The 53,297-nt window shown below is 72.8% G+C and carries 50 protein-coding genes and 1 riboswitch; of the genes, 33 read left to right on the plus strand and 17 right to left on the minus strand.

Annotated features, from left to right (window positions below):
- Positions 1 to 164 precede the first annotated feature (164 nt).
- On the plus strand, positions 165 to 929 hold the full coding sequence (locus tag ACFC1R_RS05855; RefSeq protein WP_375933459.1) for an endonuclease/exonuclease/phosphatase family protein: 765 nt from the start codon (positions 165 to 167) through the stop codon (positions 927 to 929).
- Between the two features lie 199 nt (positions 930 to 1,128).
- Here ACFC1R_RS05855 and ACFC1R_RS05860 read toward each other — a convergent pair whose 3' ends face one another.
- Positions 1,129 to 1,707, minus strand: coding sequence for a hypothetical protein (locus tag ACFC1R_RS05860; RefSeq protein ID WP_375933311.1), 579 nt, complete (start codon positions 1,705 to 1,707; stop codon positions 1,129 to 1,131).
- 30 nt (positions 1,708 to 1,737) lie between these two features.
- A complete protein-coding gene (locus ACFC1R_RS05865) occupies positions 1,738 to 2,517 on the minus strand; it encodes an alpha/beta hydrolase (RefSeq protein ID WP_375933462.1) in 780 nt (259 codons plus the stop codon).
- Between the two features lie 191 nt (positions 2,518 to 2,708).
- On the opposite strand from ACFC1R_RS05865, the gene ACFC1R_RS05870 reads away from it, so the two are divergent.
- The 3 genes from ACFC1R_RS05870 to ACFC1R_RS05880 all read left to right on the plus strand — a co-directional run bounded on the left by ACFC1R_RS05870 (position 2,709) and on the right by ACFC1R_RS05880 (position 5,369).
- Positions 2,709 to 3,506, plus strand: coding sequence for a lysophospholipid acyltransferase family protein (locus ACFC1R_RS05870; protein ID WP_375933465.1), 798 nt, complete (start codon positions 2,709 to 2,711; stop codon positions 3,504 to 3,506).
- A gap of 94 nt (positions 3,507 to 3,600) precedes the next feature.
- Positions 3,601 to 4,704: a MacS family sensor histidine kinase gene (gene macS / locus ACFC1R_RS05875; protein ID WP_375933314.1), complete on the plus strand. Its 1,104-nt coding sequence runs from the start codon at positions 3,601 to 3,603 to the stop codon at positions 4,702 to 4,704.
- A 20-nt stretch (positions 4,705 to 4,724) separates the two neighbouring features.
- Positions 4,725 to 5,369, plus strand: a complete 645-nt coding sequence (locus ACFC1R_RS05880; RefSeq protein WP_375933468.1) for a response regulator — start codon at positions 4,725 to 4,727, stop codon at positions 5,367 to 5,369.
- A gap of 21 nt (positions 5,370 to 5,390) precedes the next feature.
- On the opposite strand, the gene ACFC1R_RS05885 is transcribed toward ACFC1R_RS05880, so the two are convergent.
- Positions 5,391 to 6,086 carry a DNA alkylation repair protein gene (locus ACFC1R_RS05885; protein WP_375933317.1) on the minus strand — a complete coding sequence of 232 codons (696 nt, stop codon included), beginning with the start codon at positions 6,084 to 6,086 and terminating at the stop codon, positions 5,391 to 5,393.
- A 161-nt stretch (positions 6,087 to 6,247) separates the two neighbouring features.
- On the minus strand, positions 6,248 to 8,182 hold the full coding sequence (locus ACFC1R_RS05890; protein ID WP_375933320.1) for an anthranilate synthase family protein: 1,935 nt from the start codon (positions 8,180 to 8,182) through the stop codon (positions 6,248 to 6,250).
- A gap of 294 nt (positions 8,183 to 8,476) precedes the next feature.
- Between ACFC1R_RS05890 and ACFC1R_RS05895 the strand changes: the two genes are divergently transcribed.
- Complete coding sequence (locus tag ACFC1R_RS05895) at positions 8,477 to 9,826, plus strand: class II 3-deoxy-7-phosphoheptulonate synthase (protein WP_045299010.1); 1,350 nt, start codon at positions 8,477 to 8,479, stop codon at positions 9,824 to 9,826.
- 152 nt (positions 9,827 to 9,978) lie between these two features.
- Positions 9,979 to 10,227 carry a bacterioferritin-associated ferredoxin gene (locus tag ACFC1R_RS05900; RefSeq protein WP_375933324.1) on the plus strand — a complete coding sequence of 83 codons (249 nt, stop codon included), beginning with the start codon at positions 9,979 to 9,981 and terminating at the stop codon, positions 10,225 to 10,227.
- 28 nt (positions 10,228 to 10,255) lie between these two features.
- On the opposite strand, the gene bfr is transcribed toward ACFC1R_RS05900, so the two are convergent.
- Positions 10,256 to 10,735, minus strand: a complete 480-nt coding sequence (gene bfr, locus ACFC1R_RS05905) for a bacterioferritin (protein ID WP_375933327.1) — start codon at positions 10,733 to 10,735, stop codon at positions 10,256 to 10,258.
- Positions 10,736 to 10,935: 200 nt separating this feature from the next.
- Here bfr and ACFC1R_RS05910 point away from each other — a divergent pair, with 200 nt between their 5' ends.
- Positions 10,936 to 11,565 (plus strand): sulfite oxidase-like oxidoreductase, encoded by a 630-nt coding sequence (locus ACFC1R_RS05910; RefSeq protein WP_375933330.1) that lies wholly within the window; start codon positions 10,936 to 10,938, stop codon positions 11,563 to 11,565.
- Between the two features lie 73 nt (positions 11,566 to 11,638).
- Here ACFC1R_RS05910 and pknB read toward each other — a convergent pair whose 3' ends face one another.
- From pknB to thiO, 4 genes are all read right to left on the minus strand, one after another.
- Positions 11,639 to 13,363: a Stk1 family PASTA domain-containing Ser/Thr kinase gene (pknB, locus tag ACFC1R_RS05915; RefSeq protein ID WP_375933471.1), complete on the minus strand. Its 1,725-nt coding sequence runs from the start codon at positions 13,361 to 13,363 to the stop codon at positions 11,639 to 11,641.
- A gap of 188 nt (positions 13,364 to 13,551) precedes the next feature.
- Positions 13,552 to 14,349, minus strand: coding sequence for a thiazole synthase (locus ACFC1R_RS05920; RefSeq protein ID WP_045299017.1), 798 nt, complete (start codon positions 14,347 to 14,349; stop codon positions 13,552 to 13,554).
- A gap of 8 nt (positions 14,350 to 14,357) precedes the next feature.
- The gene (thiS, locus tag ACFC1R_RS05925; protein WP_375933333.1) at positions 14,358 to 14,567 is read right to left on the minus strand and encodes a sulfur carrier protein ThiS; all 210 of its coding nucleotides are present in this window, start codon (positions 14,565 to 14,567) and stop codon (positions 14,358 to 14,360) included.
- Entirely contained in the window at positions 14,564 to 15,733 is a 1,170-nt protein-coding gene (gene thiO, locus ACFC1R_RS05930; RefSeq protein WP_375933336.1) for a glycine oxidase ThiO, read from the minus strand. The genes thiS and thiO overlap by 4 nt, the downstream gene beginning before the upstream one ends.
- Positions 15,728 to 15,840, minus strand: a riboswitch (TPP riboswitch). Its footprint overlaps the gene before it by 6 nt.
- Positions 15,841 to 15,933: 93 nt before the next feature.
- Between thiO and ACFC1R_RS05935 the strand changes: the two genes are divergently transcribed.
- From ACFC1R_RS05935 to thiE, 3 genes are all read left to right on the plus strand, one after another.
- Positions 15,934 to 17,145, plus strand: a complete 1,212-nt coding sequence (locus tag ACFC1R_RS05935; RefSeq protein ID WP_375933339.1) for an NAD(P)/FAD-dependent oxidoreductase — start codon at positions 15,934 to 15,936, stop codon at positions 17,143 to 17,145.
- Positions 17,146 to 17,352: 207 nt separating this feature from the next.
- Positions 17,353 to 17,718 (plus strand): Rv2175c family DNA-binding protein, encoded by a 366-nt coding sequence (locus ACFC1R_RS05940; RefSeq protein ID WP_375933342.1) that lies wholly within the window; start codon positions 17,353 to 17,355, stop codon positions 17,716 to 17,718.
- Entirely contained in the window at positions 17,718 to 18,362 is a 645-nt protein-coding gene (thiE, locus tag ACFC1R_RS05945) for a thiamine phosphate synthase (protein WP_375933345.1), read from the plus strand. Before ACFC1R_RS05940 ends, thiE begins: the two co-directional genes overlap by 1 nt.
- A gap of 146 nt (positions 18,363 to 18,508) precedes the next feature.
- On the opposite strand, the gene ACFC1R_RS05950 is transcribed toward thiE, so the two are convergent.
- The gene (locus ACFC1R_RS05950) at positions 18,509 to 19,615 is read right to left on the minus strand and encodes a polyprenyl synthetase family protein (RefSeq protein WP_375933348.1); all 1,107 of its coding nucleotides are present in this window, start codon (positions 19,613 to 19,615) and stop codon (positions 18,509 to 18,511) included.
- 150 nt (positions 19,616 to 19,765) lie between these two features.
- Here ACFC1R_RS05950 and metF point away from each other — a divergent pair, with 150 nt between their 5' ends.
- Together metF and ACFC1R_RS05960 are read left to right on the plus strand one after the other, a co-directional pair.
- Positions 19,766 to 20,680, plus strand: a complete 915-nt coding sequence (gene metF, locus ACFC1R_RS05955; RefSeq protein ID WP_375933351.1) for a methylenetetrahydrofolate reductase [NAD(P)H] — start codon at positions 19,766 to 19,768, stop codon at positions 20,678 to 20,680.
- A 96-nt stretch (positions 20,681 to 20,776) separates the two neighbouring features.
- Positions 20,777 to 21,718 (plus strand): hypothetical protein, encoded by a 942-nt coding sequence (locus tag ACFC1R_RS05960; protein ID WP_375933354.1) that lies wholly within the window; start codon positions 20,777 to 20,779, stop codon positions 21,716 to 21,718.
- 16 nt (positions 21,719 to 21,734) lie between these two features.
- Here ACFC1R_RS05960 and ACFC1R_RS05965 read toward each other — a convergent pair whose 3' ends face one another.
- A complete protein-coding gene (locus ACFC1R_RS05965; RefSeq protein WP_045299029.1) occupies positions 21,735 to 21,980 on the minus strand; it encodes a DUF2630 family protein in 246 nt (81 codons plus the stop codon).
- 169 nt (positions 21,981 to 22,149) lie between these two features.
- Between ACFC1R_RS05965 and ACFC1R_RS05970 the strand changes: the two genes are divergently transcribed.
- Together ACFC1R_RS05970 and ACFC1R_RS05975 are read left to right on the plus strand one after the other, a co-directional pair.
- Entirely contained in the window at positions 22,150 to 22,521 is a 372-nt protein-coding gene (locus ACFC1R_RS05970; protein ID WP_375933358.1) for a tetratricopeptide repeat protein, read from the plus strand.
- A gap of 93 nt (positions 22,522 to 22,614) precedes the next feature.
- Positions 22,615 to 23,055, plus strand: a complete 441-nt coding sequence (locus ACFC1R_RS05975) for an SRPBCC family protein (RefSeq protein WP_375933361.1) — start codon at positions 22,615 to 22,617, stop codon at positions 23,053 to 23,055.
- A 6-nt stretch (positions 23,056 to 23,061) separates the two neighbouring features.
- Here the strand turns inward: ACFC1R_RS05975 and ACFC1R_RS05980 are convergent, their stop codons facing one another.
- Both ACFC1R_RS05980 and ACFC1R_RS05985 read right to left on the minus strand, forming a co-directional pair.
- Positions 23,062 to 24,510 (minus strand): phytoene desaturase family protein, encoded by a 1,449-nt coding sequence (locus ACFC1R_RS05980; protein ID WP_375933364.1) that lies wholly within the window; start codon positions 24,508 to 24,510, stop codon positions 23,062 to 23,064.
- Positions 24,511 to 24,583: 73 nt separating this feature from the next.
- Positions 24,584 to 25,216, minus strand: a complete 633-nt coding sequence (locus ACFC1R_RS05985) for a DUF4126 domain-containing protein (RefSeq protein ID WP_375933366.1) — start codon at positions 25,214 to 25,216, stop codon at positions 24,584 to 24,586.
- Positions 25,217 to 25,823: 607 nt separating this feature from the next.
- Between ACFC1R_RS05985 and ACFC1R_RS05990 the strand changes: the two genes are divergently transcribed.
- The 3 genes from ACFC1R_RS05990 (at position 25,824) to ACFC1R_RS06000 (ending at position 28,049) form a co-directional block, all read left to right on the plus strand.
- Positions 25,824 to 26,480 carry an SAV_6107 family HEPN domain-containing protein gene (locus ACFC1R_RS05990; RefSeq protein WP_375933369.1) on the plus strand — a complete coding sequence of 219 codons (657 nt, stop codon included), beginning with the start codon at positions 25,824 to 25,826 and terminating at the stop codon, positions 26,478 to 26,480.
- A 129-nt stretch (positions 26,481 to 26,609) separates the two neighbouring features.
- Positions 26,610 to 27,362, plus strand: coding sequence for a methyltransferase domain-containing protein (locus tag ACFC1R_RS05995; RefSeq protein ID WP_375933372.1), 753 nt, complete (start codon positions 26,610 to 26,612; stop codon positions 27,360 to 27,362).
- Positions 27,363 to 27,665: 303 nt separating this feature from the next.
- Positions 27,666 to 28,049, plus strand: a complete 384-nt coding sequence (locus tag ACFC1R_RS06000) for a DUF3040 domain-containing protein (protein ID WP_375933375.1) — start codon at positions 27,666 to 27,668, stop codon at positions 28,047 to 28,049.
- A 243-nt stretch (positions 28,050 to 28,292) separates the two neighbouring features.
- On the opposite strand, the gene ACFC1R_RS06005 is transcribed toward ACFC1R_RS06000, so the two are convergent.
- The 4 genes from ACFC1R_RS06005 to ACFC1R_RS06020 form a co-directional block, all read right to left on the minus strand.
- Positions 28,293 to 30,692 carry a transglutaminaseTgpA domain-containing protein gene (locus tag ACFC1R_RS06005; RefSeq protein ID WP_375933378.1) on the minus strand — a complete coding sequence of 800 codons (2,400 nt, stop codon included), beginning with the start codon at positions 30,690 to 30,692 and terminating at the stop codon, positions 28,293 to 28,295.
- Positions 30,689 to 32,080 (minus strand): DUF58 domain-containing protein, encoded by a 1,392-nt coding sequence (locus tag ACFC1R_RS06010; RefSeq protein WP_375933381.1) that lies wholly within the window; start codon positions 32,078 to 32,080, stop codon positions 30,689 to 30,691. The genes ACFC1R_RS06005 and ACFC1R_RS06010 overlap by 4 nt, the downstream gene beginning before the upstream one ends.
- A gap of 1 nt (position 32,081) precedes the next feature.
- Positions 32,082 to 33,032: an AAA family ATPase gene (locus ACFC1R_RS06015; RefSeq protein ID WP_375933474.1), complete on the minus strand. Its 951-nt coding sequence runs from the start codon at positions 33,030 to 33,032 to the stop codon at positions 32,082 to 32,084.
- 376 nt (positions 33,033 to 33,408) lie between these two features.
- Positions 33,409 to 33,948, minus strand: coding sequence for a beta-class carbonic anhydrase (locus tag ACFC1R_RS06020; RefSeq protein WP_375933384.1), 540 nt, complete (start codon positions 33,946 to 33,948; stop codon positions 33,409 to 33,411).
- A gap of 495 nt (positions 33,949 to 34,443) precedes the next feature.
- On the opposite strand from ACFC1R_RS06020, the gene rsmH reads away from it, so the two are divergent.
- The 16 genes from rsmH to ACFC1R_RS06100 all read left to right on the plus strand — a co-directional run bounded on the left by rsmH (position 34,444) and on the right by ACFC1R_RS06100 (position 53,011).
- Entirely contained in the window at positions 34,444 to 35,412 is a 969-nt protein-coding gene (rsmH, locus tag ACFC1R_RS06025) for a 16S rRNA (cytosine(1402)-N(4))-methyltransferase RsmH (protein ID WP_375933387.1), read from the plus strand.
- A 98-nt stretch (positions 35,413 to 35,510) separates the two neighbouring features.
- Positions 35,511 to 36,077: a cell division protein FtsL gene (locus tag ACFC1R_RS06030; protein WP_375933390.1), complete on the plus strand. Its 567-nt coding sequence runs from the start codon at positions 35,511 to 35,513 to the stop codon at positions 36,075 to 36,077.
- On the plus strand, positions 36,074 to 38,191 hold the full coding sequence (locus ACFC1R_RS06035) for a peptidoglycan D,D-transpeptidase FtsI family protein (RefSeq protein WP_375933394.1): 2,118 nt from the start codon (positions 36,074 to 36,076) through the stop codon (positions 38,189 to 38,191). Before ACFC1R_RS06030 ends, ACFC1R_RS06035 begins: the two co-directional genes overlap by 4 nt.
- 254 nt (positions 38,192 to 38,445) lie before the next feature.
- Complete coding sequence (locus ACFC1R_RS06040) at positions 38,446 to 40,044, plus strand: UDP-N-acetylmuramoyl-L-alanyl-D-glutamate--2,6-diaminopimelate ligase (RefSeq protein WP_375933397.1); 1,599 nt, start codon at positions 38,446 to 38,448, stop codon at positions 40,042 to 40,044.
- Positions 40,041 to 41,444 (plus strand): UDP-N-acetylmuramoyl-tripeptide--D-alanyl-D-alanine ligase, encoded by a 1,404-nt coding sequence (murF, locus tag ACFC1R_RS06045; protein WP_375933400.1) that lies wholly within the window; start codon positions 40,041 to 40,043, stop codon positions 41,442 to 41,444. The genes ACFC1R_RS06040 and murF overlap by 4 nt, the downstream gene beginning before the upstream one ends.
- Positions 41,441 to 42,502 carry a phospho-N-acetylmuramoyl-pentapeptide-transferase gene (mraY, locus tag ACFC1R_RS06050; protein ID WP_375933403.1) on the plus strand — a complete coding sequence of 354 codons (1,062 nt, stop codon included), beginning with the start codon at positions 41,441 to 41,443 and terminating at the stop codon, positions 42,500 to 42,502. The genes murF and mraY overlap by 4 nt, the downstream gene beginning before the upstream one ends.
- On the plus strand, positions 42,499 to 43,929 hold the full coding sequence (gene murD, locus ACFC1R_RS06055) for a UDP-N-acetylmuramoyl-L-alanine--D-glutamate ligase (RefSeq protein WP_375933406.1): 1,431 nt from the start codon (positions 42,499 to 42,501) through the stop codon (positions 43,927 to 43,929). Before mraY ends, murD begins: the two co-directional genes overlap by 4 nt.
- A gap of 73 nt (positions 43,930 to 44,002) precedes the next feature.
- The gene (gene ftsW / locus ACFC1R_RS06060) at positions 44,003 to 45,373 is read left to right on the plus strand and encodes a putative lipid II flippase FtsW (protein WP_375933409.1); all 1,371 of its coding nucleotides are present in this window, start codon (positions 44,003 to 44,005) and stop codon (positions 45,371 to 45,373) included.
- Positions 45,374 to 45,379: 6 nt separating this feature from the next.
- Complete coding sequence (gene murG / locus ACFC1R_RS06065) at positions 45,380 to 46,486, plus strand: undecaprenyldiphospho-muramoylpentapeptide beta-N-acetylglucosaminyltransferase (protein WP_375933411.1); 1,107 nt, start codon at positions 45,380 to 45,382, stop codon at positions 46,484 to 46,486.
- Positions 46,479 to 47,234, plus strand: coding sequence for a cell division protein FtsQ/DivIB (locus tag ACFC1R_RS06070; protein ID WP_375933414.1), 756 nt, complete (start codon positions 46,479 to 46,481; stop codon positions 47,232 to 47,234). Before murG ends, ACFC1R_RS06070 begins: the two co-directional genes overlap by 8 nt.
- Before the next feature lie 363 nt (positions 47,235 to 47,597).
- Positions 47,598 to 48,797, plus strand: a complete 1,200-nt coding sequence (ftsZ, locus tag ACFC1R_RS06075) for a cell division protein FtsZ (protein WP_375933417.1) — start codon at positions 47,598 to 47,600, stop codon at positions 48,795 to 48,797.
- A gap of 25 nt (positions 48,798 to 48,822) precedes the next feature.
- Entirely contained in the window at positions 48,823 to 49,557 is a 735-nt protein-coding gene (gene pgeF / locus ACFC1R_RS06080; protein WP_375933420.1) for a peptidoglycan editing factor PgeF, read from the plus strand.
- Positions 49,554 to 50,342: a YggS family pyridoxal phosphate-dependent enzyme gene (locus ACFC1R_RS06085; protein WP_375933423.1), complete on the plus strand. Its 789-nt coding sequence runs from the start codon at positions 49,554 to 49,556 to the stop codon at positions 50,340 to 50,342. Before pgeF ends, ACFC1R_RS06085 begins: the two co-directional genes overlap by 4 nt.
- 222 nt (positions 50,343 to 50,564) lie before the next feature.
- A complete protein-coding gene (locus ACFC1R_RS06090) occupies positions 50,565 to 51,170 on the plus strand; it encodes a cell division protein SepF (protein WP_375933426.1) in 606 nt (201 codons plus the stop codon).
- 76 nt (positions 51,171 to 51,246) lie between these two features.
- On the plus strand, positions 51,247 to 51,537 hold the full coding sequence (locus ACFC1R_RS06095) for a YggT family protein (RefSeq protein ID WP_045299063.1): 291 nt from the start codon (positions 51,247 to 51,249) through the stop codon (positions 51,535 to 51,537).
- Between the two features lie 49 nt (positions 51,538 to 51,586).
- Positions 51,587 to 53,011 (plus strand): DivIVA domain-containing protein, encoded by a 1,425-nt coding sequence (locus ACFC1R_RS06100; protein WP_375933429.1) that lies wholly within the window; start codon positions 51,587 to 51,589, stop codon positions 53,009 to 53,011.
- Positions 53,012 to 53,297: the final 286 nt, after the last annotated feature.

The raw sequence follows: 53,297 nt of genomic DNA on the forward strand, positions 1-53,297 counted from the left end.
AAATCTTTTTTGATCGGTGTTTGTGTGTTTGTGTTTTTTTTTATTAGAACCGTCCGGGCCCACCCCCACCCGCGCCCGGGGGGCCGGGGTCGGGGGGCCAACGCCCGCAGGCGCTGCCCGGCCGACCGCGCTCCGCGGCAGGGCTTAGCCTTTGGCGGGTGAGCCTGGACACGCCGCTTCCTCCGCTGCCGCCCTCCGGTGACGAGCCCGACGGCGGGCGCCGCGTCCGCCTGCTGAGCTACAACATCCGCTCGCTGCGGGACGACCGGCGGGCGCTGGTCCGGGTGATCCGCGCCTGCGAGCCGGACCTGGTCTGCCTGCAGGAGTCCCCCCGCTACTGGCGCCCCGGCGGCCAGGCGGCCCGGCTCGCGCGGCAGACCGGCACCGTCGTCCTCGCCGGCGGCGGGCGGATCGCCGCCGGGCCACTGCTGCTCGGCCGGCCCGGCGTCCACGTGGTCGAGACCCGGGACCGACTGCTCCCCAAGACCCGCGGCCTGCACGCCAGGGGCTTCGCCACCGCCGTGGTGCGCCTCGGCGGCGCAGCTCCGCTGGTGGTGACCAGCTGTCACCTCAGCCTCGACCCCGAGGAGCGCCACCGGCAGTTCGGGCTGCTCCCCGGCCAGCTCTCGCCGGGTGAACACGGCGTCATCGGGGGCGACTTCAACGAACACCCCGACGGTCCCGGCTGGCGGCGCCTCGCCGCCGAGTTCCAGGACGCCCACCCGACCGCCCCCTGGGGCGGCACCTGGACCTCCGTCCCCGAGAACCCCTACCAGCGCATCGACGCGGTCTTCGCCACCCCGGGGCTGGAGGTCCTCGCCTGCGGTGTCCCGCACGGCCTTCCCGGTCTGCGGGCGGCCGACCTGCTCGCGGCCACCGACCACCTGCCCGTCCTGGCGGTGCTGCGGGTGCCGCCGAAGGACACCTGACCGGCCGTACGATGCGGAGCCGTACGGTGCGCCGGCGGGCCCGCGCCCGGCGGACGGCCCGGCCCCGCTCCGGCGGCCGGTGCGCTACCGCCCGGCACCGAGTGCGCCGTGGGCGGTCTCGGCGGCCGTGCCCGGGACGGGCCGGACCTGCCGTGTGACCCCGGCCGCGCCCGGCCCGCACCAGCGCCGCCGCCGGGGCTCAGACGACGGCGCCGCCGTTCGGGTCCGGGGGCTCGTCCTCGTCGTGGTCCTTCATCCGGGCGACCAGGGTGACGAAGCCGCCGAGGAAGGCGGTGATGCCGATCCAGGCCGGCCAGCCGGAGACCTCGCGCCAGACCAGGACGTCGAAGAGCAGCAGCGCCGGGCCGCCGAGCACCGCGAGCCAGGCGAACTTGGCGGTGGTGTCCGCCGGGGGGAGCGGCGGATCGGGCTGGACGAAGTGGCCCTCGTCCGGGTCCTCGGAGATCTCGAAGTCGCGCGGCCCGGGGGCCGCCGGGCGGGGGCGGGGCCGGGGGGCGAAGTCGGCGAGGTCCGGCGGGGTGGCCGGCCGGGTGTCGCCCTCGCTCCTGGCACGGAGGTTCTCGATCTCCGGCCACTCCGGGTCCGTGAGATCCACCGGGTCGTCGAACTGGGCGACCAGGGCCGCGAAGATCGCGTCCTGCTCGGCCTGGCTGCCGGCCGCCGGGCGCCGGGCGACCGTCTCGGCCTCACCCGGGGAGTCCGGCTTGGCCTCGCCGTCCCGGGGCAGCTCCTCTTCGCCGCCCGCCGCCGTGCTCATCGGTACTGCCTCTCGTGCACAACCAGCCCTTCAGCCCAGGTGGTTCTCGGCCTCGGCGGTCGCCAGAGGTGCCAGCCGCCGGATGAAATCGAGGCTCGCCTCGAAGATCAGCTCGGCGTCGTGGTCCAGCGTCGCCACGTGGTAGCTGCGCTCGCAGAGCAGCTCGGTCACGTCGGTCGAGGATATCCGTGCGAGCACCAGTGCCGAGTTCGCCGGGGAGACGACATGGTCCTGCGGACTGTGCAGCAGCAGCACCGGCTGCCGCACCTCGGCCAGCTCGGCCTGGACGGTCTGCCAGAGCCGCCCCAGTGACCAGGCGGCGTGCAGCGGCGTCCGGTCGTAGCCGACCTCCGCCGCACCGTCGAGCGCGATGTCGTTGGCCACCCCGGGGATGCTGGGCACCAGGTGACGCAGCACCGGCAACAGCACACTCGCGGGGTTGTCGGAGCGGACGGACGGGTTGACGAGGACCAGCCCCGCCACGGCCGGGCCGTGCTGCGCCGCCAGGTGCAGGGCCAGCGAGCCGCCCATCGAGAGCGCGCAGACGAACACCTGGTCGCACTGCTCGGCCAGCTCGCGCAGCCCGCGGTCCACCTCGGCGTACCAGTCCTCCCAGCGGGTCAGCTGCATGTCCTGCCAGCGGGTGCCGTGGCCGGGCAGCAGCGGGAGGGAGACGGTCAGTCCGGCGGCGGCCAGCCGCTCGGCCCACGGGCGCATCGACTGCGGGGAGCCGGTGAAACCGTGGACGAGCAGCACGCCGGTCCGCCCGCCCTGCTGGCGGAACGGTTCGGCGCCGGGCAGCAGCGGTATCACCGGCATTCGCGGGCTCCTTCGCGGGCGGCACTGGGACCCGCATCGTCGCACGCGCCCACCGGCCCCGTACAGGGCCGCCCGCACCCGGTGCTCCCCGGCTCGCCCGGCGCGGGTGCACGTTGCACAGGCCGAAAGCATTAGGATCGACCGGTCCGAATAACAGGAGGCCCGGGTTGTTCTACCGACTGATGAAGATGATCGTCGCACCGCTGCTGCGGATCTTCTTCCGGCCGTGGATGGAGGGCGCGGAGAACATTCCCGAGGAGGGGGCCGCGATCATCGCGAGCAACCACCTTTCCTTCTCGGACTCCTTCTTCCTGCCCGCGCTGATGAAGCGCCGGGTCACCTTCATCGCGAAGGCGGAGTACTTCACCACGCCCGGCCTCAAGGGCAAGCTCACCGCCGCCTTCTTCAAGGGCGTCGGCCAGCTGCCGGTGGACCGCTCCGGCGTCCGCGGCGCGGGTGAGGCGGCGATCCGCAGCGCCATCGCGGTGATCGAGCGCGGCGAGCTGTTCGGCGTCTACCCCGAGGGCACCCGCTCGCCCGACGGCAAGCTGTACCGGGGCAAGGTCGGCGGCCTGGCCCGCGTCGCCCTGGCCACCGGCGCGCCGGTCATCCCGGTCGCGATGATCGACACCGAGAAGGTGCAGCCCCCCGGCCAGGTCGTCCCCAACTTCGGCATCCGCCCGGGCATCCGGATCGGCCGTCCGCTCGACTTCTCCCGTTACCAGGGCATGGAGAACGACCGCTTCATTCTCCGTTCCGTCACCGACGAGGTGATGTACGAGATCATGCGGCTCTCCGGCCAGGAGTACGTGGACATCTACGCGACCGCCGCCAAGCGGCAGATCGCCGAGGACAGGAAACGTGCCGACGCCGAGCGCAAGGCCGAACAGAAAGCCCTGAAAGCCCAGCAGGACGCCGAGAAGGCCGCGGCCGAGAAGGCCGAGAAGGACAGGGCGGACCTGGAGAAGGGCACCGAGTAGCGGGGGAGGACAGGGCAGGGGGACGATGGCGGACCATCACAGACCCGGGGCGGACCTCGCGTCCGGTCCCGGCGGAACGATCACCGCGGGCGGCATGTCGGTCGAGATGCCGCTCTGGCGGGCCATCTCCTCCTTCCGCGTCCTGGCCCTCGGCTACGCGGTCGTCCGCTACTTCCACTCCTACCTGGCCTACCTCCACCCGGTCTCCGGCTGGATCTACCTCGGCGCCCTCACCATCTGGACCATCGCCAGCACCCGGGCCTTCGCCAACCCGCACCGCTGCTCCCGGTACGTCCTGGCGGCCGACCTGGTCCTCACCGTCACCGGCATCGTGATGAGCGGCATCATCGACACCCCGGCCCGGATCCACGCCGGTGCGCTGACCCTGCCGACCATCTGGGCGGCGGGAACGGTCCTCGGCTTCGCGGGCAAGGGCGGCTGGAAGGCGGCCGCCTTCGCGGGCGGTGTGATCGGCCTGGCGAACTTCGCCGGCCACGGCGGGCTCACCGGCGACAACGTGCACAACATCGTGCTGCTGCTGGTGGCCGGCTGCGCCATCGGGTACGTGATGGAGCTCGCCCGCGCCAGCGAGGCGGCCCTGGTCCGGGCCCTCCAGGTGGAGGCGGCCACCCGCGAGCGCGAGCGGCTCTCCCGGGACATCCACGACGGGGTGCTCCAGGTGCTCGCGCTGGTGCAGCGCAAGGAGGGCGACCTCGGTGAGCTCGGCAGGCTGGCCGGCGAGCAGGAACGGGCGCTGCGCGCCCTGATGACGGGCGGCCCGCTGCCCCGTCAGTCCTCCGGCGCCGAGCAGGACCTGCGCGCGCTGCTCACCCCGTACGCCGACGACCGGGTCACCGTCTCCGCCCCGGCGACGCCGGTCCTGCTGCCCGGTCCGGTCGCGGACGAGCTGGCCGCCGCCGTCGGCGCGGCCGTCGACAACGTGCACCGCCACGCGGGCGAGCGGGCCCGCGCCTGGATCCTGGTCGAGGACGAGCCGGAGGCCGTCACGGTGAGCATCCGGGACGACGGACCCGGATACCGGGCCGGACGGCTCGGCGAGGCGGAGAAGGCCGGGCGGCTCGGGGTGGCCCAGTCGATCCGGGGGCGGCTGGTGGACCTCGGCGGCACCGCCCAGCTGTACTCGGTGCCCGGTGAGGGCGTCGAGGTCGAACTGCGAGTGCCCAGGGAGGGCGAGTGACCGTCGATCAGATCCGCGTCATGGTGGTCGACGACCACCCGATGTGGCGGGACGCGGTCTCCCGGGATCTCGCCGAGGCCGGTCTGGCGGTGGTGGCCACCGCCGGGGACGGCGAGGAGGCGGTCCGCCGGGCCCGCGCCTCCACCCCGCAGGTCCTGGTCCTCGACCTCAACCTGCCCGGCCTGTCCGGGGTCGAGGTCTGCCGCCAGGTGGTGGCGTACGACCCGTCGGTGCGCATCCTGATGCTCTCCGCGAGCGGTGAGCACGCGGACGTCCTGGAGGCGGTGAAGTCCGGCGCCACCGGCTACCTGGTGAAGTCGGCCGGACGCGAGGAACTGCTGGACGCGGTCCGGCGCACCGCGCTGGGCGACCCGGTCTTCACCCCCGGTCTGGCCGGGCTGGTCCTGGGCGAGTTCCGCCGGCTGGCCGGCGAGCCCGCCGCTGCCGCCGCCTCGCCCGGCGTGCCCAAGCTGACCGCCCGGGAGACCGAGGTGCTCCGCCTGGTCGCCAAGGGCCTCTCGTACCGTCAGATCGCCGACCGGCTGGTGCTCTCGCACCGGACGGTGCAGAACCACGTCCAGAACACGCTCGGGAAGCTCCAGCTGCACAACCGGGTCGAGCTGGTCCGGTACGCGATCGAGCAGGGCCTGGACGACGAGATCTGAGCCGGTCCCACCCGGCCCGGCTCAGAGGTTCTTGAGGGCTTCGCGGGCCGAGAGCGGCGCGAGTGAGGACTGCCCGACGTAGCGGCGGACGGCGGCGGGGTCGGTCTTGCCGTACTCGCGCAGCGCCCAGCCGATGGCCTTGCGGATGAAGAAGTCCGAGTCGCCGGAGCGCAGGGTGCAGTAGCCGAAGAGGCGGTCGGCGTCGGTACGGGCGCGGTGGCGCAGCTGGTGGAGCAGGGCGCTGCGGGCGATCCAGAGGTTGTCCGAGCGGATCCAGGCGTCCATCTCGGTGCGCAGCGCAGGGTCGGCGGCGACCAGCGGGCCGACGACGTGGACGGCCAGCGGGTCCACGGTGTCCCACCAGGAACGGGTGCCGATGAGCTGTCGGACGGTGGGCAGGAAGTCCGCCGAGCACCGGTCGGCGTACCGGGCCAGGTAGTCGGTGGCGAAGTACTGGAACTCGCGCTCCGGCAGGTCCCAGCAGGCGAGCGCCAGCGCGGCGCAGTCGGCCTCGGCCGGGCGCGGGGTGCCGTCGAGGACCGCGCGGGAGAGGGTCCGCCGGGCCGGGGCGGGCAGGCCGAGGAAGCGGAACTGGTCCCGCATGTAGGCGGACATCCGCACCGCCTGGACGGGGTCGGCGGCGGTGCGGAAGGCCGGGACGAGCCGGTCGACGAGGGAGTCGGCGAGCGCGCCGGCCGGGGCTGCTGAGGTGGCCATGAGGTCATGCTCCCGCCTCTCACGGACCGCCGACCACCCGGGGCGGGAAACCGCCGCCCGGGGTGCGGGGAGCTGCCGGCCCGGCCCGCAGGGGCCGCGGTTCCCCGCCCCCCGAGGGCCCGCGCCGAACGGGTGCCGAGGGCTCCGCCCGGCCCGTGGGGTCAGCTGCGGACGGGGCTCGCGGTGCGGAGCAGCTCGGCGACGATGTCGACGCCCTCCCGGGTCAGCACCGACTCCGGGTGGAACTGGAGGGTCGCGAAGCCGGCGCCGCGCAGGGCGTGGACGTCCCCGGTGAGGGTGTCGCGGGCGACCTCGATGCCCTCGGCGGCCAGCCGTTCGGCGTCGGCGTCGGTGCAGCGGGCGGTGAAGGCGTTGTAGAAGCCGACGGTCCGCCGGGTGCCGAAGAGGTCGATGCCCTCCTGCGCGCCCTGGTACGGGACGGCCTTGCGGGCCAGGGGCAGTCCGAGCTCCGCGGCGAGCAGCTGGTGGCTGAGGCAGACGGCGAGCAGCGGGGCCGTCCTGGTCCCGGCCCGGACGGCGGCCAGGGCGTCGGCGGCGATCGGCCGGAGCAGCGCCATCTTGGGGTCGGCGGGGTCGGCCGGGTCGCCGGGTCCGGGGCCGAGCACCAGCGCTCCGGTGTGGGCGGCGACCAGTTCGCGCAGGCCGGGGGTGTCGAAGCGCCGGACACTCACCCGGTGGCCGAGCGAGGTGAGCAGGTGGGCGAGCATCGAGGTGAAGGTGTCCTCGCCGTCCACCACCAGGGTCTCCAGCGGCTCGGTGGCCCGGGCCGGCTGCTGCATCCGCAGCCAGAACGGGGCGAGGTTGCGGCGCCGGGCGTCGAGGGCGCTCTGCACCCGGTGGTCGTCGGCCAGCCGGGGGCCCGCGGAGCCGGCGCCGCGGCGGGCGGGTGCCGGGCGGGCGCCGATCGCGGTGAGCACCCCGGCCGCCTTGGCGTGGGTCTCGGCGACCTCGGACTCGGGCACGGAGTGGCGTACCAGGGTGGCCCCGACCCCGACCCGCAGCCGTCCGGTGGCCGGGTCGATGTCGGCGGTGCGGATGCAGATCGGCGAGTCCAGCTGCTGGGCGCCGCCCGCCGAGCGGCCGATCAGCGCCAGCGCGCCCGAGTAGTAGCCGCGGCCGGTGCTCTCGTAGCGGCGGATCACCCGGGTGGCGTTCTGCACCGGGCTGCCGGTGACGGTGGCGGCGAACATGGTCTCCCTCAGCACCTCCCGGACGTCCAGCGAGGTCCGTCCGCGCAGCTCGTACTCGGTGTGCGCGAGGTGGGACATCTCCTTCAGCCGGGGGCCGAGCACCTGGCCGCCGAGGTCGCCGACGGTGCACATCATCTTGAGCTCCTCGTCGACCACCATGGTGAGCTCCTCCAGCTCCTTGGGGTCGTGCAGGAAGGCGAGCAGCGAGTCGATGTCCGGGCCGGCGGCCGGATAGCGGTAGGTGCCCGAGATCGGGTTCATCACCACCGTGCCGCCGCTCTGCCGGACGTGGACCTCGGGGGAGGCGCCCACGAGCACGCGCTCGCCGGTGTGCACCAGGTAGGTCCAGTACGCGCCGCGCTCCTGCTCCAGCAGCCTTCGGAAGAGCGAGAGCGCGAGGGCCGGGGTGAAGTCGTCCAGCCGTGCCCGGAAGTCGCGGCGGATGACGAAGTTGGCGCCCTCGCCGCGTCCGATCTCGTCCCTGATCACCCGGTGGACGATCCCGGCGTACTCGGCGTCGTCGATGTCGAAGCCGGCGTCGGACAGCGAGACGGGTAGCTGGGGCAGGGCCGGGCGGAGTTCGGCGAGCGGGAAGGCGTACTGCTCCCGGACCGAGAGGGCCTGCAGCGGGGCGTCGTCCTCGTGCGCCTCGAAACCGCGCTCGCGGATCTGCCGGTACGGGACGAGGGCCAGCAGGTCGTGGCGCGGACCGCCCCCGGGCACACCGGCGGGGACGGGCAGCTCGGCCAGGGTGTCGTACGTGCCGGTCTCGCCGAGCAGGACCTCGACGGTGTCGGGGGCGAGCCTGGGTGCGCGGCGGTGCAGCAGGGCGAAGGCCGGAGCGCCGGGGGCGGTGAGGCGGGCGAGCAGGTCGGTGAGGTGCACGGTACGGCTTCCTTCGTTGGCAGGGCGGTGGTTGGTCCGCTCTTCCCGGAGGGCCTGCGTGCGATACGCCGACGGCCGCCCCGAGGGGCGGCCGTCGTGTCGTCTAGGGACGCGCGAGCTGTGGGCCACCCGGAGGGTCGGCCCACCACCAGCAGAGGGTGTGCGGCGCGTTCATGGTCACGAGCCTAGCGGATCGCGTCCCGGGCGTGAGTCCGGTCACGGGAATGTCCACGTGTCGTCTCACCCATCGGGCGCCGGTCACAAATCGCTTGTCACACCCCGTAGCCTGGACCTGTGACCGTGACAACTGAGACAAACGGGGCTGGCCGGAGCTGGCAGTCCCTTCCCGCGGCGCAGCAGCCTGAATGGCCGGACCAAGAGGCTCTGCGCAAGGTACTTGCGGAGCTCGCCTCGTATCCGCCGCTCGTCTTCGCAGGCGAGTGTGACCAGCTGCGCGCCCGGCTCGGTGCCGTCGCGCGCGGTGAGGCCTTCCTGCTGCAGGGCGGTGACTGCGCCGAGGCCTTCGACGGCGTGTCGGCCGAGCAGATCCGCAACAAGCTGAAGACCCTGCTGCAGATGGCGGCGGTGCTGACCTATGCCGCCTCCGTTCCCGTGGTCAAGGTCGGCCGGATCGCCGGCCAGTACTCCAAGCCGCGTTCCAAGTCCACCGAGACCCGGGACGGCGTCACCCTCCCGGTGTACCGGGGCGACTCGGTGAACGGCTTCGAGTTCACGCCCGAGTCCCGGATCCCGGACCCGGAGCGCCTGAAGCGGATGTACAACGCCTCCGCCGCGACGCTCAACCTGGTCCGCGCCTTCACCACCGGTGGCTACGCCGACCTCCGCCAGGTGCACGCCTGGAACCAGGACTTCGTCCGCAACTCGCCCGCCGGGCAGCGCTACGAGTCGCTGGCCAAGGAGATCGACAACGCGCTGGCCTTCATGAAGGCCTGCGGGGTCGCTCCGGAGGAGTTCAAGACGGTCGAGTTCTTCTCCTCGCACGAGGCGCTGGTGCTCGACTACGAGACCGCGCTGACCCGCGTGGACTCGCGGACCGGGGACCTGTACGACGTGTCCGGCCACATGGTCTGGATCGGCGAGCGCACCCGGCAGCTGGACCACGCGCACATCGAGTTCGCGTCGAAGATCCGCAACCCGATCGGGGTGAAGCTCGGCCCGACCACCACGGTCGACGAGGCGCTCACCCTGATCGACCGGCTCGACCCGGACCGCGAGCCCGGCCGGCTCACCTTCATCACCCGGATGGGCGCGGGCAAGATCCGCGAGCACCTGCCCACCCTGGTGGAGAAGGTCACCGCGACCGGTGCCCAGGTGGTCTGGATCTGCGACCCGATGCACGGCAACACCTACGAGGCCGCCACCGGCCACAAGACCCGCCGCTTCGACGACGTGCTCGACGAGGTCAAGGGCTTCTTCGAGGTGCACCGCGCGCTCGGTACCCACCCGGGCGGCATCCACGTCGAGCTGACCGGTGACGACGTCACCGAGTGCGTCGGCGGTGGCGACGAGGTGCTGGTCGACGACCTGCACCAGCGCTACGAGACGGCCTGTGACCCGCGGCTCAACCGCAGCCAGTCGCTGGACCTGGCGTTCCTGGTCGCGGAGATGTACCGCGGCCACTGACGTCGGCCGATTGTGACGAACGCCCCTCCGCTTTCCGGCAGACCGGGAGCGGAGGGGCTTTTTCATGCTCCGACCATTGGGTAAGGTAAGGCTTGGCGAGGTAAGGCAAGCCTTCGCTGACCCTGTGAGCGCAACCCCCGGGAGAGACCGCGATGTACGTGTGCATGTGCCATGCGGTCACCGAGGACCAGGTCAGGAAGCAGATCGACGGCGGTGCCGGCACCCCGCGCCAGATCGCCAAGGGCTGCAAGGCCGGCACCGACTGCGGTTCCTGCGTGCGCCGGATCCAGGCGCTGCTCGGCGAGCACGGCGCGCGTCCGTGCCCGACCGCCCGCCTGGCCGCCAAGCTCGGGCTGGCCGAGCCGAACACCGAGCTGGTCGAGCCGCTGCGGGCCGCCTGAGACCGGGCGGTGCTCAGGGGGCGGCGGTTCAGGACTCCGGCTGCTCGATCACCTGGGCGATGTAGAGGGCCTCGCCGAGCTTCTCCACCAGCTCCAGCTGGGTGTCGAGGTAGTCGATGTGGTGCTCCTCGTCCGCCAGGATGTCCTCGAAGATGTTGGCCGAGGTGACGTCGTTCTTGGCCCGCATCACCACGATGCCGCGCTTCAGCCGGTCGATGGCCTCGACCTCGATCTGACGGTCGGCCTCGAACATCTCCTTGACCGTCTGGCCGATCCGGACGTGGAACAGCCGCTGGTAGTTGGGCAGGCCGTCGAGGAAGAGGATCCGGTCGGTGAGCACCTCGGCGTGCTTCATCTCGTCGAAGGACTCGTGCCGGGTGTACTTCGCGAGCTTCGTCCAGCCGAAGTTCTCCTGCATCTTGGCATGCAGGAAGTACTGGTTGATGGCGGTCAGCTCGGCGGTGAGCTGCTCGTTCAGGAACTCGATGACCTCGGAGTCGCCCTTCATGGCGGTGCCTTCCTGCTCGTGCGTCGCGCGCGAAAACAACGGCTGTGACCGCATCGTGGCACCCTCTTGGGCGAAAGTTCCAGTAAGTTCACACTTACTGGAACATAGTGAGGAATATCCGATTTGCCCCTTATGGGGGTCGCGAGGCGCTGATCAGGGGCGCGCGCGGCGCGCGGTCCGCCGTCTGTCACCATGGAGCCATGGGTCAGTACGAACAGGAACCGATTCAGCCGTCTGACCCGAGACTCCCTCCAGGCCAGCGGCTGCAGCGTGGCTGGCCGGTGCTGCACTACGGACCCGTTCCCCGGTTCAAGCCGCTGACCTGGGACTTTCAGGTCTTCGGGGCCACTGCCTCCGCCGAGAAGCACAGCTGGGACTTCGCGGGCTTCCACGCCCTTCCCAGGACCACCGTGCACGGCGACTTCCACTGCGTGACCCGGTTCTCGATGCTCGGCAACGAGTGGAGCGGCGTGGCGGCCGCGACCGTCCTCGACCTGGTGCCGCCGGCCCCGGACGTCACGCACGTGATGGTCTGGGCGGAGTACGGCTACAGCTCCAACCTGCGGCTCGCCGACTTCGCCGACCCGCGCACCGTGTTCGCCACCCACCGCAACGGCGAGCCGCTCACCGTCGAGCACGGTTTCCCGGTCCGCCTGGTCGTCCCCCACCTGTACGCCTGGAAGGGGCCCAAGTGGGTGCGTGCGGTCGAGTACATGCGCGCCGACCGCCGGGGCTTCTGGGAGGAGCGCGGCTACCACAACCTGGCCGATCCGTGGGCGGAGAAGCGCTACTCGTACCAGGAGGAGCCCGGCGACGGGCCGCTGCGGTAGACGGGCCGCTGCGGCAGTCGGGGGCGACCGGCCGCGCGCCGCTCCGGGGCCCGGTCGCCAGGGCCCCGGAGGGTCAGAACGCGGGGAGCTTCAGGGTGACCACGGAGCCCTGCCGGGTGGGCTGGCCGGCGGGCGGGTTCTGGCTGACCACCTTGCCGGTGCCGAAGAAGTCGAGTCCGCTGGTCTGGGCCTGGAAACCGGCGTCGGTCAGGGCCTTGGCGGCCGCGTCCTTGGTCAGGCCGACCACGTTCGGCACCGGGGTCATGCCCTTGCTGACCACCATCGCCACCGGCGTGTTCACCGCGACCTGCCGGCCCGCGCCCGGGGTGGCGCTGATCACCGCGCCCTGCGGGACGGAGTCGCTGTACGCCTCGGTGGTCGCCCCCGGCGCCAGGCCTGCGTCGGTGAGCGCCTTGCGGGCCTCCTCCAGCGGCTTCCCGGTCAGCTCGGGGACGGCGATCCGCTGCGGCCCCTTGGAGAGCGTGACCTTCACCGGGTCGCTCTTGCGCACCCGCTGCCCGACGCCCGGGTCCGAGGCCATCACCTGGCCGGCCGGGACGCTCTCGCTGAACTGCTGGCCGAACGTGCCCTGCAGCCCCGCCCTGTCCAGCGTCTGCACCGCCTGCGCCTGGGTCTGCCCGAGCACGCTCGGCACCGTCGCGTACACCGCGCCGGACAGGACGTAGCTCGCCCCGCCGACCAGGGCCAGCAGCACGGCCACCACCGCCGTCCAGATCAGCGGTCGGCGCGAGCGCCGCGGCCGCGCGGCGCGGTCGGGGAGGGGCTCGTCGTACGGGCGCGGGCGGGTGAGGCTGAGCGTGGGGAACTCCAGCACGCTGGTGTGCTCCACCTGCCGGGCGACCGGGGCGGTCACCTCGCCGGTGGGGTGCTGCGGGGTGGTCCTGGACGAGGTGGGCGGCTCGGCGTCCAGCTGCTGGGGGGTCAGCGAGCGGCGGGCCCGCTGGAGGGTGGCCAGCAGTTCGACGGCGTCGTACGGCCGGCCCTGGGGATCGCGGGCGGTGGCGGCCGCCACGATGGCGTCCAGCCCGGGGCCGATGTCGGGCGCCACCAGCGAGGGCGGCGGGACGTCCTCGTGCAGGTGCCGGTAGATCACCTGCATCGGGTTGTCCCCGACGTGCGGCTTGGTGCCGGTGAGCATCTCGTAGAGCAGGATGCCGGCCGCGTAGACGTCCACCCGCTGGTCGGTGGGCATGCCGGGCTGGACCTGTTCGGGCGCGAGGTAGGAGACCGTGCCCAGCACGGTGGTGGCCGAGGTGGTGTTGGTGACCGCGCCGTCCCCGCCGGAGAGCACCCGGACCAGGCCGAAGTCGGCCACCTTGACCAGGCCGTCCTCGGTGATCAGGACGTTCTCCGGCTTCACGTCCCGGTGCACCAGACCGGCCCGGTGCGCGGCGCCGAGGGCGGCCAGCACCGGCTCCAGGATGTCCAGGGCCGCCCGGGCGCTCAGCGCGCCGCGCTCGCGCAGCAGGTCGCGCAGGGTGCACCCGGGGACGTACTCCATCGCCAGGAAGACCGTGCGGCCGTCCGCGCCCTGGTCGAAGACGTTGACCACGTTGGCGTGGGTGAGCCGGGCGACGGCCTTGGCCTCGCGGATGAACCGGGCCGTGAAGTCGGGGTCGTCCACCAGTGACGGGTGCATCACCTTGAGCGCGACCACCCGGTCGAGCCGGGTGTCGGTGCCCCGGTAGACCGTGGACATACCACCCGTGGCGATGCGCTGATCGACCCGGTACCGGCCGTCGAGGAGGGTACCGATCAGGGGGTCGTCGAGCGTCATGTCCACCAGAGGAGTGTATGGGGTCGCAGACAGGGCCCTTCGGAGCGAACCCGCGGGCAGCGGTTCTCCGGGGCGCGGGGCGCCGCCCGGGCCGAAGGACACCGCTGCCCGGCCGGGCCCGGGGGGCGCGTCGCACCCCCCGGACCCCGCCGTGCCGCGTGGTTTCCCGCGCTCCCGAAGCCCGCGCCCTAGAACGCGGGCCGCTCGCGGTGGTCGAGGTCGGCACGGCCGGCCATCGCGGAGGAGGCCTCGGCGTGGAAGCGGCGCGGGATGCGGCCTGCCCGGTGGGCGAGGCGGCCCGCCTCGGCCGCGTGCCGCATCGCCTCGGCCATCAGCACCGGCTCCTGGGCGCGGGTGACCGCGGAGGCCAACATGACCGCGGCGCAGCCGAGTTCCATCGCCAGCGCCACGTCGGAGGCGGTGCCGGCGCCCGCGTCCAGGATCACCGGGACGTTCGCGCTCTCGACGATCAGCTGGAAGTTGTGCGGGTTGCGGATGCCCAGGCCCGAGCCGATCGGTGAGCCCAGCGGCATGATCGCCGCGCAGCCGACGTCCTCCAGCTTCCGCGCCAGCACCGGGTCATCGTTGGTGTACGGGAGCACGGTGAAGCCGTCGTCGACCAAGGTCTCGGCGGCGTCGAGGAGTTCGATCGGGTCGGGCAGCAGGGTGCGTTCGTCCGCGATGACTTCGAGCTTGACCCAGTCGGTGCCGAGCGCCTCGCGGGCCAGCCGCGCGGTCAGCACGGCCTCTCCGGCGGTGAAGCAGCCGGCGGTGTTGGGGAGGATGCGGATGCCGTTGCGGGTCAGGACGTCCAGTACCGAGCCCTGGGTGCCCGGGTTGACCCTGCGCATCGCGACGGTGGTCAGTTCGGTGCCCGAGACGCGCAGCGCCTGCTCCAGGATCTCCAGACTCGGCGCACCGCCGGTGCCCATGATCAGGCGGGAGTTGAAGGTGGTGCCGGCGATGGTCAGCAGATCGTCAGCCATGGCGCGGCTCATCCTCCCTGGACGGCGGTGAGGATCTCGATGCGGTCGCCCGCGTCCAGGACGGTGTCGGCCCACGCGCTGCGCGGGACGACGGCCTCGTTCAGTGCGGCGGCCACTCCCTGCGGGGCCTTGCTCAGCGTGGCGACCACCTCGGCGAGCGTGGTCGCGGGCGGAATCCGGCGCGGCTCGCCGTTGACGGTGAGTGGGATCTCGTTCATGCGGGGACCTTTGTGCCGAAGCGGCTGGGGGAGAAGGGGGCGGCGAGTTCGGGGGTGACCCCGGTGGCCAGGTAGTCGGCGAGCAGGTCGGCCGTCACCGGGGTGAGCAGTACGCCGTTGCGGTAGTGGCCGGTGGCCGCGACCAGTCCGGGGAGGGCGCTCGGGCCGAGCAGCGGGGCGTTGTCCGGTGAGCCGGGCCGTAGCCCCGCGTTGGTCTCCACCAGCGGCAGTTCGGTCAGTCCCGGGACCAACTCGTGCGCGTCCCGCAGCAGTTCGTAGACCCCTCCGGCCGTGACCGTGGTGTCGTAGCCCTGCTCCTCGGTGGTCGCGCCGATCACCAGCTCGCCGTCGGCGCGCGGGACCAGGTAGATGTGCTGACCGCGCACCACCGCGCGGACGTTGCGGGAGAGGAACGGCGTGCCGCCCTGGACCGCGAGGAGCGCGTCGGGCATGTGCAGCCGCAGTACCTGGCCCTTGACCGGCCGGACGGGGGGCAGCACGCCCTCGGGCAGGCCGGGCAGCAGATGGCTGCGCGAACCCGCGGCCAGCACGATCTGCTCGGCGTACCGGGTCTCGCCGGTGGACAGACGGACCCCGGTCGCCCGCCCGTCCTCGACCAGCAGCTCGGTGGCCTCGGCACGGTGCAGCCGCGCCCCGGCGAGTTCGCAGGCGCGCACCAGAGCAGCGGACAGCCGGCGCCCGTCCACCTGGTGGTCGTCCGTGACGTGCAGCCCGCCGCGCACTCCCGGGGCGAGCATGGGCTCCAGCTTCCGGCACTCGCGGCCGGTCAGCCAGTGCGAGTCGAGGCCGAGCCGCTGGTGGAAGGCGTGCAGTTCACGCAGTTCCGCGCGGTCGTCGGAGTCCAGGGCGACCGCCAGGGTGCCGGTCTGCCGGTACCCGGTGTCCAGGCCGGTGAGGGCGGAGAGCTCGGCGGCGAAGGCCGCGTACCGCTCGTTGGACGCCATGCCGAGCCGCAGCAGCGGCTCCTCGCCGTACTGGAGCTCGGTGACGGGCGCCAGCATCCCCGCCGCGACCTGGGCCGCGCCGCCGCCGTGGGCCGGGTCGACCACCGTGACGGCCAGACCGCGCTGGGCGGACCGCCAGGCCACTCCCAGCCCGATGATGCCGCCGCCGATCACCAGCACGCCGGTTCCGGAACGTGCCACAGTCTCGTCTCTCCCTTCGCCGGCATGACCCGGATCAGGTTCGGACGGTCGCAGGCCGCCTCAGCCCGCCTCTCAGCCCGGTGCACCGGGCTCCCGTGATGCTCCACCCACCATAACGCCGGGGGCCGGCCGGGCCGAAGGCACATACGCATTGTGGACAATCACCCGGACGCCGGTATCCGGCTCGGTAGGGTGATCGCGTGGCAGAGCTGAGCATCACGGATCCGATCGTCGTCGTGGGCGCCGGGCTGGCGGGGGCGCAGGCGGCGCTCGCGCTGCGGCAGGGTGGCTGGCGCGGGCCGATAACCCTGGTCGGCGAGGAACCGCACCCGCCGTACGACCGACCCCCGCTCTCGAAGGACGTCCTGCTGGGCAAGCGGGACTCCACCGAGCTCGACATCGACTGGCAGCACCTGGGCATCGAACTGCTGCCGGGCCGCCGCGCCACCGCCGTGACCCCCGGCGTCCTGCACACCGGCGCCGGTGAACTCCCGTACGGCGGCCTGGTGATCGCCACCGGCGCCGCACCGGTCGCACTGCCGGGATCCGACCGCGCCCGGGTGCTGCGCACCGTGGACGACGCGCTCGCGCTGCGGGCCGAACTGGTGCCCGGAGCCAGGCTGGTGCTGGTCGGGGCCGGCTGGATCGGCGCCGAGACCGCCACGGTGGCACGGCAGTTGGGCTGCGAGGTGACGGTGGTCGAGGCCGGACCGGCTCCGGTGGCCGGTGCCCTGCCCGCCGAACTCGGCGCACTGATGGCCGACTGGTACGCCGCCGCCGGGGTCGAACTGCGCTGCGGCACCGGCGTCGCGGCCGTCGAACCGGACGCGGTGCTGCTCACCGACGGCACCCGGCTGCCCGCCGACGAGGTCGTGGTCGGCATCGGCGCCCGCCCGGCCACCGGTTGGCTCGCGGGTAGCGCCGTCCAGTTGGACGCGACCGGCGCGGTCCTGGTCGACGGGCAACTGCGCACCAGCGCCGAGCACGTCTGGGCGGCCGGCGACTGCGTCTCGTACCCCTCCGCCCGGTCCGGCACCCGGCTGGCCGTCCAGCACTGGGACCACGCGCTCCAGTCCGGCCGTGCGGTGGCCGCATCGGTGCTCGGCGCGGCCCTCGGCCGGGAGACCGAGGGCCCGTACGACCCGGTGCCGTACTTCTGGTCGGAGCAGTTCGGGCGGATGGTCCAGTACGCCGGGCGGCACGCCGGGGCGGACCGGCTGCTCTGGCGCGGCTCGGCGCAGGACCCGTCCTGGGCGGTGCTCTGGCTGCGCGAGGACCGGCTGGTCGGGGTGCTCGGGGTGGACCGGCCGCGCGACGTCAACCAGGCGCGGCGGCTGATCGCCGGTGGCGCCGTGCTGGACCCGGCGAAGGCGGCCGACCCGTCCGTCCAGCTGAAGGCGGCGCTGGCCTAGGGGCGACCGCACGGCCGGGGGCGAGCCCGACCGGGTGGCGGCCGCCCCGGCCGCCGCGCACGACACCCCGGCGACCCGGGCCACCGTGGCCGCGAGCATGTCCTACGGCTCCGCCAGGTACCAGGACGGCCGACCCGGCGGCGGGTGGCGGGGCGGTCCCGGAGGCGGTAGGTGCGCCGGAGCGCCGCGAGGTGAGAGTCTGGTCCCGTGAGTGAGATCAATCCCAAGATTGAAGCCCTGGTCCCCGAGTGGACGTACCTGCCCGACATCTCCGAGCTGTGGGGCGTGCAGGTGACCGAAGTCCGCAACATGGTGAAGACCGGCCAGCTGATCGCCATCCGGCGTGGCGAGAACCGGTCGCTTCAGGTCCCGGCCGCGTTCATCGAGGCCGACGGCCTGGTGAAGCACCTCAGCGGCACGCTGACCGTGCTGCGGGACTGCAAGTTCACCGACGAAGAGATCATCGAGTGGCTGTTCACCGAGGACCCGTCGCTGCCCGGCAGCCCGATCCAGGCGCTGCGTGAGAACCGGGGCACCGAGGTCAAGCGCCGCGCCCAGGCGATGGCGCTCTGATGGCGGACGCCCGTTCCCGGCTGGCGGACGCCAGGCTCTACCTGTGTACCGACGCCCGGCGCGAGCAGGGTGACCTGCCCGAGTTCCTGGACGCGGTGCTGGCGAACGGCGTGGACATCGTCCAGCTCCGCGACAAGGGCCTGGAGGCCCGGCAGGAGCTGGAGTACCTGGAGGTGTTCGCCGACGCCGCCCGGCGGCACGGCAGGCTCTTCTCGGTCAACGACCGCGCCGACGTCGCGCACGCCGCCCGCCCGCAGGTGCTGCACCTCGGGCAGGACGACCTGCCCGTACCGGCGGCGCGGGCGATCCTCGGCGACGATGTGATCATCGGACGGTCCTGTCACGCCGAGTCCGAGGTGGACGCGGCCGTCACCGAGCCGGGCGTGGACTACTTCTGCACCGGACCGGTCTGGCCGACCCCGACCAAGCCGGGCCGCCACGCACCCGGCCTCGACCTGGTCTCGTACGCGGCCAAGGCCGTCACCGACCGCCCGTGGTTCGCGATCGGCGGCATCGACCTCACCAACCTGGACGAGGTGCTCGCGGCGGGCGCCCGCCGGGTGGTGGTGGTCCGTGCGATCACGGCGGCCGAGGACCCGGGAGCGGCGGCTGCGGAGCTGGCCCGCCGCGTCCGTGCCGCCTAGGCACACCGTCCGTGCCGCCTGGGCACACCGTCCGTGCCGCCTGGGCCCGCGGGGAGCCGCGGGTCTCGAGAAGGGCGGCCTGGGCCGCGCCGGACCCCCCGGGAGCGAGCTGCACCCCACCCCGGGGGCAGCTCGCTCGCCGTCCGTCAGTACTTGCGGGCGGTGGCGGCGTCGGCCAGGGCGAGCAGGGCCGAGCGCGCCGGGCCGTCGGCCAGCGGAGCGGCGTCGAGTGCGTCGAGGGACTGCCGCATCAGCTCGCCGATCCGGCGCTCGACCAGCTCGGCCGCCCCGCTGCGCTCGACCAGCCCGCGCAGCGCGGGTATCTCCTCGGCGGTCAGGTCGGGCGCACCCAGGCGCTGGTCCAGCCGGCGGGCGTCCGCGGTGCTCAGCCCGCGCATCGCGTGGGCGATCAGCAGCGTCCGCTTGCCCTCGCGCAGGTCGTCCCCGGCGGGCTTGCCGGTGACGGCCGGGTCGCCGAAGACCCCGAGCAGGTCGTCGCGGAGCTGGAACGCCTCGCCGAGCGGCAGCCCGAACTCCGAGTAGGCCGTGAGCAGTTCGGGGCCGGCACCGGCCAGCAGGGCGCCGACCTGGAGCGGGCGCTCGATGGTGTACTTGGCCGACTTGTAGTGCAGGACGGTCCGGGTGCGCTCCAGCGCGCCCTCGTCGGTGGAGTCCCCGGCGACCGGCTCCAGGACGTCCAGGTACTGGCCGACCATCACCTCGGTCCGCATCAGGTCGAAGGCGGGCTTGGCCGCGAGCACCCGCATCGAGGGCAGGCCGGAGCGCAGGAAGAGTTCGTCGCACCAGATCAGCAGCAGGTCGCCGAGCAGCACCGCCGTCGAGGCGCCGTACTGTTCGCGGTCGCCGCGCCAGCCGCTGCGCCGGTGCAGCGCCTCGAACCGGCGGTGCACCGAGGGCAGGCCGCGGCGGGTGTCGCTGCGGTCCATCAGGTCGTCGTGCACCAGGGCGCTGGCCTGGAGCAGTTCCAGTGCGGCGGCGGCACGGGCGATCGACGGGTCCTCGGCGGTGCCGCCCGCGCCGCGCCACCCCCAGTAGCAGAAGGCCGGGCGCAGCCGCTTGCCGCCGTCCAGCAGGAACTCGCGCAGTGCCTCGGTGACGGGCAGCAGCTGCGGGGAGATCCCGGCGAGCAAGGCGGCCTGCCCGTCCATGAACTCCGCGAGGGCCGCGTTGACGCGCTCGCGGACGGCCTCCACGGCAATGGGGTCGACCGACTGGCTGCTGGACGAGGGCACGAGGAACTCCGGATCGCTGGGGTGACAATCAGCCTAACGGGGTCACCTTTCAAGCCGACTATCAAGGGCTTCCCCCCGACTGTCCGAACGGTGTCTCATTTGGCGGACAAGGATTGTCAGGCCCTTCACCGTGCCCGCTAACCTGCCAGCATGGCACTAGGCATCTCCTCCACCAGGACTGACCGCGCCCAGACGGTCCACGACCTGCTGGCGGCAGGGGACCGTTCGTTCTCCTTCGAGTTCATGCCCCCGCGCAGCGAGGACGCCGAGCGCCGCCTGTGGGACGCGATCCGCCGCCTCGAACCGCTCAGCCCCAACTTCGTCTGCATGACGTACGGGGCCGGCGGCTCCTCCCGCGGTCGCACCGTGGACATGGTCGGCCGGATCGCCACCGAGACCACCCTGACCCCCGTCGCCCACCTCACCGCCGTCGACCACTCGCTCGCCGAACTGCGCAACATCATCGGCCAGTACGCGGACGAGGGCGTCCGGAACGTCCTCGCCATCCGCGGCGACCCGCCCGGCGACCCGCAGGGCGAGTGGGTCCGCCACCCGGAGGGCGTCACCTACGCGTACGAGCTGGTCGAGCTGATCAAGGGCATCGGCGAATTCTGCGTCGGTGTGGCCGCGTTCCCGCAGATGCACCCGCGCTCGGAGAACTGGGACGACGACATCCGGCACTTCGTCGACAAGATCCGTGCGGGTGCCGACTACGCGATCACCCAGATGTTCTTCGAGGTCGAGGACTACCTGCGGCTGCGCGACCGGGTCGCGGCGGCCGGCTGCGAGGTGCCGATCATCCCGGAGATCATGCCGGTCACCAACATCCGGCAGCTGGAGCGCTTCCCCCAGCTGTCCGGTTCGGACTTCCCGGCCGACCTGGTGCGCCGGTTCCGGGCCGTCGCCGACGACAGGCAGGCGGTGCGGGCCATCGGCATCGAGCACGCCACCGCGATGTCGGAGCGACTGCTCGCCGAGGGCGCCCCCGGCCTGCACTTCATCACCCTCAACCACTCCACCTCGACCCTGGACATCTACCAGAACCTCGGCCTCCACCAGCGCTGAACCGCCGCCTTCGACGAGGTCCCGGCGATGTGGGTCCGGGACCGTCGAGGCGGTACAGTCGCCCGCACACGCGCGGTTCGCGACTGGAGGTGGCCGATGGGCATCGGAATCCTGGTGCTGTACGTCGCGCTGGCGGTGGTGGCGCTCTGGCTGCTCGCCGAACTGCTGCTCCAGAACCGCGCCCCGTTGCACTGGCGGGCCCTCGCCCTGGTCGGGTTCCTGACGGTCGTCGGCGGGATGCGGCTCCGCTCCGTGGCGGTGATCGGTGCCGGGGCGGCGGCGTTCGCACTCGGCCAGGTCTTCGTCACCCTTGCGGTCAAGGCCGGCCGGGCCTCCGCCTGGTCGCTGCGCCGCCAGGACGGCGGCCTGCCGGGCCCGCTCGCCAGGATCCCGCTGCTCAGCGCGGCGACCGGCGGCTCCGCCGTGGCCGTGGCCGCCGTCGCGGCGCAGCCGGTCGGCGAGGTGGGCCCGATCGAGGAGGCCGGTCCGGCCGCGCCGGAGCCCGCCCCGCAGGAGCCGGGCCCCCTCGACCCGGCCTCCTTCGACCCCTACACGCCGTACGCGCAGAGCGCTTCGTACGACCCGTACGGCCAGCTGCAGGAGATCGGCGACGACAGCGTGTACGTCGCTTCCTTCCAGCCGCAGCCGTACCCGCAGCCCGAGCCGTACCAGCAGTCCGAGCCGTACCAGCAGTCCGAGGCGTACCCGCCGAACGGCTTCCAGCCGCAGCCCGCGGCGGCCCTCCCCTACGCGGATCAGCACTGGCCGCAGCAGCCCGCCTTCGGCTACGACCAGTCGTACCCGGCGTCCCAGCCCTACCCGGAGCCGTACGCGCAGCCGCAGCCCGATCCGCAGCACGGCCAGTCCCCGTACGGGGATCCCCGGTTCGCCGACCTGCAGTACGCCGACGCGCAGTACGCGAACGCCCAGTACGCCGACGCGCAGTACGCCCAGCCCTGGGCGTACCAGCAGCCGCAGGCCGCTGCCGAGCAGCCCGTCCACGGCCACGGCCCGTGGGGCTACCAGCAGCAGGGCTGAGGTCCGCTCCGGTGGGTCAGGACTCGTAGCCCTCGACCTGGGCGGCCGGGCGGACGTGGGCGTCGTCGGGGTTCTCGCCGTACTGGGTGCGGGCGCGGCGCTGGCGGAGCAGGTCCCAGCACTGGTCGAGCCTGACCTCCAGGGCGGCGAGTTCCTGCTGGGCGGTGGTGGCGTCGGCCTGGCCGGAGGCGATGCGGGTGCGCAGGTCCTTCTCGGCGGCGACCATGTCGCCGATGGTGGCCAGGATGTCGGAGTCGGTCATGGCGTCCTCCCGGGCGGAGCACGGTTGGGTCCACTCCTCATCCTCGATTCGCGATCGCCGGGCCGCATCCGGCGGACGCGGCAGGAGCCGGGAACACCCGGACCGCGGCGGTGGTTGAAGCGGCCGTCCGCACGGGCCGAGCCGGTCCGCCGAGGAAGGAGCCGTTCCCATGAGCTACGAGGAGTACCAGCGAGCAGGGCTGTTCTTCGAGTCGAAGGACTACATCGGGGCGGCCGAGATCCTGGCGCCGATCGTCGAGCAGGATCCGGCCAACCGCTCCGCCGTCGAGCTGCTGGGCCGCTCGTACTTCCACAGCGCCCAGCTCGGCCGCGCCGAGCAGGTCTTCCGGCGCCTGGTGGAGCTCGACCCCGGCAACGACTGGGCGTACGAGGTGCTGGGCCGGACGCTGGAGCGCCGGGGTGACGCCGCCGGGGCGGCCCGGTTCCGGAAGCTGGCCCGCGCGATGGGCGGTGAGACCGCCGAGCCGGTGGTCCTCTCGCTGACCGCCGCCGACCTGGTGGACGGCTCCCGGGAGCGGTAGCCGGCCGGGTCCCGCGCCTCTGCTGCCCGCTGGCCGGCCGGGCAGCAGGGCCGTGGGCTGGGCGAGTTGACGCATCGTCAGCCTTCTGCGGGGGTGCCTGTGTCCCACGCCGTCACGGTCGAGATCGCGGCGCCGCCCGAGCGGGTCCGGCAGGTGCTGGCGGCGGTCGAACGGTGGCCCTCCTGGACGGCCTCCGTCGCGGAGGTCCGCCGCCTGGAGGAGGGCCGGTTCGGGGTGGGCAGCACGGTGCGGATCCGGCAGTCCGGGCTCCGTCCCGCCGTCCGGCGGGTGACGGTGTACGAGCCCGACCGCTGTCTCGCCTGGCAGAGCGTCGCCCCGGGCGTGCTGACCGTCGCCCGGCACCGGATCGAGCCGAGGCCGGGAGGAAGCGCCGGTGTCACGCTGACGCTCGGCCGGTTCGGCCCGGCGGCCCCGGTGGTCGGCGTGGTGTACGGGCCGCTGACCCGCCGCTACCCGGCCGTCGAGGCGGCGGGCCTCAAGCGCGCCGCCGAACAGCCGCCGTCCCACCCCTGACGCCGGTCAGGCCGGGCCGATCCCGGCGGCCGCGATCGAGGCGGACATCCCGGCGCGGGCCAGGCCCCCGCCGGGGTGGACGGTGGCGCCGATCAGCTGCAGACCTGGGATGCCGGAGTCGTTCGGCGGGTTGAGGAACCGCCCGCCGGCGCCCGCCAGCGACGGATGGGCCAGTGCGGCGGTCGGCGGCAGGATCTCGCGCCACAGCACGCGCTCGCGCAGGTCGATCCCGGCGTCGGCGAGGTGGTCCAGCAGATGGTCGGCGTACGCCTCGAAGTCCGGTGCGAGTTCGGCGACTTCGTCGGGGTCGGGCACGGTCACGGTCAACGTGACGGCCTCGTGGCCGTCGTCCGGGCGCAGTGTCGGGTCGTCGGGCCGGTGCACCTGCACCGTGGGGTACCGGGGCAGGTCGGGGTGTTCGAAGACCTGGTCCAGTTCGCGCTCCGTGTCCCGGGCGTGCACCACCGTGCGGTACGCCGTCCCGGCCGGGCGTGCGCCCCGCAGGGCCAGCAGTACGGTGAGCCGGCCGGTGGGCTCGGCCCGGCCGGGCGCCGGGTCGAGGCCCGGCACGATCCCCCGCCGGGCCAGGGTGCGGGCGTCGACCGCCGAGAGCACCAGGTCCGCCTCGAAGCGGCGTTCCCCGGCGGCGACCCCGCAGGCCCGCCCGTCCGCCAGCAGCACCCGCGTGACCGGGGTGTCGAAGTGGAACTCCACCCCCCGCTGCTCGCACCGCCGGTACACCGCCTCGGCCAGCGCCCGGTTGCCGCCGGTCACGTACCAGACCCCGAAGGACTGCTCCATGTACGGCAGCACGCTGGCTCCGGCCGGGGCGTCGTCGGGGCGGAGGCCGAAGCGCAGGGCGTACTCGTACAGCAGCGCGGTCAGCCCGGGGTGGCCGCCGAGTTCGCGTTCGGCGAGGTCGGCGAGCGTGCTGGTGCGACGGGTCAGACGGGCCAGTCCGCGGCGCGGCGGCGCGGGGTACGGGTCGGTGTGCAGCGGACGGGGGTCGGCCGGCAGCGGCTCCTCGAGCAGCGGGCGCCGGGTGGCCTCCCAGACCGCGCGGGCCCGGTTCATCACTTCGCCCCAGCGCTCGCCCGAACCCGGGCCGAAGGCCGCGTCCAGGGCCTGGGCGACCCCGCCGCGCGAGGCGTTGGGCAGCACCAGGTCAGTACCGTCGGGGAACAGGTGCCGGCTCTCCGGCTCCAGCGGCGCCAGCTCGACCAGCTGCTCCAGCGGCTCGCGGCCGGACTTCAGCGCCAGGTCGCGGTAGACGGCGGGCAGGGTGAGCAGTCCGGGCCCGGTGTCGAAGGCGAAGCCGTCCCGCTCGTAGCGGCCGAGCATGCCCCCGTACGCACCGCTCGCCTCACAGACCGTCACCCGGTGTCCGAGGGTGGCCAGCCGAGCCGCGGCGGCCAGTCCGCTGATTCCTGCCCCGATGATGACGATCCGTGCCATGGGACCTGATCCTAGGTCCCCCGTCCTGTCGCCCGGGTACGGGGCGTCGGGGCAGGTGCGCGGGTGTACGGCCTCAGGACGGGTACGGTCCCGGGCCGACCGGCTGGGGCTGCCGGGCGGCGGCCCGCTGCGCCTTGCGCTCGCGGCGGCGCTGGCGGAAGCGGCGGATCCGGGAGACCGCGAACCAGACCAGTACCGCGCCGATCACCAGCAGGGTCGCGGCCACGGACGCGGCGAACCACGGGTGGAAGATCGCCAGGGTGACCAGGCCGGCCACCGAGAGGTCCTCGGCCAGGCTGATGACGATGTTGCTGGCGGGCTCCGGCGAGGTGTTGACCGCCATCCGCAGGGAGGCCTTGATGCCGTGGCTGACCAACGCGGTCGTACCGCCCATCGCCCCGGCCGCGACCTCGCCGAGCGAACCCGGGTGCGCACTGGCCAGCAGTGCGCCGACGGTCGCACCGGCGATCGGGCGGATCACCGTGTGGATCGCGTCCCAGACCGTGTCCACGTACGGGATCTTGTCGGCGACCGCCTCGCAGAGGAAGAGCACGGTCGCGGCGATCAGCACGTCGGTGCGCTCCAGCACCGGCGGCACCGAGTCCGCTCCGCCGAACCGCCCGAACAGGCCGAGCAGCATCACCACGGCGTAGGCGTTGATCCCGCTCGCCCAGCCGCTGGTGAAAATCAACGGGACAATGCCCACTTTCGCGCTCCCCCTCGGAAACCACGTCGAACGGTCGGGCCACACCGTACCCGGACGGACTGCCCGGGTCCTTGGGACGCCGCCGGGAGCCGGCCGGTTCCAGCGGGCCGAGCGGTCGGCGTGATCTGAGTACGGATACTCAGTTCTCGACTTGAGTAGCCCAGCGGATGTCCCCCGACCTGCGGAAACCGGCAGAGTTGTGGCACCGGGACGACGGCCTGTCAGCAGGACGTCCGCCCCGGTGGCGGTTTCGCGTCCATCGACCGTGGGGGATCGATGGCCACTGCTGCGGGCCGCGCAAGCAGGCCGGACGACGACTGCGCACCGCCGGTACGGGGCGGCGGAGCGGGGTCGGGGGGACGGACGGCCGACGGGGGGAGCACCGGGACGTGTCGGGCCGTTGGCGTCCGCACTCCCGGTCGACGAGCAGGGCGGTTCCGCACGGCAGGCCGACGGGGGAGTCGGGGCGGCCGGGCGGAACCGCCCTCGCCGTGCGCCGCCCGGGGCGCCGGAGGGCCTCCCGGGAACGGATTGTCAGTGGTGCCGTCCAGGATGGAGTCGCACGGGTCGTCCGACCCGCGTCACCCGCTTTGGACCGGGGGACTCCATGACCATCAGCCACCCTGAGACCGTCACCCGCCGCCCGTCCGCCGATTCCCGTGTCCCGGCTCCCCAGAGCCAGCTGCCGCCGGCCCCGCTGCCATCAGCCCCGCCGCCGCAGAGTCCGTCACCGCAGGCCCCACCGCCGCAGGCCCCGCCGCCGCAGGGTCCGGCACCGCGCGGCCGGGGCGCCGACGTCCACCCCGTGCTGCGCCGGGCCGCCGCCCCGCCCGCCGCGCTGGACCTGCTCCGCCAGGCCGATCTGACACTCGTCCGGGCACGTCAGTACGAGGATCCGCTGGAGCGGTACGCGGCCGCGCACCTGGCCGCGCTGCGGACCACCGCGGCCGTGCTCGCCGTCCGGGGGCGGCCGGAGCGGAACCCGCGCCGCCGCCGGGCCATCCGCAGCGCCTGGGACGTCCTGCCGGAGGTGGCTTCCGAACTCGCGGAGTGGGCCGTCTACTTCGCGGCCGGCGCCCGCCGCCGGGCCGCCGCCGAGGCGGGCATCCGGGGGGCGGCCACCGCGCGCGAGGCGGACGACCTGATCCGCAACACCGCGCTCTACCACCGCATCGTCCAGCGGCTGCTGGGGCTGCACCCCGACCCGCAGACCCGGCCGCTGCCTCCCGACCGCCGCGCCGCCGCGCCACAGGACGGCGGGTAGCCCGGCGGTCGGGCCGCCTGCGGGGCGCGGGCCCGGCGCGTCGTGCGGCCGGGGCGGGGCGGGGCTGCGGAGGGCCCGGGCGCACTAAGGTGGGGGCATCAGCAACCCCCGCGACGAGGAGCTTCAGCCTTGTACCCGACGCGTCCCCGCAGCGCCCTGCGTACCGCCGTGGTGTGGGAGGTGGTGAAGACGGCCCTCGAACGCCGGGCCGCCGAGCTGGACCAGCCGGTGCTGGACGTGCTCGACACGGGTGGCGGCACCGGTAACTTCGCCGTGCCGGTGGCCCGGCTCGGCCACCGGGTGACCGTCGTCGACCCGAGCCCGGACGCGCTCTTCGCACTGGAGCGCCGGGCCGCCGAGGCGGGCGTCACCGACCTGGTCCGCGCGGTGCAGGGCGACACCCAGACCCTGCCCGAGGTGGTCAACCCGGGCAGCGTGGACGCGGTGCTCTGCCACGGTGTCCTGGAGATGGTGGACGACCCGGCCGAGGCGCTCGGCAACCTCACCGCGACCCTGCACAAGGGCGGCCTGGTCAGCCTGCTCGCCGCCAACCGCAACGGTGCCGTGCTGGCCCGCGCCCTCGGCGGCCACTTCGCCGAGGCCCGTGCCGTGCTGGACGCCTCCGACGGCCGTTGGGGCGAGCAGGACCCGATGCCCCGCCGGTTCAGCGTCGAGGAGCTCGACCGCCTGGCCCGCGAGGCCGGCCTGCGGGTGGACTCGGTGCACGGTGTGCGGGTCTTCGCCGACCTCGTCCCCGGCGTCCTGGTGGACACCGAACCCGGTGCGATGGAGGCGCTGCTCAAGCTGGAGCAGGCCGCCGCGGGGGAGCCGGCCTTCCACGCCGTGGCCACCCAGCTGCACCTGCTCGCCTCGCTCGCCTGACCGTTCGCTCACAGTCCGCTCTCCGTCCGGTCACAGTCCGCCCGCCGTCCGCTCGCCGTTCCGAAAGATTCCGCTCTTCCGGGCACTTGTCCCGGCGCTGCGGCGTTGGGCACCGTACGGGAAGCACACGGGCACGTGGCCGGAGCCACGTGCGCCTGACCGCCCCGAACCCGGCTCCCGGACCGTATGATCTGGGTAAAGCCGGAAAGCATGACAGCCAGAACCATGGGGCATATGGACCACACAGGGCCGAGCCAGGGGTGGTGGACCGGTCGCCCCGCGACCGACGAGTAGGAGGACTCCGTGCCGCTCTCGGAGCACGAGCAGCGACTGCTCGAGCAGATGGAGCGAGCGCTGTACGCAGAAGATCCCAAGTTCGCGTCAGCGCTCGAGGGAACCGGGCTGCGCACCTACACCCGTCGGAAGGTCTACCTGGCCGCCGCAGGGTTCGTCGTGGGTGTCGGCCTCCTCATGGGGGGCATGGTCGCTCAGCACATCTGGGTGGGCGTTGTCGGGTTCCTGGTGATGCTGGTCTGCGCGGTCCTCGCCGTTACCGGGTGGAGGCGCAGTCCGGCTGGGCACGGGGCAGGTCCCAAGACGGCCCCAGCCCCACGTCGGAAGGCCGGTGTGATGGACCGGATGGAGCAACGCTGGCAGCGCCGCAGGGATGAGCACAACGGCATGTAGCCGGTCGGTGTTCTGGACGGACAGGTGACAGACGGGTGAGGGCGGGCAGTCGATCGACTGCCCGCCCTCACCCGTTGCCCTGTCCGGACCCGTTGCGCGGCCGGTCGGCCGACCAGGCACGGACGGGAGCGCGGAGCCCGGCCCGGCCGCTGTGCGCGACCGCCCCCGCCACCGTGGCGGAGGCTGCCCGGACAGCCGGTCGATCGGGCGGGGCCCGCCGCCCCGCCCTGGATCCGTCGGGAGCTACCGCCTGCGGCGGGTCAGCCGGGCGCGTACCGGTCCGGTGAGCCGGGAGACGAGCCGGTGGAGGGCCTCGCGGCCGGCGGCGGCCCGGTCCTGGAACCGCCACCGCAGCCGTGCCGAGGAGGGCGGCAGCAGGACCGCCCGGGCCCGGCCGCGCCGCCCGGCGGCGGCCCGCAGGCCCGCCGAGGCGGCCCGCACATCCGCCCCGAGGGCGGGCTGCGGCCGCGTCGCGGGTGCGTAGAGCACCTGCTCGGTGGCCAGCGCGACGCGGCCGGCGGCGGCGGTGGCGCTCTCGTCCAGGCGCCCGCTCTCGGCGATCCGCTGGACCGCGCGGCGCGGGGTGCGGGTCTCGTCGGGCGGTATGCCGAGGTCCCAGGCGGTGTCGATCAGCTCTTCCCAGGCGGCCAGCACCTGCTGGTCGGTCAGCTCGGTGGACGGGCCGCCGGGCAGGTGCCGTCCGGCGCCGAGGCGTCGGCGGCGCTGTCGGGCCCGCCAGAGCATCGGTGTGGCCAGCAGGGCCAGGACCAGCAGGAGGACTGCGAGGGAGACCAGTGCCTGCCAGCCGAGCCACCACGGGGTCGGCTCGGCGGCGCGGACCACGGGCTCGTTCCGGTCCGCGCAGTCCCCGGCCCGGCGCTGCTGCGCGCTGCAGGCGCTGCTCGCGCTGGGCGCCGCCGAGGCGCTCGCGGACGGCGCGGCGCTGGGCCGGTCGGCGGTGGCGCTGGGCGCGGGTGCGGCCTGCTCCTGGGAGTAGGACGGGGCGTTGCCGCGGCTCGGGGTCGGCTCGAAGCGGAGCCAGCCGGAACCGGCGAAGTACAGCTCGGGCCAGGCGTGGTAGTCCTGGCTGTGCACCACGTAGCGGCCGTTGCCCTGGCTGCTGCCGGGAGCGAACCCGATCGCGACCCGGGCGGGGATGCCGAGGGAGCGGGCCATGGCGGCCATGGTGGCCGCGAAGTGCACGCAGAAACCGGTCTTGTCCTGCAGGAACCGGACGATGGCGTCATTGCCGGTGGCGGGGGCGACCCGGAGGCTGTAGTGGAACTCCGGCGAGTTGAACCAGGTCTGCAGGGCCACCGCCCGGTCGTAGGCGTTGCTCTTTCCCGCGGTGACGCTGCGGGCGGTCTCGGCGACCACCGGCGGAAGGCTCTGCGGGAGCGTGAGGTACCTCCGCGCGAAGTCGGCGGGCGCCGGCCCGGCCGTGCGCAGCTGCGCCGGGCTCGGTTCGACGTCCAGGCTGTCGACCCGGTACTTCAGGCCGTTGCTCTGCTGGCCGTTGTCGGCGACCACGGTACGGGCGTCGGCCTCGTACCGCCAGCGGCCCGGCACGGTGACCGTGTCGGCCGGGTACGGCATCGGCAGGGTGTCGGTGCTGAGGCTGTCGGAGATCGTGAAGTCGGTGCGGACCGGGGTGGTCGGTACCCCCCGGCCGAGGCCCTCCGGTACCGGGAGGGGCGCCTGGAGCGGCTGGAGCGGCTGGTCGGAGTACTTCCACTCGACGCCGTCGAAGCTGTCCAGCGCGTTGATCCGCAGGTACATCTGGCTCGCGTTGCTGGCGTCCGTGGTGTAGCTGAACATCTCCACGTTGTCCGGCCGGTTGAGGTTGGCGGTCAGCGCCACCACCGGGTTGAGCGAGGTGATCCGCCCGGCGGTGCCGGTGCCCGCGCCCGCTCCCGAACCGTTGCCGATCAGGCCGAGATCGCCGTGCGGGACGAAGACCGGGAGGATCAGCGCGCACACCAGGGCGAGCAGCCCGACCTGGTGGCCGTTGTGGGAGAGCGTGCCGGTGCCGTCGCCGCCCCGGCCGGTGCCGCGGAAGACCCGGCCCCAGCGGGACAGCCGGTCCTGCCCCTCGGCGAACAGCAGCAGCAGGTAGCCCGCGGCGGCGACCAGGAACCAGAGCCAGCTGCGCCCGGCACTGTTCAGGCCGGTGCCCACCGAGTACAGCGCGAGCAGCGGCAGGCCCGCCGCCGCGGCCCGCCGCAAGGTCACCGCGAGGGCGTCCACCAGGACGGCGATCAGCGTGACCGAGCCGATCAGGATCAGCCTGAGCCCGTCCGAGGCGGGCGCCGGAATCGTGTAGTGGCGGATCGTCGAGACGCCGTCGGCCACCAGGGTGCCGAGCGCGTCGATCGCCTGGGGTCCCGGCAGGACACCGGCGGTCATCGAGGGCGCGACGGTGAGGAACATCAGCAGGTACAGCACGGCCAGCAACTGGAGCGGCACCACCAGCGCCCGGGACAGGGCGAGGCGGCGCAGCCCGGCGCCGACCGCCGCCACCGCGACGATCTGGACGAAGGCGGCGAGGTACCAGGTGTTCTGCTTGACCAGGGGGGTCAGGCACAGCGTGGTCAGCGCGGTGGCCAGCGCCGAGTAGAGCGTCAACTTGGCCCGGGTGGTCACGAACCGGCCTCGTCTCGGTAGGGGCCCCACTGCGGGGCCCGGCCGGGCTGGGGGGTCTTGGGGGCGTCGGGGCCGTGGTCGGCCCGGCGGCGCGAGGGGCCCTGGGCGGAGCGGTCGGCCAGGCGCCAGAGGTCGGGCACCGAGTCGTTCGATCCGGCGGGCAGGACGATCCAGCCGGCGTCGCGGAGCAGGTCGATCCGTCGGGTGGCCTGGTCGTCGGGAGCGTCGGGCAGCACCGGGCGCAGCCCGGCCCAGGTGGCGGTGGAGAGCAGGAAGGCTATTCCGGCCCCGGCCCGGCGGCGCAGCCTGCCGAGCCGGGCGAGCTGGTCCTCGTCGAGTTCGCCGAGGACGGCCACCAGCAGGCCCTCGCCGCCGGCCCGCAGAACCTCCTCGGCGCGCTGGAAGCCGCTGCCGTCGGACTGCTCGATCACGGCCAGCGTGTCCAGCAGCAGCCCGGCCGACTCGCCGACCGTCGCAGCGCCGTTCCCGGTGCCGGGGACGGACCAGCCGGTGTCGGTGAGCAGCCGGGTCTGGTAGCCGAGTTCCATCAGGTGGACGCCGACCGAGGCGGCGCAGCCGACGGCCCATTCGAAGGAGGAGGCGGGGCCGGTCCCGCGGTGCGCGAGTTCCCGGGTGTCCAGCAGGACGGTGGCGCGGGCCTTGAGCGGTTGCTCCTCCCGGCGGACCATCAGTTCGCCGTACCGGGCGGTGGACTTCCAGTGCACCCGGCGCAGGTCGTCGCCCTGCCGGTAGGCGCGCGGGATGACGTCGTCGTCCCCGGCCAGTGCGAGGGTGCGGGTGTTGCGCTCGCCGCGGCCGGCCCACTCGCCGGTCAGCCGCAGCGAAGTCAGCGGCTGCACCTGCGGTACTACGGTGAGGGTGTCACAGGCGGCGAACGACCTGGTCAGCTCGCACATCCCGAACGGGTCGGCGACCCGCAGCTGGAGCGGCCCGAGCGGGTAGCGCCCGCGGAGGTCCGAGCGGACCCGGTAGGAGACCTCCCTGAAGCCGCGCGGCTCGACCCGGTCCAGGACGAAGCGCGGGCGCGGTCCGAGCACGTACGGGACCTGGTCCTCCAGCAGCAGCAGGCCGGTGGGGACCCGGGAGACGTTGTCCAGGCGCAGGTGCACCCGGGCCTCCTGGCCGGCCGGGGTGCGGTGCGGGGTGAGCCGCCGTCCCCCGGCGACCCGGTAGCGGGTGCGCAGCAGCAGGGTGGCGGCGCACAGCGGCAGTGCGGCCAGCAGCACGCCGACCTGGAGCAGGGTGTCCTGCCCGAAGACGTACGCGCACACGACGGCGGTGATCCCCGCGGCCAGGAAGGAGCGGCCCCTGGTGGTCAGGCCCTGCAGACCGGTGCGCAGACCTGACGGCTTGTCGGCCTTCGCCACCTCAGCCGCGCCCCTGCGGACGGGGGATCGGCAGCCTGGCCACCAGGTCGAGGACGATCTGCTCGACGGTGCGGCGGCCCAGCTGGGTCTCGGCGGTGGGCAGCAGGCGGTGGGCGAGCACGGGGACGGCGAGGGACTGGATGTCGTCCGGCAGCACGTACTCGCGGCCGTCCAGGGCGGCGGCCGCGCGGGCGGCCCGGACGAGGTGCAGCGTGGCCCGCGGGGAGGCGCCGAGGCGCAGCTCCGGGTGGGTGCGGGTGGCGGCGACCAGGTCGACGGCGTAGCGGCGGACCGGGTCGGCGAGGTGGACCGTGCGGACCCGGTCGATCAGCTTGAGGATGTCGTCGGCGTGCGCCACCGGCTGGAGGTCGTCCAGCGGGTTGGCGCCGGCGTGGTGGTCGAGCATGGCGAACTCGGCCTCGGGGCTGGGGTAGCCGATCGAGATCCGGGCCATGAAGCGGTCGCGCTGGGCCTCGGGCAGGGTGTAGGTGCCCTCCATCTCCACCGGGTTCTGGGTGGCGATCACCATGAACGGGGAGGGCAGTTCGTAGCTGGTCCCGTCGATGGTGACCTGGCGTTCCTCCATCGACTCCAGCAGCGCGGACTGGGTCTTCGGCGAGGCCCGGTTGATCTCGTCGCCGACCACGATCTGGGCGAAGATGGCGCCGGGACGGAACTCGAAGTCCATCCGCTGCTGGTCGAAGATGCTGGTGCCGGTCACGTCGGAGGGCAGCAGGTCCGGGGTGAACTGGATCCGGCGCACCGAGCAGTCGAGTGAGCGGGCGAGGGTCTTGGCGAGCATGGTCTTGCCGACGCCGGGGACGTCCTCCAGCAGCAGGTGGCCCTCGGCCAGCAGCACGGTCAGCGCGATCCGGACGGCCTCCGGCTTGCCCTCGATGACGCTCTCGACCGAGGCACGGACCCGCTCCACCACCGCACTCAGCTCGTGCAGTCCGGCCGGTCGCGGGGCCCCCGCCCCGACGGTGGCGGTCTGTCCGTTGAAGGTCGTCACCCGTAAACTCCCATGGCCCAGTCCGGCCGGACCTCGTCCCGGGCCCGGCCCCCACCCCGATTACGCGGCCTGCCGCCGTTTCGGTTCCGGAGAGGACCTGAGGTGCTGGAGGACCAGTCCGAGGACCGGTGAGGGCCGGTGGCGCGGTCAGGCAGCCCCAGGTGGTGCGGGGTCAGCCTGCAGGCGCATTCTTCCCTGCCGGACTGCCGAAAGTCACCCGGGAGGACGAGACGCCGGGACTGTCCCGGTTCGTCCCGCGGGACGTACGGTGCCGCCCCCGGCCGACGCCGTCGGACCCGGGGGCGGCACCGTACGGTCAGCGGATCTCGCGCAGCAGTCCGGTGTGGACGTCGAAGACGAAGCCCCGGACGTCGTCGGTGTGCAGCAGGAACGGGGAGGTCCGCACCCGCTGCATCGACTGGCGGACGTCGCCGTCCAGGTCCACGAAGGACTCGACGGCCCACTGCGGGCGCTGGCCGACCTCCAGCTCCAGTTCGCGGCGGAAGTCCTCGGTGAGTCCGAGCAGACCGCAGCCGGTGTGGTGGATCAGGACGATCGAGCGGGTGCCGAGGGCGCGCTGGCTGATGGTGAGCGAGCGGATGGTGTCGTCGGTGACGACGCCGCCGGCGTTGCGGATCACGTGCGCGTCGCCGAGTTCCAGGCCGAGCGCGGCGAACAGGTCGAGCCGGGCGTCCATGCAGGCCACGACGGTGACCTTCTGGACGGGGCGGGCGTCCATGCCGCCGTCGCGGTAGCCGACGGCGTAGGCCCGGTTGGCCTCGACGAAGCGATCGGTGATCGTCGGGGTGAGGTCGGCAGCAGCGGCCGGCGTGGGCCGGTCAGGGGTCACTGTCATGCCGACGACGGTAATAGGATTTCGCGCTCCGTGGTGGGGGAGGCGTGCGGCTTCTTCGGCGGTGTGATGGAGCGCATAGCGGCGCGCGGAAATCGCCTCCGGCGACTTGTCCCCTTGTGTCCCGTTCTGTACGGCGCGCGCCGAGCGCGGTGCGCACCTCGCCCCGGTGCCCGTCGATCGCCGGCGGCCGACCGTCGTCCCGCCTCCGACCTGCGAAGAGGCGATACCTCCGCCCGGGTGGTGCGCCGTCGCGGACGATTGACTGACCACTTCGGCGCGATAGAGTTGCGGCGCAGTGAAGCACCGGTGTCATCCACCGTCAGCCGTGCCTTTCCGGCCGGTCGGTGCTCCCCGTACGCCGCCTCCGGCCTCCACCCGCTCCGTGCCTCCTGGCGCACCTTCCCCGGTGCCGGGCGGCACTCCTTCCCCGGGCGAGCGGGCGGGGACCGGAGGCGGCGTGCGTGTCCGGCCCGCCGGGTGGTTCAGAATGGTGGGATGAGCAGCGAGAACTCGGCACCCAAGCACGTCCCGGTGATGCTCCAGCGCTGTGTGGACGCGCTGGCTCCAGCGATCTCCGCACCCGGCGCCGTGGTGGTGGACGCCACGCTCGGCCTCGGCGGACACAGCGAGGCGCTGCTCACCCAGTTCCCCGAGGTCAGGCTGGTGGCGGTGGACCGCGACCCGGCCGCCCTCAGGCTCTCCGGCGAACGGCTGGCCCGCTTCGGCGACCGGGCCACCCTGGTGCACGCCGTGTACGACGAGATCCCCCGGGTGCTCGACGAGCTGGGCATCCCCGAGGTGCAGGGCATCCTCTTCGACCTCGGCGTCTCCTCGATGCAGCTGGACGAGGCCGAGCGCGGATTCGCGTACGCGCAGGACGCGCCGCTCGACATGCGGATGGACCAGACCCGGGGGCTGAGTGCCGCCGAGGTGCTGAACACCTACAGCCACGGCAACCTCGCCCGGATCCTCAAGGTCTACGGTGAGGAGCGGTTCGCCGGGAAGATCGCCTCGGTGATCCTGCGGGAGCGGGAGAAGGAACCTTTCACCAACAGCGCGCGTCTGGTGGAGTTGGTGCGCAACGCCATTCCGGCCGCCACCCGGCGGACCGGAGGCAACCCGGCCAAGCGCACCTTCCAGGCGCTGCGGATCGAGGTCAACGGCGAGCTGGAGGTCCTGGACCGGGCCATCCCCGGTGCGCTCGACTCGCTCGCGGTGGGTGGCCGGATCGTGGTGATGTCGTACCAGTCGTTGGAGGACCGCCTGGTCAAGCAGTACTTCGCGGCCGGTGCCACCAGCACCGCCCCGCCCGGTCTGCCGTTCGTCCCGGAGGAGCTCCAGCCCTGGCTGAAACTGCACACCCGGGGTGCCGAGCTGGCCACGGAGCAGGAGATCGAGGAGAACCGGCGCGCCGCGCCCGTACGACTGCGCGTGGCGGAGAGGATCAGGGAGACTCGGGCCTGATCCGGCCGGGGGGAGAGCGGCGAGGGAGAAGCGCAGTGCCGGTGGCCGGCGGAGGGCCCCTCCTTGGCGGGCAGGGAGGGCGGGTTCGGGGAGGCAGGATGCTGCCAGGTCAGGGGGGCAGGGCACGGATCACGGTGCGGCCGGGGCGGCGGTCGACCCGGGGGCGCACACCGTTCGCGGTGCTGGTGGTGGTGCTGCTCTCGGGCGGGCTGCTCGGGCTGCTGATGCTGAACACCGCGTTGAACGAGGGCTCCTTCGAGCTGTCCCGGCTGCAGAAGCAGACCACCGAGCAGACCGACCAGCAGCAGACCCTGCAGCAGCAGATCGACCGGGCCTCGGCCCCGGACGCGCTGGAGCACAAGGCCCGCGAGCTCGGCATGGTGCCAGGTGGTGATCCGGCCTTCCTGCAGGACGACGGCAAGGTGCTGGGCAAGCCGGGCCAGGCGCAGGACAGCCCGCCGGTGAAGCGTTCCGGCACCGAGCTGTGGCAGCAGCAGAACCGGTCCGCCCAGCCGAGTGCCCCGGCCGGGCCGTCCGGCTCCGCCTCGGCTCCTGCCACCGCGTCGGCCGCGCCGTCGCCCAGCCCCGGCGGGGACGGCACGGTGCAGATCGACCCGGCGCCGCCCGCCACCCCGTCAGCCCCGGCCGGAGGTTCGCCGCGATGAGTACACCCCGTCAGCCTCCGCGCGGCTCCGGTGAGCGCAGGCCGCAGCGCCCCGGCGGGGCCCGTCCCAAGCCCGCCGGCGAACCGGGCCGCAACCCGGCGCGTGGTGCGGCCCGTACCCCGGCGCGCAGCCCGGGCGAGCGCCCGCGCGCCCCGCGTCAGCGCACCTCCGACGCACGCCGCCCGCCGGAGCGGCGCCCGCGCCCGCCGGCCGGCCGCCCCCAGCCGCGGACGGTCAGGCTCGGCGACCCGCGCCGCCGCCTGCGGCTGGTCACCGTCGCGCTGGCCCTGGTCTTCTCGGTCTTCGCGGGCCGACTGGTCCAGCTCCAGCTGCTCGACTCGGACACGCTGGCGGTCGCGGCGGGCGCCAACCAGTACTACGACGCGAAGCTCTCCGCCGAGCGCGGCTCGATAACGTCCTCGGACGGCGTCGCCCTGGCGACCACGGTGGACGCGTACGACGTCATCGCCGACCCGACCTTCTACCCCGCCGACAAGACGAAGATCCCGGACGCCCCCGAGCAGGCCGCCGCTCTGCTGGCCCCCATTCTCGGGCGAAGCAAGGAGCAGCTGGCCACGGCCCTGCACACGCCGAAGACCAAGTGGGTGATGCTCGCGCCCCGGCAGGGCCCCGACGTCAAGAAGCAGATCACCGACCTGCGGACCTCGCTCACCAAGCAGACCGACACCAAGGAGTGCAGGGCGCAGAAGGCACTCCTCGGCAAGCCCGCCGAACAGGGCGGACGCCAGTACCTGGACAACGCCTGCGTCAACCCGCTGGTGGGCCTCGGCTTCACCGAGAGCAAGCGGCGGGTCTACCCGGCCGGCGGCCTCGCCGCCAACCTGGTCGGCTTCGTCAACTCCGACGGGGTCGGCACCGGCGGCCTGGAGCTCCAGTACCAGAAGGAGCTGGCCGGCAAGGACGGCCGGGTCACCTACGCGTCCGGGGCCGGCCGAGTGGTCCCCACCTCCGCCGGCGGCAGCCAGCAGCTCCCGGTGCAGGGACTCGACCTGCGGCTGACCGTCAACCGGGACATCCAGTGGGCGGCCCAGCGGGCCATCACCGACCAGGTGGCCAACGCCGGGGCCGAGAAGGGTTACGTGATCGTCCAGGACGTGAAGACCGGTCAGGTCCTGGCCATGGCCGGCTCGCCCGGCTTCGACCCCAACAACCTGCGCGCCGCCAAGGCGGAACAGCTCGGCAACGCGGCCGTCCAGGACGCGTACGAGCCGGGCTCCACCGCCAAGCTGATGACCATGGCCGCCGTGCTGGACACCGGCTCGGCCCAGTGGGACACCCACGTCACCGTGCCCAACACGCTGCAGCGCTCCGACCGGGTCTTCCACGACGACATCGACCACCCGACCTGGTACCTGACGCTGGCCGGGGTGCTGGCCAAGTCCTCCAACATCGGCACCATCGAGGCCGCCGAGCACCTGGGCAAGACCCAGCCGGAGTCCAACCAGATCCTCGGCGACTACCTGCACCGCTTCGGCATCGGCCAGTCCAGCGGGCTCGGATTCCCCGGTGAGACCAAGGGCATCCTGGCCAAGCCGGACACCTGGAGCGGCTCGCAGCAGTACACCATCCCGTTCGGCCAGGGGCTGTCGGTCAACGCGCTGCAGGCCACCTCCGTCTTCTCCACCATCGCCAACGGCGGCGTGCGGGTGACCCCGAGCCTGCTGGCCGGGACCACCGGGCCGGACGGCCGGTACACCCCGGCCCCGGCCGGGGAGCAGACCCGGGTGGTCAAGCCGGAGACCGCCAAGACCCTCACCGGGATGCTGGAGTCGGTCGTCTCCGACGAGCAGGGGACCGGCGGCGCGGCCCAGATCCCCGGCTACCGGGTGGCCGGGAAGACCGGCACTGCCAACCGGGTGGACCCCAAGACCGGCAAGTACTCCGGCTACACCGCCTCGTTCATCGGCTTCGCCCCCGCCGAGGCGCCCCGGGTGACGGTCTCCTGCGTCATCCAGGACCCGGTCAACGGCCACTTCGGCGGTCAGCTCTGCGGGCCGGTGTTCAAGCAGGTGATGGAGTTCACTCTGAAGACCCTGAACGTCGCGCCCAGCGGAAGCGAGGCGCCCAACCTGCCCGTCGACTGGAAGCCCTGATGAGCCACCGCCCCGACCGCGCCACCGACTCGACTCCGCAGGCCGCGCCGGGTGCCGGCGCTGCTCGGCGCCCCGAGAGGCGGGCCGCCGCCGCGGCGCCGCCGTCCGCCGCCGCGACCGGCGGCGGACCGGGGGCGGGGGAGCCGGACAGCGGCGGGCACCGGGGCCGGCCCGACGCGTCCGAGGGCGGCCGGGGCCGCGGCGAAGAGGCTCGGTTTGGCCCTGGGGGCCCATCGGCAGATAGCCTTCCCGCCGTGCCGAAACCCGATCAAACCAACGCGACCCCGCCCCGCCCGACCAGCCCGGCGGTGACTCCGCTCGCCGAGGTCGCCCACCTGCTGGGCCTGGAGCCCGTCGAGGGCGCGCAGGTCACCGGCATCACCCACGACTCCCGGGCGGTTCGCCCGGGTGACGTGTACGTGGCCTTCCCGGGCGCCAACCACCACGGTGCGGCCTTCGCCGCCCAGGCGGTGGCCGCCGGAGCCGTCGCCGTGCTGACCGACCAGGCCGGGGCCGAACTGGCCGCCGGTGCAGGCGTGCCGCTGCTCGTCGTGGAGAGCCCGCGGGCCGCGATGGGCCTGCTGGCCGCCGCGGTCTACGGCCGCCCCAGCGAGCAACTGCTGACCATCGGCCTGACCGGAACCAACGGCAAGACCACCACCTCGTACCTGGTCGAGGGCGGCCTGCGCGGCGCCGACCTGGTGCCCGGGGTGATCGGCACCGTGGAGATGCGGGTCGGCGACGAGCGGATCAAGAGCGAGCGCACCACCCCCGAGGCCACGGACCTGCACGCGATCCTCGCCGTGATGCGCGAACGCGGTGCCGACGCGGTGGTCATGGAGGTCTCCAGCCACGCCCTGGTCTACGGCCGGGTGGACGGGGTCGTCTACGACGTCGCCCTGTTCAACAACCTGACGCCCGAGCACCTGGACTTCCATCCGGACATGGAGGACTACTACCGGGCCAAGGCCCGGCTCTTCCAGCCGGAGAAGGCCCGGCGCGGTGTGGCCAACCTGGACGACGCGTACGGCCGCCGACTGGCCGGCGAAGCGCCGATCCCGGTCACCACCTTCTCCGCCAAGGGCGACCCGGACGCCGACTGGCGCGCCGTGGACGTCCAGCTCGGCCCGGTCGGCTCGACCTTCCGGGTGCTCGGCCCGGACGGTGCCACCGCCGAGGCCTCGGTGCCGCTGCCGGGGCCCTTCAACGTCGCCAACGCGCTCGGCGCGATCACCGCCCTGGTCACCGCCGGGGTGCCGCTGGAGGCGGCCGTCGCCGGGGTGGCCTCGATCGCGGGCGTGCCCGGCCGGCTGGAGCGGGTGGACGCCGGCCAGCCCTACGTCGCGGTGGTCGACTACGCGCACAAGCCGGATGCCCTGGAGGCGGTCCTGAACTCGCTGCGCGAGATCACCAAGGGCAGGCTGCACGTGGTGATCGGCTGCGGCGGCGACCGTGACCCGCACAAGCGCGGTCCGATGGGCGCCATCGCCGCCCGGATCGCCGACACGGCCGTCCTCACCAGCGACAACCCGCGTTCCGAGGACCCGCTGGCGATCCTCGCCACCATGCTGACCGGTGCCGCCGGTGTGCCCGAGGCCGAGCGCGGCGAGGTGCTGGTCGTCCCCGACCGGGCCGAGGCCATTGCCGACGCCGTCGCCCGCGCCCACGCCGGGGACACCGTCCTGGTGGCCGGCAAGGGCCACGAACTGGGCCAGTACGTACGGGACGAGATCCGTCCCTTCGACGACCGCGAGGTGCTGCGCGAGGCCATCGCGCACAGCCACGCCGAACACAGCCAGGCCGCCGAGGACCCCGCAGGGCCCCGGGACGGCCGTGGAGTGGAGCAGCAGTGATCGCACTGACCCTGGCAGAGGTCGCCACCGCCGTCGGCGGCACCCTGGACGCCGCAGACCCGCAGGCCCTGGTGACCGGTCCGGTCGAGGTGGACTCCCGCCGGCTGCGCCCCGGCGGCCTGTTCGCGGCCGTTCTCGGCGAGCACGTGGACGGCCACGACTTCGCCGAGAAGGCCGTCGCGGACGGCGCCGTCGCGGTGCTGGCGACCCGCCGGGTCGGCGTCCCCGCCGTGCTGGTGGACGACGTGGTGGTGGCCCTCGGCCGCCTGGCCCGCGCCGTGATGGACCGGGCGAGCGACACCGAGGTGGTGGCGATCACCGGCTCGGCCGGAAAGACCAGCACCAAGGACCTGATCGCCCAGGTGCTCCAGCGCCGGGGCACGACCGTCTTCCCGCCCGGCTCGTTCAACAACGAGATCGGCATGCCGCTGACCGCGCTGCGGGTCGAGGAGTCCACCCGGCACCTGGTGCTGGAGATGGGCGCCCGCGGCAAGGGCCACATCGACTACCTGACCCGGATCGTCCCGCCGCGGATCGGCGTGGTGCTCAACATCGGCACCGCGCACCTGGGCGAGTTCGGCTCCAGGGCTGCGATCGCCGAGGCCAAGGGCGAGTTGGTGGAGGCGCTCACCACCGAGGGGGTCGCGGTGCTGAACGCCGACGACCCGCTGGTGCGGCCGATGGTCGACCGCACCAAGGCCCGGGTGCTGCTCTTCGGCGAGCACCCGGAGGCCGACGTCAGGGCGGTGAATGTTCGTCTGGACGCCACCGGGCGGCCATCGTTCACGTTGATCACCCCGGCCGGTTCCGCAACCGTACAGCTGCGCCTGTACGGTGAGCACCACGTCTCGAACGCCCTCGCCGCCGCTGCGGTGGCGGTGGCGCTCGGCATGTCCGTCGACGACACCGCCGCCGCCCTGGGCGAGGCGGGTGCGCTGTCCCGCTGGCGCATGGAGGTCGTCGACCGGGCCGATGGAGTCACCGTCGTCAACGACGCCTACAACGCGAACCCCGAGTCCATGAGGGCCGCGCTGCGGGCTCTGGTGTCGATCGGGGGCCGGGGCCCGGAGCGCCGCCGCACCTGGGCGGTGCTCGGTGAGATGCGGGAGCTCGGCGAGGACAGCCTCGACGAGCACGACGCCATCGGGCGGCTCGCGGTCCGACTGGACGTCACCAAGCTGGTGGCGGTCGGTGGACGCGACGCGGCCTGCATGGAACTCGGCGCGAGGAACGAAGGTTCGTGGGGTGAGGAGTCGGTGCTGGTGTCCGACGCGGACGCGGCGATCGAGCTGCTGCGGGCTCAACTGCAGCCAGGGGACGTGGTGCTGGTGAAGGCTTCCCGTTCGGTGGGGCTGGAAACGGTCGCCGAGGCACTGCTCGCGGACGGTGCTGCCCAGTGAAGCAGATCCTCTTCTCGGGAATGATCGGGCTGGTCCTGTCCCTGCTCGGAACCCCGGCGCTGATCAAGCTGCTGGCCCGGCACGGCTACGGGCAGTACATCCGTGACGACGGCCCCAAGGCCCACCACAGCAAGCGCGGTACGCCCACCATGGGTGGTATCGCCTTCATCCTGGCGACGCTGATCGCCTACTTCGCCACCAAGGTGATAACGGGCGAGAAGCTGACGGCCTCCGGTCTGCTGGTGCTGTTCCTGACCACGGGCCTGGGCCTGGTCGGCTTCCTGGACGACTACATCAAGGTGGTCAAGCGCCGTTCGCTCGGTCTGCGGGCCAAGGCGAAGCTGCTCGGCCAGTCGTTCGTGGGCCTCGCCTTCGCGATCCTGGCGCTGCAGTTCCACGACGCGCGCGGGCTGACCCCGGCCTCGACCCACCTGTCCTTCGTCAAGGACTTCAGCTGGTCGGTCGGCCCGGTGCTGTTCGTCATCTGGGCCTATTTCATGATCGCCGCGATGTCCAACGGCGTGAACCTGACCGACGGTCTGGACGGCCTGGCCACCGGCGCCTCGGTGATGGTCTTCGGCGCCTACACCTTCATCGGCGTCTGGCAGTACGGCCAGAGCTGTGCCTCGATGATCACCGCCACCGCCAACTGCTACGACGTCCGCGACCCGCTGGACCTCGCCGTGGTGGCCGCCGGTCTGATGGGCTCCTGCTTCGGCTTCCTGTGGTGGAACACCTCGCCCGCCAAGATCTTCATGGGTGACACCGGCTCGCTGGCCCTCGGTGGCGCGCTGGCCGGTCTGGCGATCTGCTCCCGCACCGAGATGCTGCTGGCGCTGCTCGGCGGCCTCTTCGTGATCATCACCCTGTCGGTGGTCATCCAGGTCGGCTCGTTCCGGATGACCGGCAAGCGCGTCTTCAAGATGGCACCGCTGCAGCACCACTTCGAGCTCAAGGGCTGGAGCGAGGTGCTGATCGTGGTCCGCTTCTGGATCATCCAGGGCCTCTGCGTCGCCGTCGGCCTCGGCCTCTTCTACGCGGGCTGGGTGACCGGATGACCGCGATCGTCTGGGACGGGCTGCCCGTCACCGTCGCCGGTCTGGGCGTCTCCGGGATCAGCGCGGCCCGGGTGCTGCGCGGCCTCGGCGCCGAGGTCACGGTCGTCGACGGCGGCGACGGCGAGGGCCTGCGCGCCCGCGCCGCCGAGCTCGGCCGGCTGGGCATCCAGGTCCGGCTCGGCGACGGCGACAGCCTGCCGGCGGACACCCGGCTGATCGTCACCTCGCCCGGCTGGCCGCCCAGCAGCCCGCTGTTCCTGGCCGCCGCCGAGGCGGGCGTCGAGATCTGGGGCGACGTCGAGCTGGCCTGGCGCCTGCGCCGGCCGCTGCCGTCCACCGGCGAGCCGGCCCCCTGGCTGGCCGTCACCGGTACCAACGGCAAGACCACCACCGTCCAGATGCTCGCCTCGATCCTGACCGCGGCCGGGAAGCGCACCGCCGCCGTCGGCAACGTCGGCGTCTCGGTGCTGGACGCGGTGCTCGCCGAGGAGCAGTACGACGTGCTGGCCGTCGAGCTGTCCAGCTACCAGCTGCACTGGGCGCCCTCGCTGCGGCCGCACTCGGCGGCCGTCCTCAACCTGGCGCCCGACCACCTGGACTGGCACGGCTCGATGGAGGCGTACGCCGCCGACAAGGGCCGGATCTACCAGGGCAACCAGGTCGCCTGCGTCTACAACCTGGCCGACCCCGCCACCGAGGCGCTGGTGCGCGAGGCCGATGTCGAGGAGGGCTGCCGGGCCGTCGGCTTCGGCCTGGGCTCGCCCGGACTCTCGCAGTTCGGCGTGGTGGACGGCCTGCTGGTGGACCGGGCCTTCGTCCCCGACCGCCAGAAGAACGCCGCCGAGATCGGCTCGATCGCGGACGTCCACCCGCCGGCCCCGCACAACATCGCCAACGCCCTCGCGGCGGCCGCCCTGGCGCGGGCCTACGGGGTGGACGTCAAGGCCGTCAGGGACGGCCTGCAGGCCTTCCGTCCGGACGCCCACCGGATCGCCGAGGTGGCGGTCGTGGACGAGGTCACCTACATCGACGACTCCAAGGCGACCAACACCCATGCGGCGGCGGCCTCGCTGGCCGCCTACCGGCCGGTCGTCTGGATCGCCGGCGGTCTGGCCAAGGGCGCGACCTTCGACGAGCTGGTGCAGGGCGCGGCCGAACGGCTGCGTGCGGCGGTGCTGATCGGCGCCGACCGCGAGCTGATCCGCGAGGCGCTGGCGCGACACGCGCCGGATGTCCCGGTGATCGAAGCGGCCACGGGCCAGACTGGCGCGGTGGCGATGACCGAGGTGGTCCGCGAGGCCGCCAAACTCGCCCGTCCGGGTGACACCGTCCTGCTGGCTCCGGCCTGCGCCTCGATGGACATGTTCACCAACTACGGCGAGCGCGGCGACCTGTTCGCCGCGGCCGTGCAGGATCTGAGGAAGTAGGGCGAACGAGCCGCGGGGCGACCGGCAACGGCCCCCGCGGCTCGTCGCCCCCACGCGTGAGGGGGGAGCCGCCGTGGCGGGTGAGGGCAAGGCGGCCACGGCCGCTCCACCCGAGCGCACCGGCTCGAGGCTGCGGCTGATCTCGGCGACCACCACCACCTTCAAGTCGGCGGGCCCGATCGCCCGGCTGCGGGCCTTCAGGGACCGCGCGCGCTACACCCTCGGGCGGCCGCTGACGCCGTACTACCTGATCCTCGGCTCGACGCTGCTGCTGGTGGTGCTCGGCCTGGTGATGGTCTTCTCCTCCTCGCAGATCCTGGTGATGCAGCGCCACCTGCCGATCACCTTCTTCTTCCGCAAGCAGCTGATCGCGGCCCTGCTCGGCCTGACGCTGATGGTGGTGCTGGCGCGGACCCCGGTACGGATCCAGCGGGCCCTGGTCTACCCGATACTGATCGGGGTGATCGGGGCGCTGATGCTGGTCGCCATCCCGGGCATCGGCATGGAGGTCAACGGCAACCGGAACTGGATCAACCTGGGCTTCTTCCAGGTGCAGCCCTCCGAGTTCGCCAAGCTGGCGCTGGTGCTCTGGGGCGCCGACCTGCTCGCCCGCAAGCAGAAGGGCAAGCTGCTCGACCAGTGGAAGCACCTGCTGGTGCCGCTGGTGCCCGGTACCGTGCTGCTGATGCTGCTGATCATGCTCGGCGGCGACATGGGCACCACGATGGTCCTGATCGCGATGCTCTTCGGCCTGCTCTGGATGGTCGGCGCCCCACTGCGGCTCTTCGGGGCCACCCTGGGCATCGCCGTGGTCGCCTGCACCGCCCTGGTGATCACCGTGCCGCACCGGCTCGACCGGCTCGGCTGCGTCGGGGTCACCAAGCCGGGCCCGAACCTGGACTGCTTCCAGGCCCTGCACGGACTGTACGCCTTCGCGGCCGGCGGCCCGTTCGGATCCGGACTGGGTGCCGGTGTGGAAAAATGGGGTCAACTCCCGGAGGCGCACACCGACTTCATCTTCGCCGCGACCGGCGAGGAACTGGGTCTGGTGGGGACGCTGTCGGTACTCGGTCTCTTCGCGGCACTAGGGTATGCGGGTATCCGTGTGGCCATCGGTACGAAGGATCCCTTCGTCAGGTACGCGGCGGGTGCCGCCACCACGTGGATCATGGCGCAGGCCATGATCAACCTGGGGTCGGCGCTGGGACTCCTGCCCATCGCGGGCGTCCCGCTCCCGCTGTTCTCCTACGGCGGCTCCGCCATGCTGTCGGCCATGTGCGCCATCGGGGTGCTGCTCTGCTTCGCACGCAACACCCCGGGGGCGAAGGCGGCTCTGGCCGCCCGGAGCAAGAACTCCCGTACCAGGGGACTCCTGGCCCGGGTGCTGCCACGACGACGAACCACAGCGCGCCCTGCTCCCCGGCCGGCGCGCAGGGAGCGGTGAATTTCGGTGCATGTCGTACTCGCCGGCGGCGGGACCGCCGGTCACATCGAGCCGGCCCTCGCCCTCGCGGACGCCCTCCGCAGGCACGACCCGAGCTGCGGGATCACCGCCCTGGGCACCGAGCGCGGACTGGAGACCAGGCTGGTCCCCGAGCGCGGCTACGAGCTGGCGCTGATCCCGGCCGTTCCGCTGCCACGCAAGCCCACCCCCGAGCTGATCACCGTCCCGGGCCGACTGCGCGGCACCGTCCGCGCCGCCCAGGACATCATCGAGCGGGTCAACGCCGACGCGGTGGTCGGCTTCGGCGGCTACGTCGCCATGCCCGCCTACCTGGCGGCCAAGCGCGCCGGTGTGCCGATCGTGGTGCACGAGGCCAACGCGCGCCCCGGCCTGGCCAACAAGATCGGCGCCCGCTACACGGACTTCGTCGCGGTCTCCACCCCCGACTCCAAGCTCCGGGACTCCCGCTACATCGGCATCCCGCTCCGCCGCACCATCGCCACCCTGGACCGCAACGCGATGCGGCCCGAGGCCCGGCACTACTTCGGCCTCGACCAGCGGCTGCCCACCCTGCTGGTCTCCGGCGGCTCGCAGGGCGCCCGCCGCCTGAACGAGACCGTCCAGGCGATCGCCCCGCGCCTGCAGCAGTACGGCGTGCAGATCCTGCACGCGGTCGGCCCGAAGAACGAGCTGCCCATGATCGACGACATCCCCGGGATGCCGCCGTACCGGGCCGTGCCGTACGTGGACCGGATGGACCTCGCGTACGCCGCCGCCGACCTGATGCTCTGCCGTGCCGGCGCGATGACGGTGGCCGAGCTGGCCGCGGTCGGGCTGCCCGCCGCCTTCGTCCCGCTGCCGATCGGCAACGGCGAGCAGCGGCTGAACGCCCAGCCGATGGTCAAGGCGGGCGGCGGTCTGCTGGTGGACGACGCCGAGCTGACCCCGGACTGGGTGCTGCAGAACGTGCTGCCGGTGCTCACCGACCCGCGCAGGCTCTGGGACATGAGCCGGGCCGCCGCCGAGTTCGGCCGCCGTGACGCGGACGAGCTGCTGGTCGGCATGGTCTACGAGGCGATCGAGGCATCAAGGGGCGGCCGTCGTCGTGGCTGACGCCTCGGTCCACGAGGACCCGGAGTCCGCACCCGGACTCCGGCTCTCCCGGCGTGGAATCGTGGTGCTGAGCGCCTTCGGCGCCCTGGTGCTGGGGGCGCTCGGCTGGCTGGTCTTCTTCTCCTCGGCCCTGGACGTGCGCACCGTCGCCGTCCAGGGCCTGGAGAGCGGCAAGCTGACGGACGACCAGGTCCGTGAGGCGCTCGGGGGGCTCCAGCACGGGCCGCTGGCCAGGATCGACCTGACCGCGGCCGAGCACCGGGTGGAGAAGCTCCCCCGGGTCGCCAGGGCCGAGGTCTGGCGGGGTTGGCCGCACACCCTCCAGGTCAAGCTGGTCGAGCGCAAGCCGGTCGCGGCGATCAAGAACGTGGACAGCACCTTCTCGCAGGTGGACGCCGCCGGAGTGAGCTTCGCCACCGAACCGAGTGCTCCCGCGGGGGTCCCGCTGGTCGAACTAGCACTCAGTCAGCAGGCGAACGATGCTGCCGGGGTGATCGATCGGGCGACCCTGCTCCGAGCGGCGGTGACGGTGGCCGCGGGGCTGCCGACCGAGGTGGCCAAGCGGGCCGGGGCGCTGCAGATTCACTCGTACGACGACATTCGACTGCAGCTCAGCGGGGGTGTGACGGTCCGCTGGGGGAGTCCGGAACGCACTGCTCGCAAGGCCGTTGTGCTGACCGCGTTGCTCGGTCAGCGGGGTGCGAATTATGACGTGAGTGCGCCAGACGCCCCGGCGGTCTCGGGTTGATCCGGTAAGTTCTCTCCCCGAGGGCGGTGTTGACGGAGTCACAGCTCCGCCCCGACCCTTGGTGGTCACCCCCGGTTTCGCCGGGCGGTCGATGATCACATAGGCTCAAAAGAAAAACGGGAAGCTCGGCGTGTTCGTTGAACATGGGCCAGATGCGACCTACTGTCCTGTGTCACCAGGCTGTGTCTCACGGTGATGTGACGTAGGCACAGCTACAACCCTAAAGCTCAAGTTTAGGGTTCGGGTCGGTGGTCGGCATTTCGGACATTCAGTCCTGAAACCCTGCTCCCCACCCATCGACATCCGTCGGCCTTCACGACACGGGGAAGCCGACCCCGAAATTCGAGGCGAGAGGCCTTCGACGTGGCAGCACCGCAGAACTACCTCGCAGTCATCAAGGTCGTCGGTATCGGCGGCGGTGGTGTGAACGCCATCAACCGGATGATCGAGGTCGGTCTCAAGGGCGTCGAGTTCATCGCGATCAACACCGATGCGCAGGCCCTCCTGATGAGCGACGCCGACGTCAAGCTCGATGTTGGCCGTGAACTCACCCGGGGCCTGGGCGCCGGCGCCAACCCCGAGGTCGGCCGCAAGGCCGCCGAGGACCACCGCGAGGAGATCGAGGAGGTCCTCAAGGGGGCCGACATGGTCTTCGTCACCGCCGGCGAGGGCGGCGGCACCGGCACCGGTGGCGCGCCCGTCGTGGCCAACATCGCCCGCTCGCTCGGCGCGCTGACCATCGGCGTGGTCACCCGCCCCTTCACCTTCGAGGGCCGCCGCCGCGCCAACCAGGCCGAGGACGGCATCGCGTCGCTGCGCGAGCAGGTCGACACCCTGATCGTGATCCCGAACGACCGCCTGCTGTCCATCTCCGACCGCCAGGTCAGCGTGCTGGACGCGTTCCGCTCCGCCGACCAGGTGCTGCTCTCCGGTGTCCAGGGCATCACCGACCTGATCACCACCCCCGGTCTGATCAACCTCGACTTCGCCGACGTCAAGTCGGTCATGTCGGACGCCGGTTCGGCCCTGATGGGCATCGGCTCCGCCCGGGGCGAGGACCGCGCCAAGGCGGCCGCCGTGATGGCGATCTCCTCGCCGCTGCTGGAGGCGTCCATCGACGGGGCGCGCGGTGTGCTGCTCTCCATCTCCGGCGGCTCCGACCTCGGTCTCTTCGAGATCAACGAGGCGGCCCAGCTGGTCAGCGAGGCGGCGCACCCCGAGGCCAACATCATCTTCGGTGCGGTCATCGACGACGCGCTCGGCGACGAGGTCCGGGTCACCGTGATCGCGGCCGGCTTCGACGGTGGCCAGCCGCCGGCCATCGTCCGCGACCCGGTGGTGAAGGCCAGTGCGCCGAGCACCCCGCCGGCCACGCCGGAGCGGCCCACCACCCGGCCCTCGTACGGGAACATCGGTTCGGTGACCTCCCGTGAGGAGTCCCGCCAGTCCGAGGCCCCGGCGACCACGACCGCCGCGCCGGTCCCGCCGCAGGTGCAGCCGGTCCGGCAGCCCTTCGTGGAGAGCCCGGCCGAAGAGCTCGACGTGCCGGACTTCCTGAAGTAAGCACATGTGAAGTAAACACTCTTAAGTGATCTATACGACTGAACGCTCTGGTGCTCACTTCGCCTTCACCGACCGGTGGGGCGGGGTGAGCACCGCGCCGTACGGGGAGCTCAACCTCGGCGGCGCGGTCGGGGACGACCCGGCCGCCGTACGGGAGAACCGCACGCTCGCCGCCCGTGAGCTGGGCATCGACCCGGCCGATGTGGTCTGGATGAACCAGGTGCACGGCGCCGAGGTCGCGGTGGTGACGGAACGCCAGCGGCAGGGGCAGGCGCCCACGGTGGACGCGGTGGTCACCGACCGGCCGCTGGCGCTCGCGGTGCTCACGGCGGACTGCACGCCCGTCCTGCTGGCCGACCCGGTCGCCGGGATCGTCGGTGCCGCGCACGCGGGCCGTCCGGGGCTGGCCGCCGGGGTCGTCCCGGCGGTGGTCCGGGCGATGCTCGCGCAGGGCGCGGCAGCGGATCGGATCGTGGCCGCGATCGGGCCCGCGGTCTGCGGTCGCTGCTACGAGGTGCCGGCCGAACTGCGTGCCGAGGTCGCGGCCCTGGTGCCGGCGGCCCGTGCGGAGACCTCCTGGGGGACGCCCGCGCTGGACGTGCCCGGCGGCGTCGTGCAGCAGCTCGCCGAGGCTGGAATCACCGAAGTAGTGCGATCATCTGTCTGCACCCTTGAGTCGGCCGATCACTTCTCCTACCGCCGCGAGCAGCGCACCGGCCGACTTGCGAGCTACGTCTGGTTGGGCTCTGAACTCTCATGACGAATGACATCTACGGGCCGTTCCCGGGCCGCCCGGACTTCCTGGTCGGCCTGACGGAGCAGCAGCGCGCCCGCTACGAGCAGCTCGGCACCAACCTGGAGGTCGTCGAGCGCCGGATCGCCGCCGCCTGCGAGGCGGCCGGTCGTCCCCGCGAGGACGTCACCCTGATCGTGGTCACCAAGACCTACCCGGCCGAGGACACCGCCCTGCTGGCCGGACTCGGCGTCACGGACGTGGCCGAGAACCGCGACCAGGATGCCGCCCCGAAGGCCGAGATCTGCGTCCAACTGCCGCTGACCTGGCACTTCGTGGGTCAGTTGCAGACGAACAAGGTGCGTTCGGTGGTCCGTTACGCCGGTGCCGTGCACTCGGTGGACCGGCCGCGGCTGGTGGAGTCGCTGTCCGCCGCCGTGCTCAGGGCCGAACGGGCCCCGCTGGACTGCCTGGTGCAGGTCGCGCTGGACAAGGAGAGCGGCGAGGGCGAGCACCGGGCCGGGGTCGCCCCGGCCGACGTGCCGGCGCTGGCCGACCTGATCGCCGACACGCCCGGGCTGCGGATGGTCGGTGTGATGACCGTCGCACCGCTGGCCGGGCCGCTGGCCGATCGGCCGGACCGGGCGTTCGCGCGGCTGGCGGAAATCGCAAGCGCAGTACGGGCGAGCCATCCTGCTGCCACCATGGTGTCGGCAGGGATGAGCGGTGATCTGGAGCAGGCCGTGGCTGCCGGGGCGACACATGTACGCGTCGGTACGGCGGTACTCGGAGTGCGGTCACCGCTCGGGTAACGTCACCGAGTAAGTAGATCAGACTGCAGGACAAAACAGGACATATAACCTAGCAGCTTGCCACAGCGCTAGCGAACCGTGGATCGCATCCCCGCAGCCGCCCCTCCCCACCCTTGACGGACCGTCGTCGACATGACGGTGCGTCGGCGGCCGGCGGGAAACCAACAGGTCAGGACTCGGGCCGCAGGTGACGATCCACCACAGAGCGGAGGAGACAGGAGCATGGCCGGCGCAATGCGCAAAATGGCGGTCTACCTCGGCCTCGTGGAGGACGAGACGTACGACGGCCAGGGGTACGACCCCGACGACGACTACGACGCGGACCCCGAGCCGATCAGGACGGGCCGGACGGAGGACCTGCAGCGCCCCGCTGCCGTGCCCGCCCCGGCGCCCGTCGCGCACATCGCGCCGCAGCCGGTCCCGGCCGCCGTGCCGATCCGGCAGGAGGCTCCGAGGATGGCCCCCGTGTCGTCCATCACACCCGAACGCCGCCACAATCTGGAGAAGAGCGCCCCGGTGATCATGCCCAAGGTCGTCAACGAGCGAGAGCCGTACCGCATCACCACACTCCACCCGCGAACCTACAACGAGGCCCGCACAATCGGCGAGCAGTTCCGCGGCGGCACCCCGGTGATCATGAATCTGACCGAGATGGACGACACCGACGCCAAGCGGCTCGTAGACTTCGCGGCTGGACTCGTCTTCGGTCTGCACGGCAGTATCGAGCGAGTGACACAGAAGGTGTTCCTGCTGTCGCCTGCTAACGTCGATGTAACGGCGGAGGACAAGGCTCGGATCGCCGAGGGTGGGTTCTTCAACCAGAGCTGACCCGGCCACGACTTTATGTGTGGATCCAACGACAGTGAGTAACTGACGGTATGTCGGCCAGGGAGAGGGAAACGCGATGGGGATCGTGTGGGCAGTGCTGTACTACGCACTGACCGTCTTCCTGCTGATCCTGCTCTTCAGGCTCGTCATGGACTGGGTGTTCCAGTTCGCCCGTTCGTGGCGTCCGGGGAAGGCCATGGTCGTGGTCCTCGAGGCCACGTACACTGTCACGGATCCGCCACTCAAGCTTCTTCGGCGATTCATCCCGCCGTTGCGTCTCGGGGGCGTGGCGCTCGACCTGTCCTTCTTCGTACTGATGATCATTGTGTTTGTCCTGAGATCGCTCGTGCTGACTCTGCCGTCTTGAGCGCTGCGACAGGATGCCGGTGTGCCGACGATCACGTTGAGGTGAAGAGATGCCATTGACCCCCGAGGACGTTCGGAACAAGCAGTTCACGACCGTCCGGCTGCGTGAAGGCTATGACGAGGACGAGGTCGATGCCTTCCTCGACGAGGTCGAAGCCGAACTGACGCGCCTGCTCCGCGAGAACGAGGACCTGCGCGCCAAGCTGGCCGCCGCCACCCGGGCCGCCGCGCAGAACCAGGCGAACATGCGCAAGGAGCAGCAGCCGCCGCAGGACGCGCGTCCCGGTGCTCCTGTTCCCGCTGCCATATCCGGCCCGCCGGTTCCTGGTCAGCAGAACGGCGGCCCCCAGATGGGCGGTCAGCCGATGGGCGGACAGCCTCAGCTGGGCGGCCCGCAGCAGATGGGTGCCCCGCAGCAGCAGATGGGCAACCAGCCGCTCGGCCTGCCGTCCGGTGCCCCGCAGCTCCCGGCCGGGCAGGGTGCCCCGATGGGCCAGCAGCAGATGGGCCAGACCATGGGCGGCCAGCAGCAGCTGGTGCAGCCGATGGGCGGTCAGATGCTCCAGCCGCTGGGTGGCCCGATGGGTCAGCAGCAGCTCGGTGGCCAGCAGCAGCTCGGCGGTCAGCCCCAGCTCGGTGGTCAGCCCCAGCTCGGTGGTCAGCCCCAGCTGGGCGGCCCGCAGCAGCAGATGGGCCAGACCATGGGCGGCCAGCAGCAGCTGGCGCCGATGGGTGCGCCGATGGGTCAGCAGCAGCTCGGTGGCGGCCCGCTGGGCGGCCCGATGGGCCAGCAGCAGGGTCCCGGCGGCGACAGTGCCGCCCGTGTGCTGGCGCTCGCCCAGCAGACCGCCGACCAGGCGATCTCCGAGGCCCGCTCCGAGGCCAACAAGATCGTCGGTGAGGCGCGCAGCCGCGCCGAGGGTCTGGAGCGGGACGCCCGCGCCAAGGCCGACGCGCTGGAGCGGGACGCGCAGGAGAAGCACCGCGTGGCGATGGGCTCGCTGGAGTCCGCCCGCGCGACGCTGGAGCGCAAGGTCGAGGACCTGCGTGCCTTCGAGCGTGAGTACCGCACCCGCCTGAAGTCCTACCTGGAGACCCAGCTGCGTCAGCTGGAGTCGCAGGCCGACGACTCGCTCGCCCCGCCGCGGATCCCCGCCACCGCCTCGCTGCCGCCGGCCGCGTCGTCGATGGCTCCGGCTCCGGCCTCGGCGATGAGCAGCGCCTCGCCGAGCTTCGGCAGCCAGCCGTCCTTCGGTGGCAACGGCCAGTCCTTCGGCGGCCAGAGCTCCTTCGGCGGCGGTGGCAGCCAGCCCTCCTTCGGTGGGCAGGCGAGTGGCCCGACCGGTGCCGCGCAGATGGCTCCTGCCGGGATGACCCAGCCGATGGCCGCGGTCCGTCCGCAGCCGCCGCAGCCGATGCAGCAGGCTCCGGCCCCGATGCGCGGCTTCCTCATCGACGAGGACGGCGACAACTAAGCAGTACCCACTTCGAGGGCGCCCCCACTGTGACTCCAGGTCGCGGCGGGGGCGCCCTCGTTGTCCGGCGCGGGGGCAGCGGGACCAGTGCGGGTGACCGCAGGCCGTACGACGGCCGGTCCGCCGGGCGCGGACCGGAGTGCGGGGGCTCGCGCGAGTGACCGTGCACCTTTAGTTTTTGGGGGAGCGGGATCGCGGGGGGGGCCCCGCGTCTCGGGCGAAGGGGGAAGGGCCGGGGGGGGCCCGGCCGCGGCGGGGGTGGGGGGCCCCCGGTGGGGGGGCGGGT

The sequence above is a fragment of the Kitasatospora sp. NPDC056138 genome, from assembly GCF_042264695.1.
GTDB lineage: Bacteria > Actinomycetota > Actinomycetes > Streptomycetales > Streptomycetaceae > Kitasatospora.

Coding starts and splice junctions, on each gene's coding strand:
- ACFC1R_RS05860 (WP_375933311.1), bottom strand. CDS start 1,707: ATGAGCACGGCGGCGGGCGGCGAAGAGGAGCTGCCCCGGGACGGCGAG.
- ACFC1R_RS05870 (WP_375933465.1), top strand. CDS start 2,709: ATGAAGATGATCGTCGCACCGCTGCTGCGGATCTTCTTCCGGCCGTGG.
- macS (WP_375933314.1), top strand. CDS start 3,601: ATGTCGGTCGAGATGCCGCTCTGGCGGGCCATCTCCTCCTTCCGCGTC.
- ACFC1R_RS05880 (WP_375933468.1), top strand. CDS start 4,725: ATGGTGGTCGACGACCACCCGATGTGGCGGGACGCGGTCTCCCGGGAT.
- ACFC1R_RS05885 (WP_375933317.1), bottom strand. CDS start 6,086: ATGGCCACCTCAGCAGCCCCGGCCGGCGCGCTCGCCGACTCCCTCGTC.
- ACFC1R_RS05900 (WP_375933324.1), top strand. CDS start 9,979: ATGTACGTGTGCATGTGCCATGCGGTCACCGAGGACCAGGTCAGGAAG.
- bfr (WP_375933327.1), bottom strand. CDS start 10,735: ATGAAGGGCGACTCCGAGGTCATCGAGTTCCTGAACGAGCAGCTCACC.
- ACFC1R_RS05910 (WP_375933330.1), top strand. CDS start 10,936: ATGGGTCAGTACGAACAGGAACCGATTCAGCCGTCTGACCCGAGACTC.
- pknB (WP_375933471.1), bottom strand. CDS start 13,363: ATGACGCTCGACGACCCCCTGATCGGTACCCTCCTCGACGGCCGGTAC.
- ACFC1R_RS05920 (WP_045299017.1), bottom strand. CDS start 14,349: ATGGCTGACGATCTGCTGACCATCGCCGGCACCACCTTCAACTCCCGC.
- thiS (WP_375933333.1), bottom strand. CDS start 14,567: ATGAACGAGATCCCACTCACCGTCAACGGCGAGCCGCGCCGGATTCCG.
- thiE (WP_375933345.1), top strand. CDS start 17,718: ATGGCGGACGCCCGTTCCCGGCTGGCGGACGCCAGGCTCTACCTGTGT.
- metF (WP_375933351.1), top strand. CDS start 19,766: ATGGCACTAGGCATCTCCTCCACCAGGACTGACCGCGCCCAGACGGTC.
- ACFC1R_RS05960 (WP_375933354.1), top strand. CDS start 20,777: ATGGGCATCGGAATCCTGGTGCTGTACGTCGCGCTGGCGGTGGTGGCG.
- ACFC1R_RS05965 (WP_045299029.1), bottom strand. CDS start 21,980: ATGACCGACTCCGACATCCTGGCCACCATCGGCGACATGGTCGCCGCC.
- ACFC1R_RS05970 (WP_375933358.1), top strand. CDS start 22,150: ATGAGCTACGAGGAGTACCAGCGAGCAGGGCTGTTCTTCGAGTCGAAG.
- ACFC1R_RS05980 (WP_375933364.1), bottom strand. CDS start 24,510: ATGGCACGGATCGTCATCATCGGGGCAGGAATCAGCGGACTGGCCGCC.
- ACFC1R_RS05990 (WP_375933369.1), top strand. CDS start 25,824: ATGACCATCAGCCACCCTGAGACCGTCACCCGCCGCCCGTCCGCCGAT.
- ACFC1R_RS06020 (WP_375933384.1), bottom strand. CDS start 33,948: ATGACAGTGACCCCTGACCGGCCCACGCCGGCCGCTGCTGCCGACCTC.
- rsmH (WP_375933387.1), top strand. CDS start 34,444: ATGAGCAGCGAGAACTCGGCACCCAAGCACGTCCCGGTGATGCTCCAG.
- ACFC1R_RS06030 (WP_375933390.1), top strand. CDS start 35,511: ATGCTGCCAGGTCAGGGGGGCAGGGCACGGATCACGGTGCGGCCGGGG.
- ACFC1R_RS06035 (WP_375933394.1), top strand. CDS start 36,074: ATGAGTACACCCCGTCAGCCTCCGCGCGGCTCCGGTGAGCGCAGGCCG.
- murD (WP_375933406.1), top strand. CDS start 42,499: ATGACCGCGATCGTCTGGGACGGGCTGCCCGTCACCGTCGCCGGTCTG.
- ACFC1R_RS06085 (WP_375933423.1), top strand. CDS start 49,554: ATGACGAATGACATCTACGGGCCGTTCCCGGGCCGCCCGGACTTCCTG.
- ACFC1R_RS06090 (WP_375933426.1), top strand. CDS start 50,565: ATGGCCGGCGCAATGCGCAAAATGGCGGTCTACCTCGGCCTCGTGGAG.
- ACFC1R_RS06095 (WP_045299063.1), top strand. CDS start 51,247: ATGGGGATCGTGTGGGCAGTGCTGTACTACGCACTGACCGTCTTCCTG.
- ACFC1R_RS06100 (WP_375933429.1), top strand. CDS start 51,587: ATGCCATTGACCCCCGAGGACGTTCGGAACAAGCAGTTCACGACCGTC.